This is a genomic window from Curtobacterium sp. UNCCL17 (genome assembly GCF_000686685.1).
In the GTDB taxonomy this organism is placed as follows: Bacteria; Actinomycetota; Actinomycetes; order Actinomycetales; family Microbacteriaceae; genus Curtobacterium; species Curtobacterium flaccumfaciens.
Window position 1 is genome coordinate 56,032 of sequence record NZ_KK366001.1, and the last position, 55,497, is coordinate 111,528.

At 71.5% G+C, this 55,497-nt stretch carries 57 protein-coding genes and 2 pseudogenes (2 of these 59 cut by a window edge); 24 read left to right on the forward strand and 35 right to left on the reverse strand.

Annotated elements, in window-relative coordinates; all coding sequences use genetic code 11:
• Positions 1–384, reverse strand: partial view of a sensor histidine kinase gene (locus BR70_RS0110110; RefSeq protein WP_027465963.1) — the beginning only. The gene continues 1,326 nt to the left of window position 1, outside the view; 384 of the gene's 1,710 nt are visible here — the first part of the coding sequence; its start codon is at positions 382–384; the stop codon falls past the left edge of the window.
• 153 nt (positions 385–537) lie between these two features.
• On the opposite strand from BR70_RS0110110, the gene BR70_RS0110115 reads away from it, so the two are divergent.
• Complete coding sequence (locus BR70_RS0110115; protein ID WP_051596817.1) at positions 538–2,031, forward strand: CitMHS family transporter; 1,494 nt, start codon at positions 538–540, stop codon at positions 2,029–2,031.
• Between the two features lie 54 nt (positions 2,032–2,085).
• On the opposite strand, the gene BR70_RS0110120 is transcribed toward BR70_RS0110115, so the two are convergent.
• Genes BR70_RS0110120 through BR70_RS0110130 form a run of 3 tightly spaced genes read right to left on the reverse strand, consistent with a single transcriptional unit; the run spans position 2,086 to position 5,310 of the window.
• Positions 2,086–3,159, reverse strand: a complete 1,074-nt coding sequence (locus BR70_RS0110120) for a threonine aldolase family protein (protein WP_027465965.1) — start codon at positions 3,157–3,159, stop codon at positions 2,086–2,088.
• A gap of 4 nt (positions 3,160–3,163) precedes the next feature.
• On the reverse strand, positions 3,164–3,847 hold the full coding sequence (locus tag BR70_RS0110125; RefSeq protein WP_027465966.1) for an SDR family NAD(P)-dependent oxidoreductase: 684 nt from the start codon (positions 3,845–3,847) through the stop codon (positions 3,164–3,166).
• A complete protein-coding gene (locus BR70_RS0110130; RefSeq protein WP_027465967.1) occupies positions 3,844–5,310 on the reverse strand; it encodes a DUF6421 family protein in 1,467 nt (488 codons plus the stop codon). The genes BR70_RS0110125 and BR70_RS0110130 overlap by 4 nt, the downstream gene beginning before the upstream one ends.
• Before the next feature lie 300 nt (positions 5,311–5,610).
• Between BR70_RS0110130 and BR70_RS0110135 the strand changes: the two genes are divergently transcribed.
• Positions 5,611–6,189, forward strand: coding sequence for a TetR/AcrR family transcriptional regulator (locus BR70_RS0110135; RefSeq protein ID WP_027465968.1), 579 nt, complete (start codon positions 5,611–5,613; stop codon positions 6,187–6,189).
• Between the two features lie 82 nt (positions 6,190–6,271).
• Here BR70_RS0110135 and BR70_RS0110140 read toward each other — a convergent pair whose 3' ends face one another.
• Entirely contained in the window at positions 6,272–6,916 is a 645-nt protein-coding gene (locus BR70_RS0110140) for a GntR family transcriptional regulator (protein ID WP_027465969.1), read from the reverse strand.
• Between the two features lie 97 nt (positions 6,917–7,013).
• On the opposite strand from BR70_RS0110140, the gene BR70_RS0110145 reads away from it, so the two are divergent.
• From BR70_RS0110145 to BR70_RS0110160, 4 genes are all read left to right on the forward strand, one after another.
• A complete protein-coding gene (locus tag BR70_RS0110145; protein ID WP_027465970.1) occupies positions 7,014–7,721 on the forward strand; it encodes a DUF969 domain-containing protein in 708 nt (235 codons plus the stop codon).
• Positions 7,718–8,800 carry a DUF979 domain-containing protein gene (locus BR70_RS0110150; RefSeq protein WP_027465971.1) on the forward strand — a complete coding sequence of 361 codons (1,083 nt, stop codon included), beginning with the start codon at positions 7,718–7,720 and terminating at the stop codon, positions 8,798–8,800. Before BR70_RS0110145 ends, BR70_RS0110150 begins: the two co-directional genes overlap by 4 nt.
• Positions 8,787–9,848, forward strand: coding sequence for a DUF2891 family protein (locus BR70_RS0110155; protein WP_051596819.1), 1,062 nt, complete (start codon positions 8,787–8,789; stop codon positions 9,846–9,848). The genes BR70_RS0110150 and BR70_RS0110155 overlap by 14 nt, the downstream gene beginning before the upstream one ends.
• Positions 9,849–9,911: 63 nt before the next feature.
• Positions 9,912–10,094, forward strand: a complete 183-nt coding sequence (locus BR70_RS0110160) for a hypothetical protein (RefSeq protein WP_027465973.1) — start codon at positions 9,912–9,914, stop codon at positions 10,092–10,094.
• A 69-nt stretch (positions 10,095–10,163) separates the two neighbouring features.
• Here BR70_RS0110160 and BR70_RS0110165 read toward each other — a convergent pair whose 3' ends face one another.
• The 4 genes from BR70_RS0110165 to BR70_RS0110180 all read right to left on the reverse strand — a co-directional run bounded on the left by BR70_RS0110165 (position 10,164) and on the right by BR70_RS0110180 (position 12,837).
• Entirely contained in the window at positions 10,164–10,466 is a 303-nt protein-coding gene (locus BR70_RS0110165) for a putative quinol monooxygenase (protein ID WP_027465974.1), read from the reverse strand.
• 63 nt (positions 10,467–10,529) lie between these two features.
• The gene (locus tag BR70_RS0110170) at positions 10,530–11,414 is read right to left on the reverse strand and encodes a 5-oxoprolinase subunit C family protein (RefSeq protein ID WP_027465975.1); all 885 of its coding nucleotides are present in this window, start codon (positions 11,412–11,414) and stop codon (positions 10,530–10,532) included.
• Positions 11,411–12,079 (reverse strand): 5-oxoprolinase subunit B family protein, encoded by a 669-nt coding sequence (locus BR70_RS0110175; RefSeq protein WP_081827344.1) that lies wholly within the window; start codon positions 12,077–12,079, stop codon positions 11,411–11,413. Before BR70_RS0110175 ends, BR70_RS0110170 begins: the two co-directional genes overlap by 4 nt.
• The gene (locus BR70_RS0110180) at positions 12,076–12,837 is read right to left on the reverse strand and encodes a LamB/YcsF family protein (protein WP_027465977.1); all 762 of its coding nucleotides are present in this window, start codon (positions 12,835–12,837) and stop codon (positions 12,076–12,078) included. The genes BR70_RS0110175 and BR70_RS0110180 overlap by 4 nt, the downstream gene beginning before the upstream one ends.
• A gap of 169 nt (positions 12,838–13,006) precedes the next feature.
• On the opposite strand from BR70_RS0110180, the gene BR70_RS23610 reads away from it, so the two are divergent.
• Both BR70_RS23610 and BR70_RS0110190 read left to right on the forward strand, forming a co-directional pair.
• Positions 13,007–13,177 (forward strand): hypothetical protein, encoded by a 171-nt coding sequence (locus BR70_RS23610; RefSeq protein WP_173035184.1) that lies wholly within the window; start codon positions 13,007–13,009, stop codon positions 13,175–13,177.
• A 217-nt stretch (positions 13,178–13,394) separates the two neighbouring features.
• On the forward strand, positions 13,395–14,759 hold the full coding sequence (locus BR70_RS0110190; protein WP_027465978.1) for an MFS transporter: 1,365 nt from the start codon (positions 13,395–13,397) through the stop codon (positions 14,757–14,759).
• A 99-nt stretch (positions 14,760–14,858) separates the two neighbouring features.
• Here the strand turns inward: BR70_RS0110190 and BR70_RS23730 are convergent.
• The 4 genes and pseudogenes from BR70_RS23730 to BR70_RS0110205 all read right to left on the reverse strand — a co-directional run.
• A pseudogene (locus BR70_RS23730) lies at positions 14,859–15,008 on the reverse strand (DivIVA domain-containing protein); the annotation flags it as partial.
• A 12-nt stretch (positions 15,009–15,020) separates the two neighbouring features.
• A pseudogene (locus BR70_RS23735) lies at positions 15,021–15,113 on the reverse strand (DivIVA domain-containing protein); the annotation flags it as partial.
• 65 nt (positions 15,114–15,178) lie between these two features.
• A complete protein-coding gene (locus BR70_RS0110200; protein ID WP_071405928.1) occupies positions 15,179–15,523 on the reverse strand; it encodes a hypothetical protein in 345 nt (114 codons plus the stop codon).
• A 146-nt stretch (positions 15,524–15,669) separates the two neighbouring features.
• Positions 15,670–16,500 (reverse strand): alpha/beta hydrolase, encoded by an 831-nt coding sequence (locus tag BR70_RS0110205; RefSeq protein ID WP_035808734.1) that lies wholly within the window; start codon positions 16,498–16,500, stop codon positions 15,670–15,672.
• Between the two features lie 133 nt (positions 16,501–16,633).
• On the opposite strand from BR70_RS0110205, the gene BR70_RS20445 reads away from it, so the two are divergent.
• Complete coding sequence (locus BR70_RS20445; protein ID WP_035808737.1) at positions 16,634–17,227, forward strand: LppP/LprE family lipoprotein; 594 nt, start codon at positions 16,634–16,636, stop codon at positions 17,225–17,227.
• Here the strand turns inward: BR70_RS20445 and BR70_RS0110215 are convergent.
• Positions 17,221–17,886, reverse strand: a complete 666-nt coding sequence (locus BR70_RS0110215; RefSeq protein WP_155896853.1) for a hypothetical protein — start codon at positions 17,884–17,886, stop codon at positions 17,221–17,223. The two genes, BR70_RS20445 and BR70_RS0110215, sit on opposite strands and share 7 nt — an antisense overlap.
• Before the next feature lie 57 nt (positions 17,887–17,943).
• Between BR70_RS0110215 and BR70_RS0110220 the strand changes: the two genes are divergently transcribed.
• The gene (locus tag BR70_RS0110220) at positions 17,944–18,975 is read left to right on the forward strand and encodes a YeiH family protein (protein ID WP_027465982.1); all 1,032 of its coding nucleotides are present in this window, start codon (positions 17,944–17,946) and stop codon (positions 18,973–18,975) included.
• A gap of 76 nt (positions 18,976–19,051) precedes the next feature.
• Here BR70_RS0110220 and BR70_RS0110225 read toward each other — a convergent pair whose 3' ends face one another.
• The 4 genes from BR70_RS0110225 to BR70_RS0110240 all read right to left on the reverse strand — a co-directional run bounded on the left by BR70_RS0110225 (position 19,052) and on the right by BR70_RS0110240 (position 23,124).
• Positions 19,052–20,128 (reverse strand): ABC transporter permease, encoded by a 1,077-nt coding sequence (locus tag BR70_RS0110225; protein WP_027465983.1) that lies wholly within the window; start codon positions 20,126–20,128, stop codon positions 19,052–19,054.
• The gene (locus tag BR70_RS0110230; RefSeq protein ID WP_027465984.1) at positions 20,125–21,006 is read right to left on the reverse strand and encodes an ABC transporter ATP-binding protein; all 882 of its coding nucleotides are present in this window, start codon (positions 21,004–21,006) and stop codon (positions 20,125–20,127) included. The genes BR70_RS0110225 and BR70_RS0110230 overlap by 4 nt, the downstream gene beginning before the upstream one ends.
• 145 nt (positions 21,007–21,151) lie before the next feature.
• The gene (locus BR70_RS0110235) at positions 21,152–21,868 is read right to left on the reverse strand and encodes a response regulator (RefSeq protein ID WP_027465985.1); all 717 of its coding nucleotides are present in this window, start codon (positions 21,866–21,868) and stop codon (positions 21,152–21,154) included.
• Positions 21,850–23,124 carry a sensor histidine kinase gene (locus tag BR70_RS0110240; RefSeq protein WP_081827345.1) on the reverse strand — a complete coding sequence of 425 codons (1,275 nt, stop codon included), beginning with the start codon at positions 23,122–23,124 and terminating at the stop codon, positions 21,850–21,852. The genes BR70_RS0110235 and BR70_RS0110240 overlap by 19 nt, the downstream gene beginning before the upstream one ends.
• Positions 23,125–23,189: 65 nt before the next feature.
• Here BR70_RS0110240 and BR70_RS0110245 point away from each other — a divergent pair, with 65 nt between their 5' ends.
• Positions 23,190–23,534 carry a YciI family protein gene (locus tag BR70_RS0110245; RefSeq protein ID WP_027465987.1) on the forward strand — a complete coding sequence of 115 codons (345 nt, stop codon included), beginning with the start codon at positions 23,190–23,192 and terminating at the stop codon, positions 23,532–23,534.
• Here the strand turns inward: BR70_RS0110245 and BR70_RS20450 are convergent.
• A complete protein-coding gene (locus BR70_RS20450) occupies positions 23,440–24,642 on the reverse strand; it encodes an MFS transporter (RefSeq protein ID WP_197019642.1) in 1,203 nt (400 codons plus the stop codon). The genes BR70_RS0110245 and BR70_RS20450 overlap by 95 nt on opposite strands.
• Positions 24,643–24,704: 62 nt before the next feature.
• Between BR70_RS20450 and BR70_RS20455 the strand changes: the two genes are divergently transcribed.
• Both BR70_RS20455 and BR70_RS0110260 read left to right on the forward strand, forming a co-directional pair.
• Complete coding sequence (locus BR70_RS20455) at positions 24,705–25,292, forward strand: TetR/AcrR family transcriptional regulator (RefSeq protein ID WP_035808739.1); 588 nt, start codon at positions 24,705–24,707, stop codon at positions 25,290–25,292.
• Positions 25,289–26,182 (forward strand): alpha/beta hydrolase, encoded by an 894-nt coding sequence (locus BR70_RS0110260; RefSeq protein ID WP_027465988.1) that lies wholly within the window; start codon positions 25,289–25,291, stop codon positions 26,180–26,182. Before BR70_RS20455 ends, BR70_RS0110260 begins: the two co-directional genes overlap by 4 nt.
• A gap of 118 nt (positions 26,183–26,300) precedes the next feature.
• On the opposite strand, the gene BR70_RS0110265 is transcribed toward BR70_RS0110260, so the two are convergent.
• Positions 26,301–26,783: an ATP-dependent zinc protease family protein gene (locus tag BR70_RS0110265; protein WP_027465989.1), complete on the reverse strand. Its 483-nt coding sequence runs from the start codon at positions 26,781–26,783 to the stop codon at positions 26,301–26,303.
• A gap of 87 nt (positions 26,784–26,870) precedes the next feature.
• On the opposite strand from BR70_RS0110265, the gene BR70_RS0110270 reads away from it, so the two are divergent.
• Positions 26,871–28,064, forward strand: a complete 1,194-nt coding sequence (locus BR70_RS0110270) for a RimK family alpha-L-glutamate ligase (RefSeq protein ID WP_027465990.1) — start codon at positions 26,871–26,873, stop codon at positions 28,062–28,064.
• Between the two features lie 95 nt (positions 28,065–28,159).
• Here the strand turns inward: BR70_RS0110270 and BR70_RS0110275 are convergent, their stop codons facing one another.
• Positions 28,160–33,823, reverse strand: a complete 5,664-nt coding sequence (locus BR70_RS0110275) for an Ig-like domain-containing protein (protein WP_027465991.1) — start codon at positions 33,821–33,823, stop codon at positions 28,160–28,162.
• A gap of 141 nt (positions 33,824–33,964) precedes the next feature.
• On the opposite strand from BR70_RS0110275, the gene BR70_RS0110280 reads away from it, so the two are divergent.
• The 3 genes from BR70_RS0110280 (at position 33,965) to BR70_RS20460 (ending at position 38,899) form a co-directional block, all read left to right on the forward strand.
• Positions 33,965–35,038, forward strand: coding sequence for a 3-oxoacyl-ACP synthase III (locus BR70_RS0110280; RefSeq protein ID WP_042537701.1), 1,074 nt, complete (start codon positions 33,965–33,967; stop codon positions 35,036–35,038).
• An 8-nt stretch (positions 35,039–35,046) separates the two neighbouring features.
• Positions 35,047–37,752: an alpha/beta fold hydrolase gene (locus tag BR70_RS0110285; RefSeq protein ID WP_027465992.1), complete on the forward strand. Its 2,706-nt coding sequence runs from the start codon at positions 35,047–35,049 to the stop codon at positions 37,750–37,752.
• A 133-nt stretch (positions 37,753–37,885) separates the two neighbouring features.
• Complete coding sequence (locus BR70_RS20460; protein ID WP_035808742.1) at positions 37,886–38,899, forward strand: NAD-dependent epimerase/dehydratase family protein; 1,014 nt, start codon at positions 37,886–37,888, stop codon at positions 38,897–38,899.
• Here BR70_RS20460 and BR70_RS23740 read toward each other — a convergent pair.
• From BR70_RS23740 to BR70_RS22340, 12 genes are all read right to left on the reverse strand, one after another.
• Positions 38,875–39,528 carry a gamma-glutamylcyclotransferase family protein gene (locus BR70_RS23740; protein ID WP_231495685.1) on the reverse strand — a complete coding sequence of 218 codons (654 nt, stop codon included), beginning with the start codon at positions 39,526–39,528 and terminating at the stop codon, positions 38,875–38,877. The genes BR70_RS20460 and BR70_RS23740 overlap by 25 nt on opposite strands.
• Before the next feature lie 79 nt (positions 39,529–39,607).
• Positions 39,608–40,444, reverse strand: a complete 837-nt coding sequence (locus BR70_RS0110300; protein WP_155896854.1) for a hypothetical protein — start codon at positions 40,442–40,444, stop codon at positions 39,608–39,610.
• Positions 40,434–40,973, reverse strand: a complete 540-nt coding sequence (locus BR70_RS20465) for an RNA polymerase sigma factor (protein WP_051596820.1) — start codon at positions 40,971–40,973, stop codon at positions 40,434–40,436. Before BR70_RS20465 ends, BR70_RS0110300 begins: the two co-directional genes overlap by 11 nt.
• Positions 40,974–41,092: 119 nt before the next feature.
• The gene (locus BR70_RS0110310) at positions 41,093–41,509 is read right to left on the reverse strand and encodes a hypothetical protein (protein ID WP_027465995.1); all 417 of its coding nucleotides are present in this window, start codon (positions 41,507–41,509) and stop codon (positions 41,093–41,095) included.
• Positions 41,506–42,309 carry an Asp23/Gls24 family envelope stress response protein gene (locus tag BR70_RS22335; RefSeq protein ID WP_051596821.1) on the reverse strand — a complete coding sequence of 268 codons (804 nt, stop codon included), beginning with the start codon at positions 42,307–42,309 and terminating at the stop codon, positions 41,506–41,508. The genes BR70_RS0110310 and BR70_RS22335 overlap by 4 nt, the downstream gene beginning before the upstream one ends.
• Positions 42,310–42,388: 79 nt before the next feature.
• Positions 42,389–42,562: a CsbD family protein gene (locus BR70_RS0110320; protein WP_027465996.1), complete on the reverse strand. Its 174-nt coding sequence runs from the start codon at positions 42,560–42,562 to the stop codon at positions 42,389–42,391.
• Positions 42,563–42,645: 83 nt separating this feature from the next.
• Positions 42,646–43,209: a hypothetical protein gene (locus tag BR70_RS0110325; protein ID WP_027465997.1), complete on the reverse strand. Its 564-nt coding sequence runs from the start codon at positions 43,207–43,209 to the stop codon at positions 42,646–42,648.
• The gene (locus BR70_RS0110330) at positions 43,206–43,781 is read right to left on the reverse strand and encodes a DUF6286 domain-containing protein (RefSeq protein WP_027465998.1); all 576 of its coding nucleotides are present in this window, start codon (positions 43,779–43,781) and stop codon (positions 43,206–43,208) included. The genes BR70_RS0110325 and BR70_RS0110330 overlap by 4 nt, the downstream gene beginning before the upstream one ends.
• A 9-nt stretch (positions 43,782–43,790) precedes the next feature.
• On the reverse strand, positions 43,791–44,105 hold the full coding sequence (locus tag BR70_RS20475; RefSeq protein WP_035808748.1) for a hypothetical protein: 315 nt from the start codon (positions 44,103–44,105) through the stop codon (positions 43,791–43,793).
• Positions 44,102–44,293, reverse strand: a complete 192-nt coding sequence (locus BR70_RS0110340; RefSeq protein WP_017885412.1) for a DUF2273 domain-containing protein — start codon at positions 44,291–44,293, stop codon at positions 44,102–44,104. The genes BR70_RS20475 and BR70_RS0110340 overlap by 4 nt, the downstream gene beginning before the upstream one ends.
• On the reverse strand, positions 44,290–44,748 hold the full coding sequence (locus BR70_RS0110345) for an Asp23/Gls24 family envelope stress response protein (RefSeq protein WP_027465999.1): 459 nt from the start codon (positions 44,746–44,748) through the stop codon (positions 44,290–44,292). The genes BR70_RS0110340 and BR70_RS0110345 overlap by 4 nt, the downstream gene beginning before the upstream one ends.
• A 169-nt stretch (positions 44,749–44,917) precedes the next feature.
• Entirely contained in the window at positions 44,918–46,138 is a 1,221-nt protein-coding gene (locus tag BR70_RS22340; protein ID WP_027466000.1) for an AraC family transcriptional regulator, read from the reverse strand.
• An 82-nt stretch (positions 46,139–46,220) separates the two neighbouring features.
• On the opposite strand from BR70_RS22340, the gene BR70_RS0110355 reads away from it, so the two are divergent.
• From BR70_RS0110355 to BR70_RS0110385, 7 genes are all read left to right on the forward strand, one after another.
• Positions 46,221–46,511 (forward strand): metal-sensitive transcriptional regulator, encoded by a 291-nt coding sequence (locus tag BR70_RS0110355; RefSeq protein ID WP_027466001.1) that lies wholly within the window; start codon positions 46,221–46,223, stop codon positions 46,509–46,511.
• Between the two features lie 31 nt (positions 46,512–46,542).
• Positions 46,543–46,761 carry a heavy-metal-associated domain-containing protein gene (locus tag BR70_RS0110360; protein ID WP_027466002.1) on the forward strand — a complete coding sequence of 73 codons (219 nt, stop codon included), beginning with the start codon at positions 46,543–46,545 and terminating at the stop codon, positions 46,759–46,761.
• Positions 46,758–48,989, forward strand: coding sequence for a heavy metal translocating P-type ATPase (locus tag BR70_RS0110365; protein ID WP_027466003.1), 2,232 nt, complete (start codon positions 46,758–46,760; stop codon positions 48,987–48,989). The genes BR70_RS0110360 and BR70_RS0110365 overlap by 4 nt, the downstream gene beginning before the upstream one ends.
• 219 nt (positions 48,990–49,208) lie before the next feature.
• Positions 49,209–50,930 (forward strand): glucose-6-phosphate isomerase, encoded by a 1,722-nt coding sequence (pgi, locus tag BR70_RS0110370; RefSeq protein ID WP_027466004.1) that lies wholly within the window; start codon positions 49,209–49,211, stop codon positions 50,928–50,930.
• A gap of 244 nt (positions 50,931–51,174) precedes the next feature.
• Entirely contained in the window at positions 51,175–51,711 is a 537-nt protein-coding gene (locus BR70_RS0110375; protein WP_027466005.1) for a hypothetical protein, read from the forward strand.
• A 155-nt stretch (positions 51,712–51,866) separates the two neighbouring features.
• Positions 51,867–53,324 (forward strand): sugar porter family MFS transporter, encoded by a 1,458-nt coding sequence (locus tag BR70_RS0110380; protein WP_051596822.1) that lies wholly within the window; start codon positions 51,867–51,869, stop codon positions 53,322–53,324.
• A 109-nt stretch (positions 53,325–53,433) separates the two neighbouring features.
• Complete coding sequence (locus tag BR70_RS0110385) at positions 53,434–54,138, forward strand: DUF4396 domain-containing protein (RefSeq protein ID WP_231495686.1); 705 nt, start codon at positions 53,434–53,436, stop codon at positions 54,136–54,138.
• Between the two features lie 69 nt (positions 54,139–54,207).
• Here BR70_RS0110385 and BR70_RS0110390 read toward each other — a convergent pair whose 3' ends face one another.
• Together BR70_RS0110390 and BR70_RS0110395 are read right to left on the reverse strand one after the other, a co-directional pair.
• The gene (locus BR70_RS0110390; RefSeq protein ID WP_027466008.1) at positions 54,208–55,182 is read right to left on the reverse strand and encodes a zinc-binding dehydrogenase; all 975 of its coding nucleotides are present in this window, start codon (positions 55,180–55,182) and stop codon (positions 54,208–54,210) included.
• A gap of 27 nt (positions 55,183–55,209) precedes the next feature.
• Positions 55,210–55,497, reverse strand: partial view of an organic hydroperoxide resistance protein gene (locus tag BR70_RS0110395; RefSeq protein WP_027466009.1) — the 3' portion only. 135 nt of this gene lie beyond the right edge of the window; the window shows 288 of its 423 coding nt (coding positions 136–423); the start codon falls outside the window, past its right edge; the stop codon is at positions 55,210–55,212.

The window sequence follows — 55,497 nt, forward strand, 5'->3', positions numbered from 1 at the left end:
GCTCACCATCTCGCCGATCCGGTCGGTGTCGGGGTGGGCCAGGCGGATGCCCCGGTCGTCGGTGACCACGACGAAGAGTGCCCCGGTCCGACGCTGGGCCGCGAGTGCCGCACGCTGGACGGGCCCGTCGGCGAGGACCGCGGGGTCGAGGTCGGTGCCGTCGACGCTGAGCCGGGCGACCGCTGCCCGGACGTCGGACTGCGCGGCGACGCTCTGTGCGATCGCGAGGGCGGTCCCCTCGGCGGCCCGCTCGAGCCGGGTCACCTCGATCCGGACGAACACGGCACTGGTCAGCGCGACGACGGCGACCACCACGGCGAGCTGCAGCACGAGCACCTCGGTGGCGAAGCGGAGCCTGGGGCGCCGTGAACGGTCGTCGGTCACGACCCCAGCGTACGGAGGGCGAGCCGACCTGCCTGCGCACAATGCGCAGAAAGCGGTCAACGCGCGATGGTGCGCCAATGTGCAGAAGCGCGCCGCGCCTCCAGGCCGGGTCGTAGCGTGCCCGGACTGCCAGACACGGACGAAGGAGTCCTGATGCTCGTCATCCTCGGGTACGCGATGGTCCTGACCTTCATGGTCCTGATCATGACCAAGCGCATGTCGCCCATGCTCGCGCTGATCATCGTGCCGACCGTGTTCGGACTGTTCGCCGGGGCGGGTCTGGGACTCGGCGACATGGTGACCGAGGCGATCGGCACCCTGGCGCCGACGGCCGCGCTCCTGATGTTCGCGATCATGTACTTCGGGCTGATGATCGACGTCGGCCTGTTCGACCCGCTCGTCCGGTTCATCCTGCGGGTGACCGGCAACGACCCGGCGAAGATCGTGCTCGGCACGGCTCTGCTGGCCGGTGCGGTCTCGCTCGACGGGGACGGCTCGACGACGTTCATCGTGGTCACGGCGGCGATGCTGCCGATCTACCTGAAGCTCGGCATGAGCCCGGTCGTGATGACGTGTGTGGCGGGTCTGACGAACGGCACGCTCAACATCGTGCCGTGGGGCGGTCCCACCGCCCGTGCCGCCGCCGCGCTGAAGATCGACCCGACGGACATCTTCGTGCCCCTCGTGCCGTCGCTCGTGGTGGGGCTGCTGCTGTGCTTCACGTTCGCGTGGACGATGGGCCTGCGGGAGCGCAAGCGCCTCGGGCTCATCGAGTTCACCGAGGCCTCTCGGGGCGCGCGGGTGCCGGAGCGGGCGAACGCCCGAGCGGGGTCACGGGTGCTCGCGGCGGTCGGCGGGACCGGCGGCGGGATGTTCACGAGCCCCACGGTCGCGCTCGGACTGCGCGGTGGGAAGGCCGACGGCCGGCGTGCGGACGGCGAGGGCGTGGACGGCACCGGGCCGGGGGACGACAGCACGGGGACCGGCACGATGGCCGAGACGATGCTCGACCCGAACCGTCCGACCCTGCGGCCGAAGCGGATCTGGTTCAACCTGGCGCTGACGGTCGCGGTGATGGTGGCGCTCGTGCTGGGGCTCCTGCCGCTGCACTTCGTGTTCATGATCGGCACGGCGATCGCCCTGCTCGTGAACTTCCCGCAGCTCAAGCAGCAGACCGCGCAGATCGTCGCGCACGCCCCCAGCATCGTCGGTGTCGTGTCGATGGTGTTCGCCGCCGGGGTGCTGATCGGGGTGCTCGACGGCACCGGGATGGTCGCGGCGATGGCCGACTGGCTCGTCGCGGTGATCCCGGACTCGATGGGCCCGTACCTGGCGGGCATCACCGGTGTGCTGAGCGTGCCGCTGACGTTCTTCATGAGCAACGACGCGTTCTACTTCGGGATCCTGCCGGTGCTGTCCGAGAGCGCCGCGGCGTACGGGATCACGCCGGCCGAGATGGCGCGGGCCTCGGTCGTCGGGCAGCCGGTGCACATGCAGAGCCCGCTCGTCCCCGCGATCCTGCTGCTGGTGTCGCTGGCCAACGTGAACCTCGGCGACCACCACCGGAAGGTGCTGTGGCGGGCCGCCGTGGTCGCGATGGCGATGCTCGTGGTGGCGATCGTCGTGCGGGTCATCCCGTTCGGCTGAACCGACCGCCGGTGCCGACTCGGCGCGCGCCCGACCGGGCCGGGCCCGACCAGCTCAGGCGGCGTCGAGCTCCCGCGTCAGGGCCGCGACGAAGTCGTCGATGTCCTGCTCCGAGGTGTCGTACGCGCACATCCACCGCACCTCGTTGCGGCTGGCGTCCCAGTCGTAGAACCGGAAGTGCTTCCGCAGCCGGTCGGCCACCCCGGCGGGCAGGGTCGCGAAGACGCCGTTCGCCTGGGTCTGCTGGCTGAAGCCGACACCGCGGATGGTGCCGTCGGCGATGCCGGCCTCCAGTGCACCGCGCAGTCGGGCGGCCATGGCGTTGGCGTGCCCCGCGGAGCGCAGGTACAGGTCGTCGCTGAGCAGGGCGATGAGCTGGGCGGAGACGAACCGCATCTTCGACGAGAGCTGCATGTTCATCTTGCGCAGGTAGTGCAACCCTTCGGACGCCGACGGGTTCAGCACGACGATCGCCTCGCCGTAGAGCATGCCGTTCTTCGTGCCGCCGAAGCTCAGCACGTCGACACCGGCGTCGGTGGTGAAGTCGCGCAGGGGCACCCCGAGGGACGCCGCGGCGTTCGAGATGCGGGCGCCGTCCATGTGCAGTTTCATGCCGAGCGAGTGGACGTGGTCGGCGATCGTCCGGACCTCGTCCACCGTGTAGGCGGTGCCGAGCTCGGTGGTCTGCGTGATCGACACGACGAGCGGCTGGGCGCGGTGCTCGTCGCCCCAGCCCCAGGCCTCGCGGTCGATGAGCTCGGGCGTCAGCTTGCCGTCGGGCGCCTCGACCGGCAGGAGCTTGATGCCGGCGACGCGCTCGGGCGCACCGGCTTCGTCGGTGTGGATGTGCGCGGTCGCAGTGCACACGACCGCTCCCCACCGCGGCAGCATCGACTGCAGGCCGACGACGTTCGCGCCGGTGCCGTTGAAGACCGGGAACGCCTCGGCCTGCGACCCGAAGTGCTCGCGGATCACCTCGTTGAGACGTGCGGTGTAGACGTCCTCGCCGTAGGCGATCTGGTGGCCGTCGTTGGCCGCGGCGATGGCGGCGAGGATCTCGGGGTGGACGCCGGCGTAGTTGTCCGAGGCGAAGCCCCGCAGGTCCAGGTCGTGCAGTCGGAGGGTCACTCGTTCATCCTAGGTTCGAGGGATCAGGCGCCGTGAGCGGGATGCGGGCACCGTTGACGTCGGCCGATGGGGTGTCCCAGAGCCGGACGACCTCGGCGCCGAGCCGCGCTTCGAGGCCGGACAGCGCGCCGACGACGAACACTGCGGCTGCGGCGGTCTCCGGCGCCTCCTTCCGGAACCCCTGCGCGACGGCCCGGACCCAGGCGTCGGACGCGGCCTTCGCCGCCGCGTAGTTCGCGGCGCCGGCGGTGGGGGAGTCGACCGCGGTGGACGACACGAACGCGAGCCGTCCGGCAGGGGACGCCACCAGGTCGTCGTGGAAGACCCGGGTCGTGTTCCGCAGGGTCCGGAAGGCGCGGTCGAAGAAGTCCCAGTCCGCGTCGGACTGGCCGACGATGCTGCCACCGCCGCGCCACCCGCCGACCAGGTGGACCAGTCCGTCGACGCGGCCGGCGTCCGCGTGGACGTCGTCGGCCAACGCGGTGACCGCACCGAGGTCCGACAGGTCGCACGTGCGGGTCGTGACGCCCGGGACGGACGCGCGCAGGGCCTCCAGGGCGTCGGGTCTGGTGCCGACCGCGACGACGGACGCACCGGCGGCGGTGAGTGCGCGCGCGACGGCCGCGCCGCTGGCACTGGTCGCACCGGCGATCAGCACCAGGCGACCGGCCACCGAGCCGTCGGTCACGCGGCGGCCTCGCCGACGAGCTCGGCGTCCGTGGTGCCGGTGATGCCGGCGGTGGACGCGATGACGGTCGCCATCTTCTTGTCGAGGGCTTCGTAGAACATCGACAGCGGGAACTCGTCGTCGAGCACCGCGTCGGTGTAGCCGCGCGGCGGTCCGGCGAGCGTCTCGTCGGGCAGCCCACGCGCCCACTTCGACGCCGGGTGCGGCGTCAGCGTGCGGGTCAGCATCTCGTACGCGGCGAGCCAGTGCGCCGACTTCGGCCGGTCGATCGAGCGCCGGTAGAGCTCGTTGATCTCGTCACTCAGGGCGATGATCACGTCCGGCACCTCGGGCCAGTCGATCGTCAGCTGCGTGTCGGTCCAGTGCAGGACGCCGTGCTGGTGCATCCAGGCGAACAGCAGCTGGCCGCCGAGTCCGTCGTAGTTGCGGACGCGGCTGCCGGTGATCGCGAAGCGGAAGATGCGGTCGAAGACGACCGCGTACTGCACCAGGCGCGCGTGGTCGCGGATGGCGCGCTGCGCGTCCTGGAGGCCCGCGTCGGGTCCGGCGGACAGCTCGCGTTCCAGACGCACCGACTCGCGGAACGCGGTCAGGTCGCAGCGGAGCTCCTCGAGCGAGTAGAGGAAGAACGGCATCCGCTGCTTGATCATGAACGGGTCGAAGGGCAGGTCCCCGCGCATGTGCGAACGGTCGTGGATGATGTCCCACATCACGAAGACCCGCTCGGTCAGCTGCTGGTCGTCGAGCATCGCAGCGGCCTCGGCCGGCAGCTCGAGCTTGGTGACGTCGGCGGCGGCACGGACGACCCGGCGGTAGCGGGCGGCCTCGCGGTCCTGGAAGATCGCGCCCCACGTGAAGGCGGGGACCGTGCGCATCGCGACGGTCTCGGGGAACAGCACCGCCGAGTTCGTGTCGTACCCCGGGGTGAAGTCGACGAACCGCAGCGCGACGAACAACGCGTTGCCGTGGTCGCCAGCCTCGAGCTCGGCGATGAACTCCGGCCAGATGACCTCGACCAGGACCGCCTCGACGAACCGCGAGGTGCTGCCGTTCTGCGTGACCATCGGGAACACGACCAGGTGGCCGAGCCCGTCGACGCGGTGCTGCTGCGGCTGGAACGCGGTGAGGGAGTCGAGGAAGTCGGGGACACCGAAGCCCTGCTCCTGCCAGCGAGCGAAGTCGTGCTGCAGCACCTGCAGGAACGCGGCGTCGTGCGGGAAGTGCGGTGCGAGCTCGGCGACGGCCGGCACGATCACCGCGACGTGACCGGCGGCAGCGGCGTGGTCGGACGGTTCGGGGACGGAGCCGTCCCGCGTCTGCAGGGCCTGCAGGGCGACGACTGCACGCTTGAGCCGGAGCCAGGCGGGGTGGGCGGCGATCTCGCGCACCGACAGGTGGTCCTCGACGACCTCGGGCTCTCCGACGATGGCGTCCTGCGAGATCTTCTGGACGAACTGGGACATGTCGAACCTCCCGTCATTGGGGTCGGCCGCGGATCTGCGGACGAGTGGTGCGCGTTACCGGATCGTCTCGAGCCTAGGGAAGTTCGGGGGACGCAAAGTTGCCCATCTCCGGTGGAATCGTGCGTCGTCACGGCGCTCGCGCGGGCATCCACGCGAGCCGCGCAGGGAACCGTCGCTCCGCGTGGCTGGGATCTCCGGAAGGGACCGGGGAGTGCTGTCGACTGGCCTCGGGGCAGGGCTGCTGCGCGCGCTGGTCCGCATCGACGGCTCGGCTGCCGTGTGATCGGTACGGTGGTGGCCATGGCCCGATTCACGCCCCCAGCCGCTGACGCGATGCGCGCCCGGCTCCTGCTCGCTGCGCGGGACGAGTTCGCCGCGGTCGGACTGGCCGCCGGCAGGGTCGAACGGATCGGTGCAGCAGCGTCGAGCAACAAGGCGCAGGTCTTCCACTACTTCGGCAGCAAGGAGGGGCTGTTCGACGCGCTCGTCGCCGACACCGTGACCGAGACGTTCGCCGAGGCCCCGCTCGACACGGCCGACCTCGCCGCATGGGCCGGTCGGGTGCACGACTCGTACGTCCGTCGCCCCTGGGCCCAGCGGCTCGCGACGTGGCACCGGCTCGAGCGCGCCGACGTCCCGCTCGAGTCCGTCGCGACGAGCTACGCCGACGCGGTGGCCGAGGTCGAGCACGCCCAGCGTGCCGGGGTCCTGCCGCGGGCGTTCCGTCCGGCGGTGCTGCTCGGGCTCGTGCTGCACACCGCGGCGTTCTGGAGCGCGACCGCTCCGGAGTACGAGCCGCTGGTGCAGGCCGTGACGCCGCCGCGGCGTCGCCAGGTCGTGGTGGACGCGGTCGCCGCCCTGCTCGGCGGGAAGTCCTGACCGAAGGGTCCGCGAGCACCAGCGTGAGGGCGCTGGGACCGAGCGTGCGGGACGGGGCCGCACCGGGCCTCCTGGCCGCCCCTCAGTCGGCTGCGTCGGCGGCGACCCGCAGCGTCCGCTCCGCGTCGTCGAGGTAGTCGGCGAGCAGCGCCGAGGCGGCGTCCTGGTCGCCACCGCGCAACGCGGACACGATCGCGTCGTTGCGTTCGACGAAGTCGGCGTGGAACGAGGCCGGGTCCGCGGTGGTCAGGAAGGCGAGCCGCATCTCGGCGAGCAGGCCGTCCATCAGGGCGTGGATCCGCTCGCTCGGCACCGCGCGCACGAGCTCGGCGTGGAACCGGATGTCGGCGGTCCCGACCGCACCCCAGTCGCCCGCGGACGCTGCTGCCCGGGCGTCGGCGACCGCTGCGGCGGCCTCGGCGAGTGCCGGTGCGTCGGGGGTGCAGGCGCGGACGGCTGCCTCCTCGAGTACCCGCCGAGCCGCGTAGAGATCGGTGACGTCGGCGGCGGAGAGCCGGCGGACGAAGACCCCGCGGTTGAACACGTGCTCGACCAGACGGTCGCGGGCGAGCAGCCGGAAGGCCTCGCGCAGGGTGTTCCGTGAGACCCCGAGCTGGTCGCTCAACCGCTCCTCGGACAGCTGCGCCCCGGGGGAGAACCCACCCGACGCGATCATGGTGCGCAACCGCGTGGCCGTGGAGTCAGCGCCGCCGACGGTTCGGGTCATGGCACCGATCCTGGCACGGGTGGCGTTTGTGAAGGGCGTGTTACAGAGCGGAACCGGCTCTTGCGATTGTTGAACAATGCGGTCCAGACTGTCCCGCATGTTCGTCCTCATCGGCGTCGCCGTCGTCATCGTCGGCTTCGCGTTGCGCATCAACGCGCTCCTCGTCGTCACGGTCGCGGGCATCGTGACCGCGGCCATCGGCGGGATCGGTCCCGTCGGCATCCTCGACGCGTTCGGCAACGGGTTCGCCTCGAGCCGGTCCGTCACGACCTTCGCGCTCGTCCTGCCCGTCATCGGTCTGATCGAGCGCTACGGCCTGCAGGACCAGGCGAAGCGCCTGATCGCGAAGCTCGACAAGCTCACGACCGGTCGCCTGCTCGCCGGCTACCTGGTGATCCGGCAGGTCACCGCTGCGGTCGGCCTGACGAGCATCGGTGGGCCGGCGCAGACGGTGCGCCCGCTGGTGTACCCGATGGCCGAGGGCGCGGCGACCAAGAAGTACGGGCGGATCGACGACCGCATGCGCGAGAAGATCAAGGGCTACTCGGCGTCGTCGGACACCGTCGGTGTGTTCTTCGGCGAGGACGTCTTCGTCGCGGTCGGCTCGATCCTGCTCATCACGACGTTCGTCGACTCGACCTACGGGCTGTCGCTCGAACCGATCGACCTGGCCCTGTGGGCGATCCCGACGGGCATCGCGGCGCTCATCGTGCACGGCGGACGCCTGCTGCTGTTCGACCGCCGACTCGACAAGATGGCGGCGGACGCCCGTGCTGACGCCCCGACCCTGGGGGCAGCAGCGTGATCACCAGCGAATGGCTCTACTGGCTCATCGGCGCGTTCTTCATCGCCGTCGCCGTCCTGATCGTCACCGACACCGCGCACGCGAAGCGCCTGGGCAACGCGGCGTTCTGGGGCATCCTCGGGCTGTCGTTCTTCTACGGCACCTTCGTCGCCGCCGGCACCGTGCCGGCCTGGACGCTCGGGATCGCCGTCCTCGTGATGGTCGCGCTCGCCGGACTCGGATTCACCGGCACGACGAGCCGCACCCGGGTCGCGAGCATCCCCGGCGCGGGCACGGGTGCCGAGACCGGCCCCGCCGAACCCACCGGCGTGACGCAGAAGATCACGAACGCCGGCAGCGGCAGCACGAGTGTGCTCGCCACCACCAGCCCGGACGAGCGCGCCGCGTTCGCGACGAAGTACGGCAACCGGCTCTTCATCCCGGCCCTCGTGGTGCCGGTGGTCGCCGTGCTGGTCGCGACGCTCGGCCCCCTCGTCTCGTTCGGTGGCGAACCGCTCCTCGCCGAGGGCAGTGCGACCCTGACCGGTCTGGGCATCGGTTCGGTGCTCGCCGTGGTCGTGGCCGTGTTCGTCCTGCGCCCGCCGAAGATCGCCACCCCGATCCGCGAGGGCGGTCGCCTGCTGCAGGCGATCGGCTGGGCGGCGCTGCTGCCGCAGATGCTCTCGACGCTCGGCATCGTCTTCACCCAGGCCGGGGTCGGTGACGCCGTCGGCACGATCATCAAGTCGGTCCTGCCCGACGGCTCGCTGCTCGCCGCCGTGGTCATCTACTGCCTGGGCATGGCCCTGTTCACGATCATCATGGGCAACGCGTTCGCCGCCTTCCCGATCATGACGGCCGCGATCGGCTGGCCCGTTCTGGTGCAGGGCTTCGACGGCAACCCCGCCGCGATCTTCGCGATCGGCATGCTCGCCGGCTTCTGCGGCACGCTCGTCACCCCGATGGCCGCGAACTTCAACCTGGTGCCGGCCGCCCTGCTCGAGATGCGGGACAAGTACGGCCCGATCAAGGCGCAGATCCCCACCGCCGCCATCCTGCTCGTCGTCAACATGGGAGTCATGTACCTTGTCGCATTCTGATGCCGCCCCGATCGACCTGACCCGGGCCGCGTGGGCCGACCGCTTCGCGGCCGTCGCCGCGGACAACACGACCCGCGAGTACCCCTACGCCGCGCACCACGCGACGTCCGGGCCGGACGACCGGGCACTGCCCGTCGAGCTCCACCCCGCCTTCGCCACGTCGTACGACTGGCACTCGTCGGTGCACATGCACTGGCTCGCGGCGCGCCTGGTCGCGCACGGCCTGCCCACCGACCTGGAGGCCCGGCTCACCTCGATCCTGCAGGCGCACCTCACGACGGATCACCTGGCGACCGAGGCGGCCTACCTGCGTGGGACGCCGCACTACGAGCGCCCCTACGGCTGGGCCTGGCTCGCGCGGCTCGCCGCCGAGGTGACGGCGTCCGAGGCGCCCGCGGTCCGGGCACTGGCGCCGGGCTTCGCGCCCGTCGTCGACGTCCTCGAAGACCTGGTCGTCCGGTGGATCGACGGCGCCGCGCACCCGGTCCGGCACGGCGTGCACTCGAACTCGGCGTTCGGGCTGCTGCTCGTGCTCGAGGCCGCCCGGTCACTCGACCGTCCGGCCCTGGCGGCAGCGGTCGAGGGGGCTGCGAAGGACTGGTTCGGCGCGGACGCCGGGTGGCCGTTCGCCTGGGAGCGGAGCGGGCACGACTTCCTGTCCGCGGGCCTCGCCGAAGCCGACCTGATGCGGGCGGTGCTGCCCGCCCCGGAGTTCACCACGTGGGCGCGCGGCTTCTTCGCCGCGGTGCAGCCGGGCGACGCGATCCTGCGGTCGACGGTGGTCCGTGACGAGAACGACCCGCAGCAGGTGCACCTGTTCGGGCTCGACCTGTCGCGGGCGGGCTCGGCCCGGCGCATCACGGACGCACTCCGCGCCGACGGTTCGGACGACTCCGGCACCGGGATCGCGGACCTGCTCGACGACGCGGCCGATCGGCTGCTGGCCTCCGGGCTCGCGGCGAGCGTGGGCGAGGAGTACTACTCCACCCACTGGCTGGCGAGCTTCGCCTGGGACGCGATGGAGGCCCGGGAGCACGCCGCCCGCTGATCGTTCGTCGGGAGCGCTGGTCGTCGCCGGACACGTCGAGGATCCGGAGGTACCTTCGGGCCCATGAGCGATCCGAAGGACGACGAGACCCTCGACGACTTCCGCGAGGCGCAGGAGACCGACTACGAACCGGAGCCGACCGTGCTCGACCCCGACGACCTGCCGGTGGTCGACGACGCGGACGACGAACTGCTCCCGGACGACGACCGACCGGTGCCGCTCGACACCGACGACGACACGATCTGAGCGATCGCGCCGCCGTCGTGCTGCGGCGTCAGCACCGGCGTTGGCGTCAGCTTCGGTGTCAGTGTCCGCTCAGTCGAGCGGGAGGGTCCGCGCGAAGGTGCGGGTGACCGGAGTGGCGGCGAGGAACGGTGCCATCGCCGGAGCGCCCTCCGGCGTCGCGCGCCAGGCCACGTAGGTGTCGTGGTCCTCGGCGGTCGTCCACGACTCGACGACGACCATGCGCGCCGGGTCCTCGTCGTCGACCAGGACCTCGAGCGACTCCAGGCCGTGGAACGACGCGGTCTGTTCGAGCGTGTCGCGGATCGCACCCCGGAGTGCGTCGTCGGGGGCATCGCTCTGGAACTGGACCTCGAGCAGGACGGTCATCGACATGGGGAACCTTTCGTCAGCGGTGTCCAAGCCAACCCCTGACCCCCTGCGCTTGTTCCGGGTCGGTCAGTCGACGATGCGGAACCGGAGCGGATCGCCCGGACGGAGTTGCGCAGCGAGGTCGATCGACGACGGTGTCAGGACCGCGACGACCGGGTAGCCGCCGGTCACCGGGTGGTCGGCGAGGAACAGCACGGGGAACCCCTCGGGCGGCACCTGCAGTGAACCGGTCTCCACGCCCTCGCTCGGCAGCTCGCGTGCCACGGAGCGGACGAGCGGCGTCTCGGCCGTGGTGCGGACCCCCACGCGGTCGCTGTCCGCACTGACGGAGAAGTCCTGACCGGTCAGGGTCGAGCGCCAGTCCGGGGTGAACCAGTCGTCGCGCGGTCCGGGCACAACGTCGAGCACGACCGGCTCGTCGGGCCACCGGAGGTCGGGCTGCGGCACCGCGTCGACGATCGGCCACGACACCCGGGCGTCACCGACGGGCAGGACGTCACCGGCGGACAGCGGCGGCGGACCGAGGCGCGCGAGGGAGTCCCACGAGCGACTGCCGAGCACCGGGTCGACCGCGAAGCCACCGAGGACCGCGACGTAGGCGCGCAGACCGACGGTCGCGGTGCCGACCCGGAGCGTGTCGCCCGGAGCCAGCAGCAGCACCTCGTGTGACGCCGCCCCGCGGACCGACCCGTCCGCCCGCTCGACCTCGACGGGGCAGGCCGCGCCGGTGGTGGCCGCGACCACGTACGCGTCGGCGCGCAGCGTGACGGAACCGAGCAGGGCCTCCAGGACGGCCGCGTCGGGACGGTTGCCGACCAGCCGGTTGGCGAGCGCCGCGGACCCGCGGTCGGCGGCTCCGGCCGCGCCGAGGCCCATGTCGCTGAAGCCCGGGCGCCCGAGGTCCTGCGTGGTCGCGCCGTAGCCGACCTGCACGACGGTCAGCGCGGTCATGCCGCACCCGCCACGACGAAGCGGACGAGCGTGCCGGCGGGGGCGAGCGCCGGGGGCGTACGGTCCAGCGACCACATCGGGACGTCGGTGCGGCCGATGAGCTGCCAGCCGCCGGGGGAGGTCCTCGGGTAGACGGCGCTGAACTCGCCGGCCACCGCGACGGCCCCGCTCGGGACGGCCGTGCGGGCGGTGCTGCGGCGGGGCAGGTCGAGCGGTCGATCACTGCCGGTGAGGTAGCTGAAGCCGGGTGCGAAGCCGCAGAACGCGCTCGTCCAGAGCTGCCCGGTGTGCCACGCCACGAGTTCGTCCCGCCGCATGCCGGTCAGCTCGGTGACGGTGTCGAGGTCCTCGCCGTCGTAGGTGACGGGGATGACGAGCGGGTCGGCGTCGTGCGCTTCGAGCGTGGCGCTGACCGGGCTGACCGGGCTGACCGGGCTGACCGGGCTGACCGGGCTGACCTGCGTGAGCTCGGTGCGGAGCCGCCCGGCGTCCGTCGTGGTCGGGTCGAACCGGAGCAGCAGTGTCCGGGCGCCGGAGACGACCTCGGTCAGCCCCGGCAAGGCGGCCTGCGCGAGTCCGGCGCGGAAGGCGACGACGTCGGCGAGGGAGTCGAACGTGGCGAGGAGTGCGGTGCCGCCCGCGGAGCGGATCTCCGGACCAGTCACGGTGCGAAGGGCGCGATCGTCACGCCGTGCTCGGTCAGCAGCGCTCGGATGGCACGGGCCATCGCGACCGCGTCCGGGGAGTCGCCGTGGACGCAGACCGAGTCGGCACGCACGGCGATCTCGGACCCGTCGACGGCGGTCGCGACGCCGTCGGTGACCATGCGGAGCACCCGGGCTGCGACCTCGTCCGGGTCGTGCAGCACCGACCCCGGCTGCTTCCGTGACACCAGCGAGCCGTCGGGTTCGTAGGCGCGGTCGGCGAAGGACTCGCTCACCGCCCGGAGCCCGTGCCGCTCGGCCGCCAGCAGCAGCTCCGACCCCGGCAGCGCGAGCACCGCGAGGGACGGGTCGACGTCGGCCACGGCGCGGACGACGGCCTCGGCCTGCACCGGGTCGGCGCAGGCGGTGTTGTACAGGGCGCCGTGCGGCTTGACGTAGGTGACGGCCGTACCGGCGACGTGCGCCGTGGCGGCCATCGCGCCGAGCTGGTGGACGACGTCGGCGTACAGCTCGTCGGGGGTGACGTGCACGGGTCGGCGGCCGAACCCGATCAGGTCGCGGTAGGCCACGTGTGCCCCGACCGCCACACCACGCTCGGCGGCGGCGCGGGCGGTGGTGAGCATGATCGTCGGGTCGCCGGCGTGGAACCCGCACGCGACGTTGGCGCTCGAGACGACGTCGAGCATCGCGGCGTCGTCGCCCATGGCCCAGGCGCCGAAGCCCTCGCCCAGGTCGCTGTTCAGGTCGATCGTGGTCACGGGCGCTCCCTGTCCTCGCGGGTTGTTGAACAATCTACCGATCGTCCCGGTCCCTGTCATCCGTTGCCTCCGGGTGGACGGCGGTTTCCGAGGTGCGCCACGTACTGTCCGAGTCCTCAGTACCACCGGCGGCAGTGCTGCCGGATCGATCTCTGCACTGGAGCAGCTCATGACCGACAGTGACAACACGCAGGACGCCCCGAAGAACGACTCCGAGGGCACCGAGAAGCCGGGCGGCCTCGGCGACGACAACACCATCCCGAACAACCCCGACGGCCTGGCCGCGGGCCACACGGGTGACGACTCGCACTTCAACCCGGAAGAGGACGGCGAGCACTAGGGGCTCCTTTCCGGCCTGCGGGTCGATGCAGAACGACACCGTCGTTGTCCTCCGACAACGGCGGTGTCGTTCTGCGTCGCCACGCATCCGTCCGCCCCCGACGAAACATGCGTCACAAAACCTTCCGGCACGAGGTTTCCGGTGCTACAGTCCCGATCACCTAGCAGCACTAGGGATTCAGCGGGCGCCGAAGCCCCCTGTGACTCAAGGAGGAGTCATGTCGACACCGACGTCGAAGGAAGAACCCACGCGGGGCATCGCCGGGACCGCGTCCCCAGCGGTCACCGCAGCCGCCGGAGCCACCGCCACGGACGCCGCGGCGTCCCGAGCGTTCTCGGTCGAGGGCATCACGCAGTCCGTCAGCACCGTCCGGGTGGGACGCGGGTACCTCTGGGGCCTCAGCTTCGCCCAGTTCGGCCTGTTCGTCGCCCTGCTCACGCCCGTCTTCGTGAGCATGTCGATCAAGGCGACGGAGCTGAACCCGACGAGCCCCGAGACCGTCGTCGGCTCGGTCCTGCCGTTCGGCGCGCTCGGCGCCCTGTTCGCCAACCCCCTGTTCGGCGCGCTCTCCGACCGCACCCGCACGCGGTGGGGCCGTCGCCGCCCCTGGATGGTCGGCGGTGTCGTCGTCTTCGTCGGTTCCCTCGCCTGGCTCGCGTTCTCGCCCGACGTGCTCCAGCTCACCCTGGCCTGGGTGCTGGCGCAGGTCTCCGCCAACGCCGTCCTGTCCACGCTCACGGCGAGCTTCGCCGACAACGTGCCGGAGTTCCAGCGCGGCAAGGCGTCGAGCGTCATCGCCCTGGCGCAGAACATCGCGATCCTGGCCGGGCTCTACCTGGCCGTGTACCTGGTCGGCAACCTGCCGGTCCTGTTCATCGCACCGGGCGTCCTGGCGATCATCGCGGTCCTCGTCTACTCGTTCGTCGCCCGTGACGACCTGCCGACGACGCCGGTCAAGTCCTTCAGCTGGATCAACCTGATCAGCTCGTTCTGGACGAACCCGATCAAGCACCGCGACTTCGGGCTCGCCTGGTGGGGCCGCTTCCTCATCACCTTCGGCACGTTCATGTTCACGACGTACCGACTCCTCTACATGCAGGACCGCATCGGACTCCCGCAGGCCGAAGCGGTCGGCGCCGTGGCGTTCGGTGTGCTCCTGTACACGATCGCCCTGCTCGTCAGTGCGGCCGTCTCCGGCTGGGTGTCCGACCGGATCCAGCGTCGCAAGGTCTTCGTCTGGGGTTCGACGGCCATGACCGCCGTCGGCCTGGTGATCCTGGCCCACGTCGACAGCGTCGGCGGGTTCTACTTCGCCGAGATCGTCCTCGGTTTCGCCTTCGGCATCTACGCCGCCATCGACACCGCCCTGATCGTCGACGTGCTGCCCGACCCGGAGCGCCCCGGCAAGGACCTCGGTGTCATCAACATCGCGAACGCCCTGCCGCAGTCGCTCGCCCCCGCCGTCGGTCTGTTCCTGCTCGGCATCGGAGGCGGCCAGAACTACACGCTCATGCTCTGGGGTGCCGGCGTCGCCGTCATCCTCGGTGCCCTCGTGATCCTGCCCATCAAGTCGGTCCGGTGACCGACGCGACCGCCTGGAGGCGCGACCTGCGTCCGCAACGCACGCCGCGCCTCCAGGCGGTCACCTGCACCGCAGGTGACCGCTTCAGCGGGCGCCGTGCTGGCGCAGTGCGACGACGACCTCGTCGAGGAAGTCGTCGACCTGCCCCTGGTCGTACCCCTCGCGGAACTTCGTCGGCTGGAACCGGACCGCTGCGACCTGCTCCGGTGTGAGCGGGTCGACGGGGCGTCGCTGCTCGTACCCGGCCAGGGTGGTCTGGATCCGGTCGAGGAACGCGTCGACCTCGCTCTGGTCGTACCCCTCGCGGAACTTGGTCGGCCGGAACCGCTTGTCCGCCACCTCTCGTGCGAGCATGTCCTCCCCCTTCTGCTGGCGCCTCTCGTAGCCCTGCCATGGTGTCACGGACGGGTTGCCGCGGGTCAGAGCTGCGGTGAGCGCCTGCCGAACAGCGCGTCGAGGAACCGCGAGAACCGCGACTCCGGCTCGTGGGGCGTCTCGATCGAGCGGGTCGGTGAGCGGAACGCCAGGTCGTGCAGCATGTTCCGCTTCGACCCGTCCCAGTTCGCGAACAGGTAGGTCCCGCCGATGAAGGACATGCTCCGGACCGGCGTGCGCTTCCACGAGTCGGCAGCCACGTAGTACCCCGCGTGGCCGGCGCGGATGTGCTGGATCACGGTGTCCACGTCGATGACACCGGTCGGTGTCACGACGGCGGTGATGCCCGTGCGGTCGCGGGCGACGTACTCGATGAGGTGTTCGGTCACGATGGAACTCTTCGTCACGGTGGTGAGGCGCCACGGCAGGGAGCGTGGCGAAGGGGATTCGGAACCGCCGTTGCTTCCGTTTCCAGAGTACGTCCGCGATGGGCGTGCCGTTCCCGGATGTCCGCCGTTCGCAGGCGGATGAGCGTTCAGTGGATGGCGGTCCCGGTGGCCCACTCCGCGATGTGTTCGATCGCGTCGTCGAAGTCCCGCGTGCCGGCTCGGTTGAGGAACGCGTGACGGCTGTCCGGCAGGACGTGTCGTTCGACCTCGCTGCCCGCGGCCTCGAGCTCGTCCGCGAAGCGTTCGCCCGAGGCGCGCATCACGTCCCGCTCGGCGTCGATCACCAGGGTTCGGGGGAACCTGCCGAGGTCGTCGGACGCCGGGTAGACCGCCGTGGGGTGGCCACCCGCGTACGCCCGGTTGCTCAGGTCGAGCAGGAGCGGCGCGTGCGTGAGACGCCGGTGTCCTCGGACGAGTCGCTGCACCGTCCGGTCACGGGGGAGCCGGGCGTGGAAGAACCCGTAGGTCAGCACGAGGCCGGCCAGTGGCGGGGCGGTCGCGACAGCGGACGCCGCCAGGCACGCACCGGCGCTCGCCCCGCCGAGCAGCAGGCCGGACGGTGCCTTGTCGTGCAGGTGGTGGAGGACAGTGACGATCTCGTCCCGCGCGTGGGGTGCCCGTCGTCGCCCACGTGGTCCACCCCGGCCGAGCCAGGGCAGTCCGGGCAGCGGTCCGAGGCGATAGTCCACGGTCACGACCGGCAGGCCGCGCTCGGCGAGTGCCCGTGCGGCGGCATCGGACTCGGGCAGCTCGAGGTCGCCCCGGAAGAACCCGCCGCCGTGCACCCAGACCAGGGTCGGGGCTCCCGAGCCGCCGCTCCGGTCCAGGGGCCGGTAGCGCCTGATGGGGACCGGCCCGTGTGGTCCGTCGATCCGTTCATCGGCGACCTCGATCGTGTCCTGGTGCTTCCCCCGCATGGGAGCAGTGTCGCAGCACGCGGGCGGGAGCCGGACTCCCGGCACGTCGACAGGCTTCCTTCAGGAGCGTCGTGCGGGACACGGCCCGGTAACGATGCGGGCGTGCGGTCGTCGGCGCAGGCAGCGTGGAGGGATGCGCCTGACGAGAACCGCCCTGATCCTGACCGCCGCGACCCTGGCCGCGCTGCTGACGGGGTGTTCCGGGGCAGACGGAGCGGACGGTGGTGCGGCGACCCCGACCGTGACCGAGACCGTCACCGCCCCGCCGTCCGACGCCGCGAGCGAGCCGACGCCGTCGCCTACTCCGACCCCGACATGTGGCCCGTCGAACGGCGCCGCGGCTGCTGCCGAGGGCATCGCGGCCCTGCCGCTGCCCGCCGGACTCGAGGATGCGAAGTGGGACGCTGCGAACGCCGACTACTCCGGCTACGACGCCTGCGCGCCGCTGTCCTGGTCCGTGGTCGCGCCCGAGTTCGGCACAGCAGGATCGCCGTACGCGATCCTGCTGTTCCACGAAGGCCAGTACCTCGGCACGGCCACTGCCCAGCAGTACGCGTTCGAGCCGACCGTCGAACGACAGAGCGACCGAGCCGTCACGGTGACCTACAGGTTCGCCAAGGCTGGCGAGCCGAACGCAGCGCCCTCGGGCCGCACCACCGCAACCTTCACCTGGAACGACGAGACCGGCCGGGTCGAGATGACGGGCGACACCCCACCCGCTCAGTGACGGTCAGCTGGCGCGGAAGCCACACCGAGTTCCCGCTGCAGCGTGCGGAGGACCCGCACGAGGGAGCCGAGCTTGTCCGGTCCGGCCTCGAACCCGCGTCCGAGGGCAGACCGCGGCTGCACGACCACGTCGTCACCGTCGGTCGTGCTGATCCAGACGCCGAAGTCGGCACGCTGGCCGCGGGACTCCCTCGTCGCGACGGAGAACCGCCGGATGCGCGCCCACGGCAGGTCGAACACCGGCGCGTCCCGTGACGGTGCCCACGCGTGCAGGCCGAACTCGTCGACGGTCCAGACCTCCGGGCGGGGCTTCGGGAAGTCGTCGGAGGTGCGCAGGCCGGACGTCAGCACGGGCAGGTGGAACCGAGGTGCCCGGCCCGCTCCGATGCGCGTGAGCGTCCGGCGGTCGCCTCGCCCGGCGGACAGCGTCGACACGGCCAGCAGCAGCCCGAACCCCGTGACCACGATCGGCCACAGCACGAACGACCCCTGCGTCCGGGCACTGTCGATGCCGCGCAGGAAGTCCGGGAACACGAACTCGGCGACGAGCGCGGCGACCCCCACCGCCGTGGTGACGACCGCCGCGAGCAGCACCGGCCCCCGCTTCGGCATCTCCCCGTCGCGCAGCCGTTGCACCCACCGTTCCCCGGAGTACTCCACCGTGCCATCCTGCCCGTCGCGGCCACCGATCGGCCGCGGGCGCGACATGCTGTTCCCATGCAGTCCGTCCGTGTCGCCGCACCCGGTGTCGCCCTCGCCGTGGTGATCGGCATCGTCGCCACCCTCGTCGGCCGGGTCGTCCCGGTGGTCGGCGGTCCCGTCCCCGCCGTCCTGATCGGTGCCGTCGTGGGGTGGATCGTCCGGCGTCGCACCGGTGGCACACTCGCCGCGCTGGCTCCCGGCGTGAAGTTCTCGTCCAGCCGGGTCCTGCAGTTCGCGGTCGTCCTGCTCGGCGCGCAGCTGTCCATCGGCGAGGTCCTGCGCATCGGCGGTGAGACCCTGCCGGTGATGCTCGCGACGCTCGTCGTCTGCCTGGTGGCCGCGTGGGGGATCGGCCGACTGCTCCGGGTCTCGGGGGCACTCCGCACCCTGATCGGCGTCGGGACCGGCATCTGCGGTGCGTCGGCGATCGCCGCCGTGACACCCGTCATCGGCGCGGTCAGTGCGGACGTCGCCTACGCGATGTCCACGATCTTCCTCTGCAACATCGCCGCTGTCTTCGCCTTCCCGCTGCTCGGGCACGCTCTGGGCCTCAGCCAGCACGCCTTCGGCGTCTTCGCGGGGACCGCCGTGAACGACACGTCGTCCGTCGTCGCCACCGCGACCGTCTACGGCCGCCAGGCGACCGACACCGCGGTCGTCGTGAAGCTGGTGCGCACCCTGATGATCATCCCGATCGTCATCGGGCTGGCCGGACTGGAGGCCCGCCGCGCCTCCCGCGAGCAGCTCGCCCCCGCCTCGGGGCCGGGTCGCGGGTTCCGGGTGTTCCGGTTGGTGCCGTGGTTCCTGATCGGGTTCCTCGTGGTGGTGCTGCTCCGGACCGTCGGGGTCCTGCCCGCGTCCGTGGCGCCGGGGTTCGCGACGGCCGCCTCGTTCCTCATCACGGTGGCGCTCGCCGCGATCGGCTGCTCGACGGACTTCGCGGCGCTCCGCCGTGCCGGGTTCCGGCCGATGCTGCTCGGCATCGCGCTGTGGGTCCTGGTGGCGGGGACGAGCCTGGGCATGCAGGCGGCCTTCGGTCTGCTCTGAAGAAGGCCCGCCCAATGTGAGCTGATCTGCTCACCGTGGGCGGGCCTCCTGGCCGTACCTGACGGATCTGCCGGCGTCAGCCGCGCAGCGCCTCGGACAGCTTCACGCGACTGCCGGTGCGGAGCAGCGCGTTCTCGTAGACGCGGGCGCCGATGACCACGACCGCGACGACCGAAGCGGCGACGATGACGAGCGACAGGATCGGCTCCCACCACTCGGCGGTCCCCAGGAAGATCCGCATGGGCATGCCGATCGGGGCGCTGAACGGCACGTACGACATGATGCCGAGGATCGTCGGGTTGTCGTACGCGACGATGATCAGGAAGTACGGGATCATCACGAGCATCATCACCGGGGTGGTGACGCTGCCGACGTCCTCCTGGCGTGACACCAGCACGGCCGCCGCGGCGAACAGCGACGCGAGGAGCACGAACCCGATCGCGAAGAAGCCGATGAACCACAGGATGCTCGGGCCGAGCATCGCGAACATGTTGTCCTGGCCGGTCACCGCCAACGTGACGATGGCGGCGACGGCCACCGCGACGATCTGCGCGAAGGCCATGATGCTGTTGCCGAGCACCTTGCCGGCGAGCAGCGCCCGGGCCGGGATCGCGGACATCAGGATCTCGACCACCCGTGTCGACTTCTCCTCGACGACGCTCTGCGCAATCGACTGGCCGAACGTCACCGCCGACGCGAAGTACACGACGCCGAACGCGATGGCGATGAGGTACACCAGGCCACCCGGCAGCGCGTCCGGATCGAGCAACTCGATGCGCGGGGTGACGCTCAACGCCGAGACGACCTCGGACGGGGCCTCGTCGAGTCCGACGACCTTGTAGCCGAGCGGGTCGTCCGACGGCACGATCGCCGCGTCGACGTCGCCCTTGGTCACGAGCCGTTCGGCGTCGGCGACCGATGCCGACTCCGTGACGTCGAGCCCACCGGTGGTCGGCAGCGAGACGCCGTCGACGACCGCGACCGGGGTGGTGTCGTCGGCGGTGGCCTTGCTCACGATCCCGCCGACGACGATCGACGCGACGACCATGCCGATCAGGATGAGCGCCGAGACCACGAAGGCCTTGCTGCGGATGCGTGCCTGGATCTCACGTGCGGAGACGAGCCGCACAGCCTGCACGAAGGAGTTGTTCATCGGACGACCTCCCGGAAGACCTCGCTGAGCCGCGGCACCCGCGGCGAGAACGACCCGACGGTGCCGTGCTGGACGGCACGCTGCAGGACACGCTGGGCGGTGGCGGCGTCGGCCTCGAAGACCGCGTACCCGCCGTCGAACTCCCGCACGGCCACACCCGGCTCGTCGCGGAGCCAGGCGACGTCCCCGTCGACCAGCAGCTCCCAGGCGGCAGGCCCGGCCTGCTTGCGGAGCTCCTCCTGCGGGCCGGCGGCGCGGATCGTGCCACCGGCGATGACGACGACGTCGTCGCAGAGGCGCTCGACGACGTCGAGCTGGTGGCTCGAGAACAGCACCGGGACGCCCCGGGCCGCGGTCTCGCGCAGGACGCCGAGCACGGTGTCGACGGCCATCGGGTCGAGGCCCGAGAACGGCTCGTCGAGCACGAGCACCTCGGGGTCGTGTGCCAGCGCCGCGGCGATCTGCACGCGCTGCTGGTTGCCGAGCGAGAGCTTCTCGACGGGGTCACCGGCGTGTGCGGTGAGTTCGAGGCGTTCGAGCAGCTCGCCGGTGCGGGTCGTCGCCGCCCGCTTGTCGACGCCGTGCAACCGGGCCAGGTAGGTGATCTGCTCGGCCACCGGCATCTTCGGGTACAGGCCGCGTTCCTCGGGCATGTAGCCGAAGCGGCGGCGGTCGGCGGGGCGGACAGCGGTGCCGTCGATCGAGACCGAGCCGGCGTCGGCCTGGAGCACGCCGAGCATGATGCGCATGGTGGTGGTCTTGCCGGCACCGTTGCCGCCGACGAAGCCGGTGAGGCGGCCGCTGCCGACCGTGAACCCCACGTCGTCGAGCACCCGGCGGTCACCGAAGTGCTTGGTCACCCCTTCGATGGTGAGCATGTCGTTCCCCTTCGTCGCGACGCTGGTCGTCGCTGCGTCCGACGCTATTGGCCGGGAGGCACGCCCCGCCTCCGCCGCCAGGCGGGACTTGGGTGGGCGGTCGGCTCCACCCCGCGGGGGAGGAACGCGCGTCGGCCCGGCTCGGTCAGCCGGCGACGCCGTGCTCGAACGCCCAGACGACGGCCTGGATCCGGTCGCGCAGTGCGAGTTTCTGCAGCACGTTCGACACGTGGGTCTTCACGGTGGCGTCGCCGACGTAGAGCTCGGCGGCGATCTCCGCGTTGCTCAGGCCTCGGGCGAGGAGTCGCAGCACCTCGGTCTCCCGCTCGGTGAGCCCGGCGGCGGCGAGCGCGTCCTCGCCCGTCGTGGCAGGTGTCGCGGTCGTGGTGGTCGCCGAGGGCTGGGCCGCAGCCGACGCCGTCGCCCGGCTGATCACCCGCCGTGTGACGTCCGGCGCGAGCAGGGCGTCCCCGGCTGCGACGGTCCGCACAGCGTCGATCAGCCGCTCGGGGGAGGCGTTCTTCAACAGGAACCCGCTCGCCCCCGCCTCGAGCGCCTGGAACAGTGCGTCGTCGCTGTCGAACGTGGTGAGGATGAGCACCGCCGGCGGGTGCGGCAGCGCCGCGATCCGTCGCGCGGCCTCGAGCCCGTCGACGCCCGGCATCTGCACGTCGAGGCAGACGACGTCCGGACGGAGTTCCTGCACAGCCTCGACCGCCCCGGCGCCGTCCGCGGCTTCGCCCACGACCCGGAACCCGGGCTCGGACTCCAGGATCACGCGGAACCCGGCGCGGACGAGCTCCTGGTCGTCGGCCAGCACGATCGTCAGGTCGGTCGTCCCGTTCACGTCGTCGGCAGCCATGCCCGCACCAGGTAGCCTCCTCGGGCTCGTGGCCCGATCTCGATCCGTCCGTCCACGGCGGCGACGCGTTCCCGCATCCCGACGTGTCCGAGGCCGCTCCCGGAGGTGCTCCGGGCTGCACGGGCACCGAGCCCGTCGTCCGTGACCTCCACCTCGACGCCGTCGTCCAGGTACCGCAGTCGGACGTCGGCGCGGGCGGTCGGGCCGGCGTGCTTGAGGATGTTCGTCACCGCTTCCTGCACGATCCGGTACGCCACCGCGGCCACCGTCGGCGGCACCGGGCGCTCGTCACCCACGACGACGTACTCGGCGGGGTGGCCCGCCACCCGGGCGGACTGGGCCAGCTCGGCGATCCGGGTGATGCCCTCGGTGCTCGGGCCGTCGCCACCGGCCGCCCCCAGGCCGTCAGCGTCGTCGTCGGAGCGCAGGGTGCCGAGCATCCGCCGGAGTTCCTCCACCGCGGTGCGGGCGCTCTCCTCGACCACCCCGAGTGAGGCGGTGGCCTGGGCGGGGTCGCGGTCGATCACGCGTCGTGCAGCACCCGCCTGAACGCCCATCAGCGAGACGTGGTGGGCGACGACGTCGTGCAGCTCGCGGGCGATCCGCACCCGCTCGATCGTGACGGCCTGTGCCGCGGACCGCTCCCGCTCGGCGGCGAGTTCGGCGGTGCGTTCCGCGAGCTCGTGTCGTGCGACCGCAGCGGCCCAGGCCCGGTTGCCGGCGTACCAGGCGGCGCCGAAGTAGATCACGTTGATGACGATGTTGAGCAGCGAGATCGCGACGTAGGGCGCCACGGGGGAGTCCGTGTCGTTCGGCAGGGTGTTCGGTGACGCCCACCCGAACGAGATCGCGACGAACAGCCACGCGAACATGCCACCGATGACGACCCAGCGCACCGCTTCGGCCCGCACCCGGTCGGAACACCACGCACCCACCGTGTACAGCGCGATGAAGAGCGTGAAGTTGACGAGGAAGACCTCGGGCACCTGGAGCAGCTGCGTCGCGGCGAACGCCACCGCCGACACCAGGGCCACCGACATCGGGAACCGTCGGCGGAACGCGATCGGGGCCGCGTTCGCGACGATCATCAGCGCGGAGACCCACCACTCGGCCTGGTCGTCACCGTACGTACCGGCCGACCCGTACAGGAAGGTCGTGACGGCGAGCCCGCCGGCCAGCACCACGGCGAGCACCGTGTCCTGCCGGTACTCGTGCCGCCCCACCGGCAGTCGCGACCACTCCGCCGTCGTCCCCATGCAGGAAACGCTACTGGGTGCGCTCGACCAGGAGTAGCCTGCCGCCAACGAGCAGGGGAGACGCCATGCAGTTCCTCGTCAACGTCATCGACGACGGTCAGGCCGCCGCCGTCGGCAACACGTACTCCGCGACCGACGCCGAAGCCGCCGCGGTCGATGCCTTCAACGAACGGATGGCCGACGCGATCGTGTTCGCCGCCGGGGTCTCCGCACCGGCCGACGCCACCGTGGTCGACGCCCGCGAAGGCACGGCCGACACGACGGCCGACACGACGAACCGGCCCGACCCCGACGAGTACGTCGCCGGGTTCTGGGTCATGGACCTCCCGGACGCCGAGACGGCGGCCCGGGTGGCGCACCAGGCGTCGCAGGCGTGCAACCGGAAGATCGAGCTCCGCCCGCTGCTCTGACGGCACGGACCCCACCCGGCCGACGGAGCACCGCGGGGACGGCGCTCGCCGCGGTCACGACCGCCCCGACCGCGAACGTCGCGACGAACCCGGTCGCACCGACGAGCGCTCCGGCAGCCGCCGCACCGACGGCCTGCCCGAGCACGAGTGCGACGAACAGCATCGACGTGCCCGCCGACGACCGCTCGGCATCGATCTCGGTCGTCCACGCGATCAGCGCCCCGGTCGCCGCCGTGTAGCCCCAGCCGAACACGGCACACGCCAGCAGTGCCGCGACCGTCGACTGCGGCGCTGCCCCCAGCACCACGACGGCGACGGCGACCGACCCCGCCGTGACCGCCCAGAGCGTCCGGGCGCGCAGTCCGTTCGTCCAACGAGCGGTGACCACGACGGCCGCTCCGCCGATCCCGAGCGCGATCCAGGCCGACACCGAGACGACGACCGACGCGCCGGCCTCCACCAGCGCCGAACGTCCGTAGGTCCAGACGACGGCGGACCCGGCCCCGAACAGCAGCGCCAGCACGAGGACCCCTCTGTGTGCCGCGAACCACGGAGCACCGGGCAGTGGCGACCGGGACGCGGCAGCCCCGCCGTTGGACGCCACGAGCAGCAGGGCTCCGACGGCCAGGGTGAACACCCCGGACGCCGCCCAGGCCGTCCGCCAGTCGGGCAGCAGCACGAGTGCGAGCACGCCGGCGCCCACGAGCCCGGGGCCGGTGCCGGCGTTCACGATCGCCTGCGCGCGGCCCTGCAGCCCCTGGGGCACCTGCGCCGCGACGATCCGCACGAGGGCGGGTGATGCGAGTCCGGCGCCCGCCGACGCGACCACGGCGCTGACACCGAACGCCGGCGACCCGCCGGCCGTCGCCATGGCGATCGCACCGGCCCCCGCCACCAGGGTCGCGACCGAGACGAGCACGCGGGGCATCCGTGCGGCGAGCAGGAACCCGGCCACCGCACCGACGCAGTACAGCGCCGAGGCGCCCGACGAGACCCACCCGGCGGCGTCTGCCCGGAGCCCCAGGTCCCGCTGCACGTCGGGCAGGAACAGCCCGTACGCCAGGCGCACCAGGCCGTAGGTGGCGGCGATCAGGCCGAGTCCGCTCACCAGGAGCAGTCGATGTCGTAACGAAAACGATCGTTTCACTTTTCAGAGCCTAGGGTGCTCTCATGGTGATGCGCCCAGGGACCGAGCAACGGCTGCTCGACGCCGCCGAGCAGCTCTTCTTCTCACAGGGCATCGCCGCCACCCCGATCGACGCGGTCCTCGAACGGGCCGGGGTCTCGACGGCCACCCTGTACCGCGGCTACGCGAGCAAGGAGTCCCTGGTCGCCGCGGCCCTCACCCGTCGCCACGAGGACTGGATCGCCACCTGGGACCGTGCGGTCGCCGCCGAACGGGACGACCTGGGCCGACTCCTGGCGGTGTTCGACGCCCTCGACGACTACCGCTCGACGCCCACGGGCTCCCGCTGGTGCGCCTTCCTCGGCACCGCCGCCGAGTACGCCGACGCCCCCGCCGAGGTCCGGCAGGTCCTGGACCTCGAGACCACCACCCTGCGCCGGCGGCTCGTGGCACGGGCGGTGCCGGTGGTCGGTCCCGGTGCCGAGGTCCTCGCCGACCAGCTGCTGCTCATCGTCTCCGGTTACCTTGCGATGCGGTTGCGCGACCCCGCGCTCGACACGACGACGGCACGGTCCGTCGCCGCGTCCCTCATCCGGGAACACACCCCAGACGGAACGGCGCCCACCCCATGACCCGATCGCGTGCTGCCACGATCACCCGCCGCTCCCTGCTGATCGGTGGCACGGGCGTCGTCGCCGCGGGAGCCGTGGCCGAGGGGATCAACCTCGGCCTGCTGCCCGGACGCTCGACCCTGTACCGGGTCCTCGGTCTGGACGGCACCGACGGCACGGTCCCCGACGTCGAGGCGGTCCCCACCGCCTCCGGCACCTTCGTCTCGACCGCTCGGAACGGCCGCACCGTCGGGTGGACGATCGCGGCCCCGGCATCCGACACCCCCTTGCCCGTGGCGATTGCCCTGCACGGCTACGGCGACGACCACACCTCGTTCTTCGGGCGGAGCCTGGGCTACGACCGGTTCCTCGCGGCGCACGTCGCCGACGGAGGAGCACCGTTCGCGATCGCCTCGATCGACGGCGGCAACCGCTACTGGCACCCACGAGCCGACGGGGACGACCCCGCCGCGATGGTCGTCGACGAGTTCCTGCCCCTGATCGCCCGCCGCGGCTTCGACACGGACCGCCTCGCCCTGACCGGCTACTCGATGGGTGGCTTCGGCGCCCTCCGGCTCGGCGGAGTCCTCGGCGCCTCGCGCGTCCGGGCCGTCTCGGCCATCAGCCCCGCGCTCTGGAAGTCGGCCGACGACACCGCCCGCGGCGCCTTCGACGATGCCGCGGACTTCCGCGCGAACACCGTGCTCGGGCGGCAGCGCGCCCTGGACGGTGTCGCCATCCGCGTCGACTGCGGCAACGGTGACGGGTTCGCGCCGGCGGTGCACACCTACGTCGACGGCTTCGACACGCCTCCGGCCGGCGGCTTCGCACCCGGCGCCCACACGCACGGCTACTGGCGCCGCCTGGCGCCGCAGCAGCTCGCCTTCCTCGGCCGCCACCTCGGTCACTGACCGGGCCCGCGCCCTGGCCGCGCGTCGAGGCGGACGGGAGGCCCGTGGCGGCCCCGCACCGCGCCTCCAGGCCGTCGGCCGGTCACCGCGACGGCCCGTGCCGCGTGACCAGGCGCGCTCAGGCGCGACCGCGGTTGCGGCGCCGGATCTCCTTCGGAGCCCGCCCGGCCATGAAGGACCGTGCAGGATCGACGAGGAAGCCCTGCCGGAGCGCCTCGCGACCGACGAGCATCCGGAACCCCATCTGGTCCCGGTTGCTCAAGGTGACCTCGGACTCGACGACCTGCCCGGCCAACGCGATCCGCGTGCGGACGACGATGCGCTCCTGGGTGTGCCCGGTCGAGCTGCGGACGATGCGGCGGTCGTGCACGTCGCACTCGATGGTCGAGGCGTCGGCATCGGTGTCCTGCCAGGGGTGCAGCGAGAACCGGACCCGCTCGCCGGGCAGTTCCTCGAGGTCGAAGGCGTGCAACGCGGAGCTCCGTGCGCCGGTGTCGAGCTTCACCTTGATCCACGGCACGCCGAGGTCCGGCAGTCCCGCCCACTCCCGCCACCCGGCGACGACGAGCCCGCTGTCGGAGGACTTCGGAGCTCGGGCCATGTGCCCATCCTGTCGCATGCTCCGTGGCCACGTCCGCATGCTTTGATGGAGCGTCGCCGTCGATCCGACCCAGCGGAGAACCCCTCGATGAAACTCGCCATCCTGTCGCGCGCGCCCCAGGCGTACTCGACCCAGCGCCTCCGCGCAGCGGCACTCGACCGCGGTCACGAGGTCAAGGTGCTCAACACCCTGCGCTTCGCGATCGACCTGTCCGGCGACGACCCGGACCTGCTCTACCGCGGCAAGCTGCTGAGCGACTACGACGCCGTGCTGCCGCGCATCGGCAACTCGATCACCTACTACGGCACCGCCGTGGTGCGGCAGTTCGAGCAGATGGACGTCTACACGCCGAACACGGCGAACGGCATCACGAACTCGCGCGACAAGCTCCGGGCGAACCAGATCCTGTCGCGGCACGACATCGGCATGCCGGCGACGACCTTCGTGGCCGGCCGCAACGACGTGCGCGGGGCGATCGAACGGGTCGGTGGCGCGCCCGTCGTCATCAAGCTCCTCGAGGGCACGCAGGGCATCGGTGTGATCCTTGCACCCGAGGCGAAGGTGGCCGAGTCGATCGTCGAGACGCTGCACTCCACCAAGCAGAACGTCCTGATCCAGCGGTTCATCGCGGAGAGCCGCGGTCGTGACATCCGGGCCCTCGTCGTCGGTGACCGGGTCGTGGCGGCGATGCGCCGGACCGCTTCGGGCGACGAGTTCCGCTCCAACGTGCACCGCGGCGGCACCGTCGAGAAGGTCACGCTCTCGCCCGAGTACGAGGCCGTGGCCGTGCGGTCGGCGCAGATCATGGGCCTCAAGGTCGCCGGCGTCGACATGCTCGAGGGCAACGACGGGCCGCTCGTGATGGAGGTCAACTCCTCGCCAGGACTCGAGGGCGTCGAGCGCGCCACCGGCCTCGACATCGCCGGTGCGATCGTCGACTTCATCGCGAACCAGGTCGCGTTCCCCGAGATCGACGTCCGCCAGCGGCTGTCCGTCTCGACCGGCTACGGCGTCGCCGAGCTCCTCGTGCACACCAACGCCGACCTGGTCGGCAAGACGATCAAGGAGTCCGGGCTCTGGGACCGTGACATCACGGTCCTCACGCTGCACCGCGGCTCGAACGTCATCCCGAACCCGCGCAGTGGCGTCGCCCTCGAGCCGGGGGACCGCCTGCTCTGCTTCGGCAAGCTCGAGGAGATGCGGTCGATGATCCCGGAGCGCCGCAAGCGGCGCGCGAAGGTGCGGAAGCTGCCGAAGGAGCCGTTGCAGACCGAGGGCTGAGCGCTCGGGCGCTGCAGCGCCGTGACAGCCGGGAGGCCCGGATCGCGTCCCCTCGTCGGGTACGTGATCCGGGCCTCCAGTCCGCAGTCCGGGGCTCAGTCGCCGCGCACGTCGCCTTGGCGTCGGCGCGCGAGCAGGCGCAGGACGGCGCCGAGCCCGAGCGCGGTCAGCGCGGCGGCGAGCCAGCCGCCGAGCTCGACGCCGGTGAAGGCGAGCTCACGGTTGGTGGTGGCGGCGCCGGTGGGGCTGGCTCCGTCGGTCTCCGGAGCGGGTGCGGTGCGATCGTCGGTCGTGCCGAGCTGCGTGCCCGTGCCCGGGGTCACGATCACCGGGAACGCGATTCCCGTTCCGGCCCCGTGGTCGTTCTCGGCATCGCCATCGTCATCGCCTTCGCTCTCGGGGACGAGCGTGACGAGCATGCTCGAGCCCGGTGAGACGTGACCGAAGCGGTCCACGGCGACGACCGACAGCAGGTGCGCTCCCGGCTCCAGGGGAACCGTCGTCCGGAAGGCGAACCGCCCGTTGGAGTCCGCTGTCCCACGGCCGATCTCGCGGCCGTCGGCGTCGCGGATGACGACCGTCGAGCCGGGCTCGGCGGAGCCCCGGACGATGCCGGTGCCGTCGACGATGTCGTCGAACGCCTCGAGGACGGGTGCCGCCGGGGCCTCGGTGTCGACGTCGACCGTGGTGTCGGTCGGGTTGGACTCGTTGCCGGCGTCGTCCTGGGCGATCAGCTCGAGCTTGTGCTCGCCGTCGTCGAGGGGTTCGTCGAGTTCGATGGAGAAGTCGCCGTCGTCATTGGCTTCGCCGCGGCCGAGTTCGTTGCCGTCCTCGTCGCGGATGATGACCGTGGAGCCGGGCTCGGCGGTGCCGGTGATGGGGCCCTTGCCGTCGGTGAGGTCGGACGGGCTGGTGACGACGGGTGCGGTCGGTGCCTTCGTGTCGACGTCGACGGTGGTCTTCGTCTCCTCGGAGGCGTTGCCGGCGTCGTCCTGGGCGACGAGTTCCAGCTTGTGCTCGCCATCGGTCAGCGGTTCGTCCAGCTCGATGCTGAAGTCGCCGTCGTCGTTGGCTTCGCCGCGGCCGAGTTCGTTGCCGTCTTCATCGCGGATGATCACGGTGGATCCCGGCTCGGCGGTGCCGGTGATGGGGCCCTCACCGGCAGCGAGGTCAGAGGGGCTGGTCACGACCGGTGCGGCCGGTGCCTTCGTGTCGACGTCGACGGTGGTCTTCGTCTCTTCGGAGTTGTTGCCGGCGTCGTCCTGGGCGATCAGTTCGAGCTTGTGCTCGCCGTCGTCGAGGGGCTCATCGAGTTCGATGGAGAAGTCGCCGTCGTCGTTGGCTTCGCCGCGGCCGAGTTCGCTGCCGTCCTCGTCGCGGATGATCACGGTCGAGCCGGGCTCCGCGGTTCCGGTGATCGGGCCCTTGCCGTCAGCGAGGTCGGACGGGCTGGTGACGACGGGCGCGGTCGGTGCCTTGGTGTCGACGTCGACCGTGGTGTCGGTCGGGTTGGACTCGTTGCCGGCCTTGTCTTCGGCGACGAGTCCGAGTTTGTGCTCGCCGTCATTGAGTGGCTCGTCGAGTTCGATCGAGAAGTCGCCGTCGTCGTTGGCCTCACCACGCCCGATCTCGTTGCCGTCCTCGTCGCGGATGATGACCGTCGAGCCGGGCTCCGCGGTTCCGGTGATCGGGCCCTTGCCGTCAGCGAGGTCAGAGGGGCTGGTCACGACGGGTGCGGTCGGGGCCTTCGTGTCGACGTCGACGGTGGTCTTCGTCTCTTCGGAGCTGTTGCCGGCCTTGTCCTGCGCGACCAGTTCGAGCTTGTGGTCGCCGTCGGTGAGCGGTTCGTCGAGGGCGATGGAGAAGTCGACGTCGTCGTTGGCCTCACCACGCCCGATCTCGTTGCCGTCCTCGTCACGGATGATCACCGTGGCACCAGGCTCAGCGGTCCCCGTGATGGGTCCCTTGCCATCGGCGAGGTCGGACGGGCTGGTGACGACCGGTGCCGTGGGTGCTTCGGTGTCGACGTCGACCGTGGTATTCGTCTTCTCGGAGGCGTTGCCGGCCTTGTCCTGCGCGACCAGTTCGAGCTTGTGGTCGCCGTCGGTGAGCGGTTCGTCGAGGGCGATGGAGAAGTCGCCGTCGTCGTTGGCCTCACCACGCCCGATCTCGTTGCCGTCCTCGTCACGGATGATCACCGTGGCACCAGGCTCAGCGGTCCCCGTGATGGGGCCCTTGCCGTCAGCGAGGTCGGACGGGCTGGTGACGACCGGTGCCGTGGGTGCTTCGGTGTCGACGTCGACCGTGGTGTCGGTCGGGTTGGACTCGTTGCCGGCGTCGTCCTGGGCGACGAGTTCCAGCTTGTGCTCGCCGTCGTCGAGGGGCTCGTCCAGCTCGATGGAGAAGTCGCCGTCGTCGTTGGCTTCGCCACGCCCGATCTCGTTGCCGTCCTCGTCGCGGATGATCACGGTGGATCCCGGCTCGGCGGTGCCGGTGATGGGTCCCTTGCCATCGGTGAGGTCGGACGGGCTGGTGACGACCGGTGCCGTGGGTGCTTCGGTGTCGACGTCGACCGTGGTCTTCGTCTCTTCGGAGGTATTACCGGCCTTGTCCTGCGCGACCAGTTCGAGCTTGTGCTCGCCGTCATCAAGGGGCTCATCGAGCTCGATGGAGAAGTCGCCGTCGTCGTTGGCTTCGCCGCGGCCGATCTCGTTGCCGTCTTCATCGCGGATGATCACGGTGGAGCCAGGCTCGGCGGTTCCACTGATGGGGCCGGTCCCGTCAGCAAGGTCGCTGGGGCTGGTGACGACCGGGGTCGTGGGGGCTTCGGTGTCGACGTCGACCGTCGTGTCGGTCGGGCCAGATTCGTTGCCGGCCTTGTCTGCAGCGATGAGTTCGAGCTTGTGCTCGCCGTCGTCGAGGGGTTCGTCGAGGACGATGGAGAAGTCGCCGTCGTCGTTGGCTTCGCCGCGGCCGATCTCGTTGCCGTCTTCATCGCGGATGATCACGGTGGAGCCAGGCTCGGCGGTCCCTGTGATGGGGCCCTTGCCGTCGCTCAGGTCGGACGGGCTGGTGACGACCGGTGCGGTCGGTGCCTTCGTGTCGACGTCGACGGTGGTCTTCGTCTCCTCGGAGTTGTTGCCGGCGTCGTCCTGGGCGATCAGCTCGAGCTTGTGCTCGCCGTCGTCGAGGGGCTCGTCGAGCTCGATCGAGAAGTCGCCGTCGTCGTTGGCTTCGCCGCGGCCGAGTTCGTTGCCGTCCTCGTCGCGGATGATCACGGTCGAGCCGGGTTCGGCGGTCCCGGTGATGGGGCCCTTGCCGTTGTCGAGGTCGCTGGGGCTGGTGACGACCGGTGCCGTGGGTGCTTCGGTGTCGACGTCGACCGTGGTCTTCGTTTCCTCCGAGGTGTTGCCGGCCTTGTCCTGGGCGACGAGTTCGAGCTTGTGCTCGCCGTCGGTCAGCGGTTCGTCCAGCTCGATGGAGAAGTCGCCGTCGTCGTTGGCCTCACCGCGGCCGAGCTCGTTGCCCTCCTCGTCGCGGATGATCACGATCGAGCCCGGCTCCGCGGTACCCGTGATCGGTCCCTTGCCGTCGCTCAGGTCGGACGGGCTGGTGACGACGGGTGCGTCGGGTGCTTCGGTGTCGACATCGACGGTGATCGGGGTGGGGGTCGAGATGTTGCCGGCGTCGTCCTGTGCGATCAGTTCGAGGTTGTGCTCGCCGTCGTTGAGGGGCTCGTCCAACTCGATGGAGAAGTCGCCGTCGTCGTTGGCCTCACCGCGGCCGATCTGGTTGCCGTCCTCGTCACGGACGATGACCGTGGAGCCCGGCTCGGCGGTCCCGGTGATCGGGCCCTTGCCGTCAGCCAGGTCGGTCGGACCGGAGACGATCGGTGCGTTCGGAGCGTCGTCGTCCACGTCCACCGTGACCGGCGTCGGGGACGAGACGTTGCCGGCCTCGTCCTGCGCGACGAGCTCGAGGTCGTGCGCGCCGTCGTCGAGCGGCTCGTCGAGCACGATGGTGAACTGCCCGTCGTCGCGGGCCTCGGCACGGCCGAGTTCGTTGCCGTCGGCGTCACGCACGATCACCGTCGAACCGGGTTCGGCCGACCCGGTGAAGGGGCCGGTGCCGTCGGCGAGGAACTCGGGGGTCGTGCTGATCGGCGCATCGGGTGCGGTGACGTCGGGCGCGGTGACGGTCACGGGCGAGGGAGCCGACTCGTTGCCGGCGTCGTCCTGTGCGACGACCTCCAGGCCGTGGTCGCCCTCGGTCAGCGGCTCGTCCAGATCGACCGAGAAGTCGCCGTCGTCGTTCGCTTCGCCCCGGCCGATCTCGTTGCCGTCCTGGTCACGGATGATGACGATGGAGCCGCGCTCGGCGGTGCCGACCACCGGACCGGTCGGGGTCGCGAGGTCCTGGCGCTCGACGATCGGAGCATCGGGCGCGGTGGTGTCCGGGACGACAGCGGTCGCGGTCGCCGGGCCGGACTCGTTGCCGACCGCGTCGGCGGCGACGACCACGAGGTCGGTCGCGCCCTCGGGCAGCGGTGCGTCGAGACGGACGGAGAAGTCACCGTCCTCGTTCGCGCGGTCGCGGCCGAGTTCGTTGCCGGCCTCGTCACGGACGATGACGATGGAGCCCGGCTCGGCGGTCCCCGTGATGGGTCCGGTCGGGTCGGCGAGGGTGCCGGGGTCGTCGACGATCGGGACGTCGGGGGCGGTGGCGTCGACGTCGAGGGTCGCCGTGGTGGGTTCGGCGGTGAAGCCGTTGCGGTGCTGCACGGCGGTGACGGTGACCGACCCGTCTGACAGCGCCTCTGTGACGGGGAGCGACCAGGTGCCGTCGTCGCCGACGGGGACGTTCACCGGAGCCCGGTCACCGACGGTGACGTCGACGGTGCCGCCGGGGACGCCCTGGCCGGTGATGGTCGGCTTCGGTCCGACTGCTGCGGTCGGCTCGTCGATGACGGCGGAGGTCAGCGGGATGGTGACCTTCCACGTTGATGTCGTCTGCTCGTTCGTGTTGACGTAGTTGGTGGCGGCGTTCGGGGCGAACGAGCCGTGCACCGTGACGACGTCGCCCGGCAGCGCCGAAGCGTCGACGGTGATCGGCACCCGGATGTGGTTGAAGTTCGCTCCACCGGTGTTGAGCGGCTGGGGATTCGCTCCGAGGCAGTCGGTCTGCGTGGGAGACGTGAACGTGCAGTTCGCGACGTTCGCCGTGCCCGAGTTCGCCACGCTGAACGGCGGTCGTCCGCGTGTGAAGGTCGCGGGGCCGGTGATGGTCCAGTGGAAGTCGAGCGAGCGGCTCGGGATCGTGAAGCCACTCGCGTTCTTGACGTTGAAGATCGACGTCTCAAACCGCTGTCCCGGCTGGCCGGTCGTGTCCTGGTCGCCGATGACGTAGACGTTGATCGGCGTCTCGTTCGGCGTGACCTCGTCGGTCGTGGGCTGTGCCTCGGGCGTGGGGGTCGGGGCGGGCGCGGTGCTCGGCGCCGGGGCCGGCTCCGGCTCCGTGGCGGGGTCGGCGTCGACCGGGGGCGCGGTGTCCGCGGGGGCCTCGGGTTCGACGGGCGAACCATTGTCGACAGGTGCCTCGCCCTCGCCCGGCGCCTCCGGCTCCACGGACTCGTCGGCTCGCTCCTCGGTCGGCGCGGGTGCCGTCGTGACGGTCGTCGCGGCGGCCATGTCCGGCACCGCCAACGGCGCGAAGGCCAGCAGGAGGGCTGCGGCAGAGGTGGACTTGCTGAGCGGGGGCATTCGGGGCTCCGATCGAAGGGGTCGGTAGCCATCGTATGCAATATGTATTTCACATGCAATGCATTGCCCGGATTCAGGGCCGTCCAGCGCATCCGGATCGCGCACACAGGCCAGATGCGGAAGTATGTGTCGGTGACGATCATGACGGAACGGCCGGTCGACCAGGCATCGAGCAGTGAACCGGAGCAGCCCGGCAACGCCACGGCGAAGCACCGGAACGTCTCGCTGCTCTCCGTTGCGACCACCACTGCGGAGCGTGTGACGACCTCGGCCGACATCGAGGCCAAGCTCCGCGGGGTCCTCCGTCGGCTGCGTCTGCCGATGGGGCTGCTCGAACGCGTCGCCGGGGTCATCGAGCGTCGCAACTGGGGCGAGGGTCAGACCTTCCAGGACGCTGCGATCGACGCCGGCCGTCGTGCCATGGCCGAAGCCGGTGTCCGCCCGGACGAGATCGGGCTGCTCATCAACACCTCGGTGACGCGCCCGCACCTCGAACCGTCGGTGGCCGTCCGCCTGCACCACGGCCTCGGGCTGCCGTCGTCCGCCATCAACTTCGACATCGCGAACGCCTGCCTGGGGTTCGTCAACGCCATGAGCGTCGCCGCGGGCATGATCGACTCCGGGCAGATCAAGTACGCGCTCGTCGTCGACGGCGAGGACGCCGACCAGGTGCAGCTCAACACCATCGACCGTCTGAACCAGGGCGGCCGGAACCGCAAGGACTTCATGAGCGAGTTCGCCAGCCTGACCCTCGGGTCCGGTGCCGCGGCGGCCGTGCTCGGCCCGGCGGACCTGCACCCCGAAGGCCACCGGATCGTCGGCGGCGTCACCCGCGCGGCGACCCAGTGGTACGACCTGTGCGTCGGCAGCGTCGACGGCATGTTCACGGACGCGAAGATGCTGCTCAAGGGCGGCATGGAGCTCGTCGTCGCCGCCTGGACCGAGGCACGAGCCCACTTCGACTGGGCCGACATGGACCGCTACGTGCTGCACCAGGTCTCCGACGTGCACACCAACGCCTTCGTCGAGGCGATCGGCATCCCGCGCGACAAGGTCCCCACCACGTACCAGCGGTTCGGCAACGTCGGCCCCGCGTCGATCCCGATTACCCTGGCCGACGAGGTCGCTTCCGGCGGCATCCGTCGCGGTGACCGCGTGTTCCTGGGCGGCGTCGGTTCCGGCATCAACACGGCGATGATGGAACTCCACTGGTGAGGTCCCGGCTGCCCCGCGTCGCCGCGAGCACGGCTCCTGCGACGCAGCCGCCCTCCCTGCCCGGCCTCGACCCGGCCTGGTCGCGTCTGGTCACGGTCCCCGCGTGGGCCGGAGATCGGACGGGAGGCACGGATCGCGCCGCGCGCACCTGGCACCTCCTCGACACGGCTGGGTCTCTGGCCGCGCTCGGCGTGGAACCGGTCGGCACAATCCTCTGCGTGCACGGCAACCCGACGTGGTCGTACCTGTGGCGGTCGGTGCTCCGCACCTCGCTCGAGGTCGCGCAGGCCGGCGGCCCGGCCTGGCGTGTGGTCGCGGTCGACCAGCTCGACATGGGCTTCTCGGAGCGCACCGGCGTCGAGCGCGGACTGGCGCAGCGCGTCGCGGACCTCGGAGCCCTGACCGACGAACTCGGGCTGACCGGACCGGTCGTCACCCTCGGCCACGACTGGGGCGGTGTGGTGTCGCTCGGTTGGGCGGTCGACCACCCGGACGTCCTGGCCGCCGCGATGACGTGCAACACCGCCGTGCACCAGCCCGACGACGCCCCGATCCCCGCACCGTTGCGGCTCGCCCTCGGTCCGGGGGTGCTCGGCCGCGCTACGGTCGTGACCCCGGCGTTCCTCGAGACCACCCTGGCCATCGCGCACCCGAAGCTCGAGCGGGCCGTCGCCGACGGCTACCGGGCGCCCTACCGCGGTGCCGCCCGACGCGGTGGCATCGGCGGGTTCGTCGCGGACATCCCCGTCGACGCCCGGCACCGGAGCGCACCCGAACTCGACCGCATCGCCGCCGGGGTCGCCGCGCTCGACGTGCCGGTGCTCCTGCTCTGGGGTCCGCGCGACCCGGTGTTCCTCGAGCGCTACCTGGACGACCTGACCGAACGCGCGCCGCACGCCGACGTCCACCGGTTCGAGGGCGCCGGGCACCTGCTGCCGGATGACGCCGACGTGGCGGGCGCGGTGTTCGACTGGCTCGGTGACCGCCTGCCGGACCGTGGCCGTCCCGCCCAGGCCCCCACGGGCCTCCAGCCCGACGCCGTGGACCCGGGCCAGTCCGCACAGGCGACCCCGCCGCTCTGGGCGCGGCTCGACGAACTGCGCGAGAGCGACGAACCCGCGCTGGTCGAGATGGCCGCCGCCGGTGGCCCCCGCACGATCACGTGGCGGCTGCTCGCCCGACGGGTCGACGAGATCGCCGCAGGACTCGACGACCTGGGCGTCCGGAGCGGCGACCGTGTCTCGCTCCTGGTGACCCCCGGTGCCGACCTGACCGCCGTCCTGTACGCCTGCGTGCGGATCGGGGCGGTCGTCGTCGTCGCGGACGCCGGACTCGGACTCGGCGGCCTGACCCGGGCCGTCCGCGGAGCCCGACCGGACTGGATCATCGGCGCGCTGCCCGGGCTCGGTGCCGCGCGTGCCCTCGGCTGGCCGGGGCGACGCATCGCGACGGTCTCGTTGCCCGCGCCGGCCCGGAAGGCGCTGCGGGTGGAGCACACGCTCGTCGACGTCGCCCGCCGCGGAGCCCGCCGTCTCGCGCACGGCACCGCGCTGCCGACGGCCCCGTCGCCGGACGCGCCCGCGGCCGTGCTCTTCACCTCGGGATCGACCGGGCCGGCGAAGGGCGTCGTGTACACGCACGGCCAGCTCAGTGCCGTCCGGGACGCCCTGGCCACCCAGTACGACGTCGGTGTCGGCACCGGCCTCGTCGCCGGGTTCGCACCGTTCGCGCTGCTCGGCCCGGCCCTCGGGGCACGGTCGGTCGCGCCCGACATGGACGTCACCGCGCCGCGCACCCTGACGGCGAAGGCGGTCGCGGCCTCGGTCGCCGCGGCTGACGCCACCGTGGTGTTCCTGTCGCCGGCGGCCCTGGCGAACGTCGTCGCGACCGCGTCGGAACTCACCGACGCCGACCGCCAGGCGCTGCGGGGCGTGCGGCTGTTCCTGTCGGCCGGGGCTCCCGTCTCGGCTGCGCTGCTCACCGCGGCGACCGAGCTGATGCCGAACGCCAGCGCCCACACCCCCTACGGCATGACCGAGGGGCTCCTCATGACGGACGTCGACCTGGACGGGGTCCGTGCCGCCGGCCGGTCCGGTGACGAGGGGATCTGCGTCGGGGTGCCGGCAGCGAACGTCCGCGTCCGCATCGCACCGCTCGACGGTTCCGGGCGCTCGACCGGAGCCCTGACGGACGAGCCCGGGATCACCGGCGAGATCGTCGTCGCGGCACCACACGTGCGCGACCACTACGACCGGCTCTGGCGCACCGACCGGGTCTCGCGCCTCGGCGTCGACGACCCGCGCGGGCACCGCACCGGGGACGTCGGGCACCTGGACGGCGCGGGACGGATCTGGGTCGAGGGCCGGCTGCAGCACGTGCTGACCACCCCGGACGGGGTCGTCACGCCGGTGGGGCCGGAGCAGCGGATGGAGGGCGTCGACGGTGTCGGACGTGCCGGGGTCGCGGGCATCGGGCCGATCGGCACCCAGCAGGTGGTGGCCGTCGTCGAGACCGACCCTGCCGTGCGCCGGCCCGGGCTGGCGTCGCCGTCGCTCGCCGCAGCGGTCCGTGCCGCCGCCGGAGTGCCACTCGCGGCGGTGCTCGTCGTGCCCGTGCTGCCGACGGACATCCGGCACAACTCCAAGGTCGACCGCACCCGGCTGTCCCGCTGGGCCGGCTCGGTGCTGTCCGGCGGCCGGATGGTGCGCCCGTGAGCGGCGCGTTCGGCGCGTTCGGCGCGTTCTCGCGCGCTCAGCGACACCTCACGGGCCGTCGGGTGCGTGAGGTGTCGGTGAGCACGAATCTCCGACCCGCCGCGGTTCGAGACGGCGGCCGGAAGGTGCGCCCGTGAAGGTCCTGGTCACCGGGGCCAGCGGGTTCCTCGGGCAGGCCACCGCCGCAGCCGTGCGGGACGCCGGGTACGAGGTCCGGACCTTCCAGCGCCGTCCCTCCGGGGTGTCGGGCGTGCAGGACGTCGCCGGGACGATGACGGACGACGCTGCGATCGCCTGCGCGGTCGACGGGGTCGAGGCGGTCGTGCACCTGGCCGCGAAGGTGTCGCTCGCCGGCGACCCGGCCGACTTCGCCCGGGTCAACGTCGAGGGAACCCGCTCACTGCTGGGGGCCGCCCGTGCCGCCGGCGTCGGGCGCTTCGTCTTCGTGTCGTCGCCGTCGGTCGCGCACACCGGTTCGTCGCTCGTCGGGGCCGACGCCGGTCCGGCCGAACCGTCCCGTGCGCGTGGTGACTACGCCCGCACCAAGGCCGCGGCGGAGCTGCTGGCACTCGGTGCCGACGCCCCGGACTTCGCCGTCGTGGCCGTCCGGCCGCACCTGGTGTGGGGTCCGGGGGACACGCAGCTCGTCGGACGGATCGTCGAGCGGGCCCGAGCCGGACGGCTCCCGCTGCTCGACTCCGGCGCTGCGCTCATCGACACGCTCTACGTCGACAACGCCGCGACGGCCATGGTCGCGGCACTCGAACGCATCACGGACGACGGTGTGCACGGCAACGCCTACGTGGTCACGAACGGTGAGCCCCGACCCGTCGCCGATCTGCTCGCCGGCATCTGCACGGCGTCCGGCGTCCGGCCCCCGCAGTGGCACGTGCCGGCTGCTGTCGCCCGGGCAGCGGGGTCCGTGGTCGAGGCCGTCTGGCGCGTCCGACCGGGCGAGGACGAACCGCCGATGACCCGGTTCCTGGCCGAGCAGCTGTCGACCGCGCACTGGTTCGACCAGCGGCGGACCCGGCAGGAGCTCGGGTGGACCCCGTCGGTGTCGATCGACGAGGGACTCGAGCGACTGGCGGCGGCGACAGAGGCAGGGGCAGCGGCAGTGGTTCAGGCTTCGTCGGCGGCGACGTAGACCCAGGCCGTCCGACCCGAGGCGAGTGTGACCCGCACGCGCTGGTAGTCGGCGACCTCGTACCCGTCGACCGCGCGGAGCTGCCACTCGTACCCGAGAGCCAGGGCCACCCCTTCGACGACGTCGTCAGGAGCACCGCGGCGCAGGATCGGGTGCTGGTCCGAGCCGCTCGTCCGGATGACGTCCGGGTCGGTGATCGTCACCCGGTCGAGCCGCCAGCCGGGCAGGGAGTCCGGGGTGGTCGGGACGTGCTCGCCGAACAGTGACTCCTGCACGAGGGGCTGCTGGAGCGTGCCGTAGGAGAACACCCGATGGGTCTGGCCGGGCAGGTGCTCGGGTCGTCGGACCGGCTTCGGAGCGATCGTCGGTGTCGAGGTCCAGACGAGTGCACCCGCGAGCCCGGCGAGTCCGAGGTGGAGCAGCCCGACGACGGCGAGGACGCTGCCCCACAGGATGCTGCTGGTGTCACCGGGGCACGCGTACTGCAACCCGTCGTCCTCGGCGTCGACGCAGGTGGCTGCGCCGTTGCCGATCCCGACGGCGATGGCGATGATGCCGACGACGAGGCAGACGAGCGCGAACGCGCCGAGACCGATGACCCAGCGCTGGCCGGGGGAGAGACGCTTCACGTCGCGAGGGTAGCGGACCGGAGGCGCGGATCACGCGAGCCGATCGGCTCGCGTGATCCGCGCCTCCGGTCCGGCGACGTCACCCGCAGAACTCCGTCGGCGGCGACTGATCGACCTTGCTCACCCACACCGAGTCCGCCCGGTCGCCGGAGCCGAGCGACGGGCCCCGGAAGCTGACGTACACGCCGTCGATCGTCGTCGTCCAGCCGCCGTAGGGCGAGTCCGACGGCTGGGCGTCGTCGTTGCCCGGCTCCGTGTAGTGGAGGTCGGGGTACGCCGCCCGCAACTCGGCGAGCGTGCTGCCGACCCCGAGCCCCGCCGCCGTCGTGGGGCCGTTGCCCGGAGCGTCCGGGGCGCCGGTTCCGATGGCGAGACTCTGCACCGTGCCGTCGTCCGCCCGGACCACCGTCAGTTCCGGGAAATCCTGCGACCGCCAGAAGGTGACGTTCGGGTTGAGGCAGGGCGCGGGCGTGTAGATCCCGTCCAGGTCGTCCGTCTCGGCGGCGTACTCCCCGCCGAGCGCGATCGGCCCGACCTCGCTGCCGGAGATCGTCCACGTGTCCGGGTCCGACAGCGAGTACGGCGCCCGGGTCGACGTCGGCGTCGGGGTCGGGGTCGGGTTCGCCGTGGGCGTCGGGCCGCCCACGACCGGGGCCCCGGACGAGGTCTCGGTCGGCGACGGCTCGGGTGTCGTCGTCGCGGTGGGGGCGGGGGCGGTGGTGATCGACGTCGGGATGAGGCCGAGCGCGACCCCGCCGCCCGCAGCACCGAGCAGCAGCACCCCGACGACACCGATCGCGATGCCTGCACGGCGGCCTCGTCGCTTCGGGCGAGGGGTGGCACGCTCGAGGACGTTCTGCTTCATCGAGACGAGCATGCGCTGCAGGTCGTCTCCCTGGGGAGGCTCAGTGTTCATCGTGCGTCACCGCCTTCCTGAGTCGTCGGCGGGACCGGGAGACCCGCTGGGTGACCGCCCCGACGCTGAGGCCGAGCAGTTGTGCGGCTTCGGCGTAGGAGTACCCCTGTAGCAGGCAGAGTTCGCAGATCCGGCGGTCGGCCTCCGGCAGCGCGGCGATCTCGGCGCGGACCCAGCGGAGCTGCTCGGATGCCTCGGTGGTGTCAGCGGGGGCGGCGAGGTCGAAGGGGAGCTCGTCGCCGGCGTGCTTCTGGTTGCGCCGTCCCAGGTTCTTGGCGTGGTTGCGGCACACCACCAGCAGCCACGGCAGGAGTGTGCCGGTCGGGAGCTGCAGGCCGTCGGCTCGCTGCCAGAGCGTCAGGAACGTGTCCTGGACCAGCTCTTCGACGTCCTGCTTGCTCCCCGCGATCGCCCAGGCGTAGCGGGTCAGCGTCGGCGCGAACCGGTCGAACGCCGTCGCGAGTGCTGCTCTGTCCCCCGAGGCGAGGCGCCGTGCGAGGCCGGCGTCGTCTTCTGCGGTGTTGTCCACGGTGCTCCCTTCACTACGACAATGTCGTGAAGAGGCCGAACCTGACACGGATCACGACGCGAGTCGTCCGTGTCGTGATCCATGTGTGATGCTCCGGAGGCGTCAGCGGTGTCGGCGCGTCAGCCGGTGAAGCGTTGCCAGAGGTCGGCGACGATCGGCCAGACGTCACCGGCGCGGTCGGCGGACCCGACGGCGACGAGGACGACCGGGACGATCGTGACGGCGACGGCCACGAGGACGGCGAGCACGACGGCCGAGGCTGCGGTCGCGGTGTGCCGTCGGGTGAAGGCGAGGACGAGCAGCGCGAGGACGACCAACGACCCCGCGATCGTGATCAGTGCCACCCGCACGAACGGGAACGGCACGAGTCCCGAGGTGGTCGCCGTGACGCCGCCGAGGAACCCGACGAGGGGCAGGAACGCCCCCAGTGCGGTGCCGAGGACCAGGACCACGCCGATGCCCGAGGCGATCCAGACGCCGCGTGGCCGGGGGCGACGGAGCTTCGCCCGGCGGTTCCCGGACCAGGCGGTGGTCACGGCTGCTCTCGGCGGTGCCGTGCTGCGTCGGTCTCGGCCGCAGCGGTCTCGGCCGCGTCGGCGGAATCGGCGGCAGCGGATGCGGCGTCCTCAGCGGCGTCGGCTGCGTCGGCCGCGGCGTCGGCGGCCTGCTCCGACGCCCGTGCGAGCGACTCGGCGGCGGCGTCACGCACGTCCTCGGTGGTGTCGGTGGCGCTCTCGACGACGCGCTTCGTGGTCTCGGCGGTGGCGTCGGCAGCGCGCTTCGAGGCATCGGCGGTGGCGTCCGCTGCGCGCTTCGTCACGTCGGCGGTCGCTGCGGCAGCACGCTTGGTCGCGTCCGCCGTGGTCTCGGCAGCCTGCTCGACGGCGTCGGTCGCGACCTCGGTCGCGCGGCCGAGCGGCGACTGCTCGTCGTCGAACGGACCGTGCACGTCGAGGACGCGGACGTCCACGCTCGTCGGGAGCTCGGACAGCTGCCGCGTCGCGGCGGTCACCTGCTTCCGCACCTCGTCGGCGACGTGCAGCACCGGCTCCGGGTAGCTGACGACGATGGAGACCTGCACACCGAGCGCGCCGTCGTCCTCGTCGACCTGCACGCCGGCGGCGCCGGCGCTCCGGCCGAGCTGCTTGCGGAGCTGGTCGGCTGCACGGGCGGCGATCCCGCCGAGGTGGTGCACGCCGGGTACGCCGAGTGCGGTCTCCGCTGCCGTCCGGGCGACGATCGTGACGGTGCTCGCGTCGTCGGGCAACGGCTCCGTGAGCTCCGCGGGCAGTGCCACCTCGGTGACCTGCGTGTGCGCGTTCGGGTCGTGCTGCATGGTTCTCTCCTCGTTCGGGTTCCGCCGGAACGCATCGGGGCACCCGACTGCGCGAGTGCCCCGACACGGTTCGTGCGACCTACTTCTTGAAGACGTCCTTGACGTCCTCGCCGGTCTGCTTCGCGCTCGCGGCGGCCTGGTCCTTCTTGCCTTCGGCGACCTTGGAGTCGTCGCTGGTCAGGTTGCCGACGGCTTCCTTCGCCTTGCCGGCGAGGTCCTGGGCGGCGTTCTTGATCTTGTCGTCGAGTCCCATGACGGGTCCTTTCGTGAGTGGGCGGTGCGCCCGGTGGTGTGGTGGTGGGCCGGGAGGCCCGGGGTACGTCCGGCTGACGGGTGTCAGTGGACGCGGGTCGACTTCGCGAGCGCGGAGCGGGTACCGCCGGTCAGGTGCACGAGCACCGGGACCGGACGGCCGAGGGTGCGGTCGAGGACCGCGACGGCTCGGTCGACGGCGTCGAGCACGGTGACGGCGTCCCCGCCGCGGCGGACCGCGACACGGATCCGTGCGGCGCGCTGCCGGCGGACGAGGTAGGTGTCGACACGGGAGCCGACCACGTCGCGGACACCCGCGAGTTCGTGCTCGAGGACGTCCCGGACGAGTGCGACGTTGATCGTGACGGCGTCGTCGCCCGAGTGCTCCCGCACGGCGACGGACGTGCCGCCACCACCGCGGGTGAACACCCACACGAGCGACAGGACGATCACGAGGACCGCGGCCCCGGCGACGATCCACAGCGCGGACGCGGGCACGTCAAGGCTGCGGGGGAGGTCGACGTACGGCTTGACGGCGTCCTGGACGGCGGGCAGCACACCCGCGCCCATCGCGATCCCGACGACCACGGCGACGAGGCCGAGGACGAACAGGATGATCCGGTTGAGGGTCCGGTTGCTCTTGGTCATGCGAGGGTTCCCTTCTCCTCGACCCGGACGCGGACGCGTCGGCCGAATCGCTCGTCGAGGCCGCTCAGACGCTCCACGACGGCGGCACGGACGCTCGCCTCGTCGACCGGCACACCGGTGACGGGGACGATCCGGACCTCGGTGGAACGGCCACGGGCGGTGGCGGAGGCGTTCCCCTCGGGGACACCGGCCGCCATGCCTGCAGCGTTCGCCGCGGTGGAGGCGACGATGCGGGCGTCGATGACGACCGCTCCGCGCTCGTGTTCGACGACCGATCGGTGCTGGCGGCCGGGCTTGAGCGCCAGGACGACCAGCACGACGCCGAGGACGACGAGCACACCCGCGATGACCTCGACGATGGTGACGAACGCGGCGTCCGGACGGAGCGCCGTGTCGACCACGGTCTGGGGGTCGGCGACGAGCGGCGGGCGTCCGATGGCGCTGAGCACCGCCTCGGTGCCGATCCAGGCGGCCACCAGGGCGAGCACCACGAGTGCCACCGCCACTGCTGTGGAGCGGGAGCGGTGCACGCTCCGACGACGGATGCGTCGTTCGACGGAACCGTTGCTCATGATGGCCTCCTAGCGGGCACGGGACTCGTGCTCGCGCACGATCCCGGTGAGTTCGATGTGGGCACTGCCGACGCGGCGTCCGGTCAGGTCGCTCACGCGGCCCTTGACCTGCTCCGCGATCCGGATCGACCCGGAGACGATGTCGTCGCTCGCGGCGATCGGCCCGGTGATGTCGAGCGACAGTGCTCCCGACGCGTCGCCGAGTCCGACGCGCACCCGCTTGGCGGGGGCGCCGAGCCCTTCGGCTGCGACGGCCCGCGCCAGCGAGGTGAGCGCGCGTGCGGTGATCTCGACGCGGCCCGGGACGTCCGGGCCGGCGTTCACCGGGAGCTCCGGCGTCCGGTCAGCACGTCGGTCAGGGCACCGCGGTCGATGCGACCGGTGGCGAGGGCGGCCACGAGGGCCCCGATCGCACCGAACACGATCACGAGCACGAAGCCCCAGAACCCGAACTGCAGTGCCACGACGGCGAGGACTGCGCCGATGAGGGCGCCGATCAGCGTGTTGCTCATGCGACTCGGGCTTCCTTCTTCTCGTCGTCGTTGTCGTCGTCGTCGCCCGGGATGTAGACGTCCTGGACGGTCACGTTGACCTCGGCGACCTCCATGCCGACGATCTGCTCGAGGGCACGGGCGACACCGGAACGGACGCCGTCGGCGACCTGCTGGAGCGACACCGGGTACTCGGCGACGATCACGATGTCCGCGGCGACCTGCTTCTCGCCGACCTCGACCTTGACGCCCTGGCCGAAGTCGCGCTGGCCGATGGCGTCGCGGAGGGCGCCGATGGCACGGGCTGCGCCGTTGCCGAGGGAGTGCACGCCGTTGACCTCGCGGGCGGCGATGCCGGCGACCTTCGACACGACGGTGTCGTCGATGACGGTCTTGCCGGTGACGCCGCTGGTGCCGGCGTGCGAGGTGGCACGGGTCGCCGTGGTGGCCGGGGTGGGGGTGATGGTGTCAGCCATGTTCGTTCCTTCCGTTGACCCGCCGGGCGTTCCCAGCGGTTGCTGTTCACGGATGAGACGGGCTGTGGAAGAGATTCGTCACACACGACTTCTCGGATTCGGGTGGTGTCCAGGCATCCCCGGAAATCCGCGGATCTGCGTGTACCCCCGGCCTGTTCAGTCGGGCTTTTCAGCCGTTTCCGGCCGCGTCGTTGCGTTCTGCAGCGGCCCGCATGGCGCGCACGCAGGCCATCGGCGACTCGCCGCGCTCCTCGCGGAAGAGCTGCTGCAGGCGTCGGGGGAGCACCCCTGCGGCAGCCGCGATGTCGTCGAGCGTGAGCGGGTCGTCGAGGTGCTGTTGGATGTACGACACCGCACGGCGGACACGCCACGACGCCTTGCCGGCCTCCGGCTGCGCAGCCAGCGACGCGCGCTTCGTCACGGCCGGGTCCTCACCGAACCGGTCGCGGTAGGTCTCGGCGAACCGGCCCGGGTTGGTGAAGCCCCAGCGACGGGCGATCGCGGCGATGCCGGAGGACACGAGCGGACAGTCCGCCGGGGCGACCGGGCCACCCCGGTCCGCGCGGAGCAGCTCCTCGCGCACACGGTCCAGGCGGTGGTCGCGCAGGAAGCGGTGCGGAGTGGTGTCGAGCGTCCGGGCGAAGACGTCCTGCAGTCCGCGCTGGCTCAGTCCGCACGCGGCGGCGATCGTGGGGACCGTGGGGCGTTCGGCGGCGTGCAGCTCGATGAACCGGATCGCGTCACGGAGCCGGTTCGCCACGGGCACGTCGTCACCGCGGTTCCGGATGGGGAACGTGTCGAGGATGACGACGGCCAGCCGGCGGTTCAGGGCGGTCCGCATCGGTCCGAGCACGCGGTCGTCGACCAGGGCCGGCCCGAGTTCACGGATCAGGTGCCGCAGCGGTTCGCGCCGGGCGACGACCTCGTCCTGCTGGTCGAACAGCAGTGGGCCGTCGGGCAGGCGGTAGCCGAGGTCACGGCCGACGCTCCGCAGGAACCGGTCGGACACGTGCACGCCGTTGTAGACCGTGCCGTCGGACTCGAACCGGTAGGCCTCGGACGCCGAGGCGATGTACGGGCTGCCCGGCTCGACGACGCGGGTGCGGTCGGCGAAGTGCATCTCGAGCCGGCCCTTGGTCAGCCAGAACACCACGTGGTCGTCCCGCACGCCGATGACCCCGCCCCGCCGGCCGCCCTCGGCACGCATGGTGCGCAGCGACAGGTCGTCGTCGCCCACGACCGTGTACTCGTACCGCGTGTCGTCGGTGGCGAAGGTCTCGGAGGCGAAGTCCGAGCCGCCGTACTCGGCCTCGAAGATCTCGGAGTAGTCGGATCCCTCGCCGTCGGAGAACCGCAGCCGGCGGAATCCATTCGTCGTCGAGGGGTCCATGCGCCGATCATGCCACCGGTTGCGCTCGGACGGGATCGGAATACCCTAGGGGGGTACCGTATTGAGAACGGTGGAGGCGGACATGCACGAACACGTCGGGTACATCGGCGACAAGGACGACCTGCTCAAGCGACTCCGTCGCGCCGAGGGGCAGGTGCGCGGCATCGCGCGGATGGTCGAGGACGAGACGTACTGCATCGACGTCCTGACCCAGATCTCGGCGGCGAACCGGGCGCTCGAACGCGTCGCGCTGTCGCTGCTCGAGGACCACCTGGCGCACTGCGTCGCCGAGGCCGTCGCCGAGGGCGGGGACGCCGCCGACGAGAAGGTGCGCGAGGCCAGCCAGGCGATCGCCCGGCTCGTCCGCTCCTGACCCTGACGACCACCACCGAGAAGGAGACACCATGACCACCGAAACGCTGCTCGTCGAGGGCATGACCTGCGACCACTGCGTGATGAGCGTCACCGAGGAACTCACCGAGGTCGACGGGGTGTCGGGCGTCGACGTCCGACTCGTCCCCGGCGGGTCGTCCGAGGTCACCGTCAGCTCCGCGGCACCCGTCGACGCGGACGCGCTCCGCGCCGCCGTCGCCGAGGCGGGGTACGAGGTCGTGCGCTCGTGACCGACCGCACCGTCGAACTCGACATCACCGGGATGACCTGCGCCTCGTGCGCGAACCGCATCGAGCGGAAGCTCGGCAAGCTGCCCGGGGTCACCGCCACGGTCAACTACGCCACCGAGAAGGCGCAGGTGCAGGTCGCCGCGGACGGTACCGCCGACCCCGAGGCGCTCATCGCCGCGGTGGAGTCGGCCGGGTACGGCGCCACGGTGCCGGCCCCGCCCGCCGCTGCTGACGCCGGCCCCGCGGTGGACGAGGACCCGACCGGCCCGCTGCGCCGGCGCCTGGTCGTGTCCGCCGTGCTCGCGGTGCCCGTCGTGGTGCTCTCGATGGTGCCGGCCCTGCAGTTCCCGAACTGGCAGTGGCTCGCCCTGACGCTCGCCGCGCCCGTCGCGGTCTGGGGCGCGCTCCCGTTCCACCGTGCCGCGTGGGTCAACGCCCGGCACGGTGCCGCCACCATGGACACCCTGGTGAGCGTCGGCGTCCTCGCTGCCTTCGGGTGGTCGCTGTACGCCCTGTTCTTCGGCGACGCCGGCACGACCGGCATGCACATGACGTTCTCGTGGTTCGCCACTGACCCCGAGGCCGCCGACCTGTACCTCGAGGTCGCGACGGCCGTGACGGTGTTCATCCTCGCCGGCCGGTACATGGAGGCCCGCGCGAAGACGCAGTCCGGCGCCGCGCTCCGGGCACTGCTCGAACTCGGTGCGAAGGACGCCACCGTCCTGCGTGACGGCGGCGAACACCGCGTGCCCGCCTCGTCCCTCGTGGTGGGCGACGTCGTCGTGGTGCGACCCGGCGAACGGATCCCGAGTGACGGCCTGGTGCAGGACGGCTCCTCGGCCGTCGACCTCAGCATGCTCACCGGTGAGTCCGTGCCGGTCGAGGTCGGCCCGGACGACCGGGTCACCGGCGCGACGATCAACGTCGGCGGCCGGCTCGTCGTCGCGATCACCCGCGTCGGCGCCGACACCGAGCTCGCCCGGATGGGTCGCCTGGTCGAGGACGCCCAGACCGGCAAGGCCGAGGTGCAGCGCCTGGCCGACCGCGTGTCGGGGGTCTTCGTGCCGATCGTCATCGCGCTCGCCGTGCTGGCCTTCGTCGGCTGGCTCGTGTTCGGCGGTTCGGTCACCGCGGCCTTCACCGCGGCCGTCGCCACCCTGATCATCGCCTGCCCGTGCGCCCTCGGGCTCGCCACGCCCACCGCCCTGCTGGTCGGGACCGGCCGAGGCTCCCAGCTCGGCATCCTGATCGGCGGTCCGCAGGTGCTCGAGCGCACCCGCGGCGTCGACACCGTCGTGCTCGACAAGACCGGCACCGTCACTACGGGATCGATGACCCTGCGGTCGGTCACCGCTGTCGACGAGACCGAGGACACCGTGCTCCGGCTCGCCGCCGCGGTCGAGGACGGCTCGGAACACCCCGTCGCCCGTGCCGTCACCACCGCGGCCCGTGCCCGAGGCGTCGACCTGCCCGAGACCGAGCAGTTCACCGCGACCGCCGGCGCCGGTGTGCAGGCCGTCGTGGACGGCGACGTCGTCCTGGTCGGCACGACCCGCTGGCTCGCCGACTCGTGGTCGATCACCCTGCCCCCGGTGCTGTCCGACGCCGTCGAGCGCGCCGAGGCCGACGGGGGCACGGCGGTCGTCGTCGCCCGGAACGGCACGGCCCTCGGCGTGGTCGTCGTCGGCGACACGGTGAAGCCCGAGGCCGCTGACGCGATCGCCCGCTTCCGGGCCCTCGGCCTGCACCCGGTGCTGCTCACCGGCGACAACGACGGTGCCGCACTTGCGGTCGCCGCCCGGGTCGGCATCGACGAGGTGCACGCTCGCGCGACCCCGGCGTCGAAGCTCGAGACCGTCCGCCGACTGCAGTCCGAGGGGCGGAGCGTCGCGATGGTCGGCGACGGCGTGAACGACGCAGCGGCGCTGGCCGCGGCCGACCTCGGCATCGCCATGGGGGCCGGCACCGATGCGGCCATCGCGGCGAGCGACATCACGGTGGTGAGCGGCCGGCTCACCGTGGTCGCCGACGCCATCCGGTTGTCGCGCGCGACGCTCGGCGTCATCAAGGGCAACCTGTTCTGGGCATTCGCGTACAACGTCGCGGCGATCCCGCTCGCGATGGCGGGGCTGCTCAACCCGGTGCTCGCGGGTGCGGCGATGGCGTTCTCGTCGGTCTTCGTCGTGACGAACAGCCTGCGGCTGCGTCGCTTCGCGGCGCAGCCGTGAACCCGGCGAGCCGGCCGCAGCCGTGAACCCGGCGAGCCGGCCGCAGCCGTGAACGCGACCGGCCGGGAGGCGTGACGCGCGCAGCGAACGCGAGCCGCGCCTCCCGGCCGACTGTGCGCACCACCTGCCGGAGCGCACTACGCTCGAAGACGGTCCGCGACGCAGCGCTGCGTGACCCGCGGGCTGTACGTCTTGAACGTGATCCCCAGGAGGACCGAAGTGACCGAATCCGCTCCCGTCGACCCCACATCGACCGAAGGCTGGAAGAAGCTCGACAGCATCGCTGCCGACTTCACCCCGGACCTGCGAGGGTGGTTCGACAGCGACCCCGGTCGTGCCGAGCAGTACACCTTCCAGGCGGCCGACCTGACCGTCGACCTGTCCAAGGGCCTGGTGACCGACGAGATCCTCGCCGCGCTGCTGCAGGTCGCGAAGGACACCGGCGTCGCCGAACGCTTCCAGGCGATGCTCGCCGGTGAGCACATCAACGTCACCGAGGACCGCGCCGTGCTGCACACCGCGCTCCGCCGCCCGAAGGCGACCGAGGGCCTCGTGCCGGCGGCACCCCTGACCGTCGACGGCCAGGACGTCGACGCCGACGTGCACGCCACGCTCGACAAGGTCTACGGCTTCGCCGAGCAGGTCCGCAGCGGCGCCTGGACCGGTGTCACCGGCAAGCGCATCGAGACCGTCGTCAACATCGGCATCGGTGGCTCCGACCTCGGCCCGGTCATGGTCTACGAGGCACTCAAGCCCTACGTCCAGCCCGGCCTCGAGGCACGCTTCGTCTCGAACATCGACCCGGCGGACATCTACGAGAAGACCGCGGACCTGGACCCCGAGACCACGCTCTTCATCGTCGCGTCGAAGACCTTCGGCACGCTCGAGACCCTGACGAACGCGCGCCTCGCCCGCCAGTGGCTGTGGGAGAAGCTCGGGCTGACCGACGCGGCCGACGACGAGAAGAAGAACGCCGTCGCCAAGCACTTCGTCGCCGTCTCCACCGCGCTCGACAAGGTCGAGGCGTTCGGCATCGACCCCGAGAACGCCTTCGGCTTCTGGGACTGGGTGGGCGGCCGCTACTCGGTCGACTCGGCCATCGGCACGAGCGTCGTGATCGCCATCGGCAAGGAGAACTGGGAGCAGTTCCTCGCCGGCTTCCACGCCATCGACGAGCACGTCCGCACCACGCCGCTCGAGCAGAACGTCCCCGTCCTGATGGGCCTGCTCAACGTCTGGTACACGAACTTCCTCGGTGCGCAGAGCCACGCGGTCCTGCCGTACACGCAGTACCTGCACCGCTTCGCCGCGTACCTGCAGCAGCTCACGATGGAGTCGAACGGCAAGCGCGTGCGTTGGGACGGCTCGCCCGTCGCCACCGAGACCGGCGAGGTCTTCTGGGGTGAGCCCGGCACGAACGGCCAGCACGCGTTCTACCAGCTGATCCACCAGGGCACCCGCCTGATCCCGGCCGACTTCATCACGGTCGCCAACCCGGCCCGTCCGCTGAAGGACGAGACCGGAGACGGCAAGGGTGTCGCGCCCGGCACCGACGTGCACACGCTGTTCCTGGCGAACTTCTTCGCGCAGACCAAGGCGCTCGCGTTCGGCAAGAGCGCCGACGAGGTCCGCGCCGAGGGCACCACCGACGAAGGCATCGTCGCGGCGCGCACGTTCCCCGGCAACAAGCCGACCACGTCGATCATCGCGCCGGAGCTCACCCCGAGCGTCCTCGGCCAGCTCATCGCCCTGTACGAGCACATCGTGTTCACCGAGGGCACGATCTGGGGCATCGACTCGTTCGACCAGTGGGGTGTGGAGCTCGGCAAGCAGCTGGCGCTGCAGGTCACGCCGGCCGTCGAGGGCGACCAGGCCGCGCTCGACGCGCAGGACCCGTCGACCAAGGCGCTCATCGCGAAGTACCTGGAGCTGCGGAAGTAGCGCACGCCCCCACCTGACGGACGGGAGGCCCGTGGCGGATCCGCCACGGGCCTCCCGTCCGTTTGTGTGCGTGCGCTGGCCGCGGGGCGGACGCCGGGCCGGTTTCGCGGTCAGCGACACCGCACGCGCGCGCTGGCCCGTGAGGTGTTGCTCAGCGCGAAACGCCGCCTGCCGCCTGCCGCCGCGCCCCGTCACCGCGCCGGACGGTCCGCCGGTGTCGGTCGGAGCGGCTACGGTCGAGGGCATGGAGCGTTCGGAGATCCTCGCCGCGGCTGCCGCCGCGCACGCCGCCCGCATCGCAGCGGCCGGTGGTGACGACGCCGCAGCGCGTGAACGGGCCGACAGCGTCCGACGACGGGCTGACGGGCTCACCGACCGGTACGACACGGTCGAGGGTGCGGACGCCGAGTCCGACGCCCGCGACGCCGCACGCCGACGCGCAGGCGAGGCGGACCGCGCGGCCTCACGCACCGAGGGCGTGCTGTCGGACTGGCACCGGATGGGCACCCGTCGTGGCGTCACCCCCGACGCCCAGGTCCGCACGGCCTGGACCGTGACCGGGGTCCCCGAGCGCGGTGACGCCCGAGCGCTCGCGAACGTGCTGCTCTCCACCGCGGGGCACGCCGGACGCGTCGCCGACGCCGCCCGACGCAACCCTGCCCTGTCCGGCGCAGCGAGTGCTGCCGCCCGACGGACCGTGCGCCGCTACACCGACCACGGTGCCGACATGGCCTCGTTGGGGGACGTCCTGGGCGAGGGCCCCGTCGACGACGAGCGCTGAACCTGATCCGCAGATTGGACCGCTCCCGTCCTCATCAGGCCTTCTGTGGACCGATCCAAACGACCTGACGACAGAATGTCCAATTGACAGGACATGGAATCGGGTTACGATCGGTCCACGCACTGACGCGCGATCACCGACGAAGGAGTCACCGAATGGTCGACATCAAACCGACAGCCCCGACTGTCGCACTGCCCCCGTTGGGGACCGGGCCGCACCGCCGACGACTCGGCGTGCTGGCCCTCGTCGCCACGTTCGGTGGGTTGCTCTTCGGGTACGACACCGGTGTCATCAACGGTGCGCTGAACCCGATGAAGGCCGAGCTCGGTCTCACGAACTTCACCGAGGGCGTGGTCACCAGCTCGCTGCTCTTCGGCGCCGCGATCGGCGCCATGCTCGGCGGCCGCATCGCAGACGGTTGGGGTCGTCGCAAGACCATCATCCTGCTCGCCGTCACGTTCTTCGTCGGCACGCTGATCTGCGTGTTCGCGCCGACGTTCGAGGTCATCGTCGTCGGTCGTGTGCTCCTCGGCCTCGCGGTGGGTGGTGCATCCACGGTGGTGCCGGTGTTCCTCGCCGAACTCGCGCCGTACGAGATCCGCGGGTCGCTGTCCGGCCGCAACGAGCTCATGATCGTGATCGGTCAGCTCGCCGCGTTCGTGGTCAACGCGATCATCGGCAACGTGTGGGGTGAGGGCAACGGCGTGTGGCGCGTCATGCTGGCCGTCTGTGCGCTCCCCGCGATCGCGCTGTTCGTCGGGATGCTCCGGGTGCCGGAGTCGCCGCGGTGGCTCGCGTCGAAGGACCGCTACGACGAGGCGCTCTCGGTCCTCGAGCAGGTCCGGACCACCGATCGGGCCCGTGCCGAGCTCGACGACATCAAGCGGAGCAACGACCTCGAAGCGAAGGTCGAGCGCGTCAGTGGTTGGCACACGCTGCGCGGGAACAAGTGGCTCATCCGCATCGTGCTCATCGGTGCCGGGCTCGGCGTCGCGCAGCAGCTCACCGGCATCAACTCGATCATGTACTACGGCCAGACCGTGCTCATCGAGTCCGGGTTCCAGGCGTCGGCAGCCCTCATCGCGAACATCGCCCCCGGCGTGATCGCCGTGATCGGTGGCGTCATCGCGCTGTACAACATGGAGAAGATCAACCGCCGCACGACGCTGATCCTCGGGTTCACGCTGACGACGATCTGCCACTTCCTCATCGGCATCGCGTCCGTGGCGCTGCCCGAGGGCAACCCGGCCCGCCCGTGGGTCATCCTGTTCCTGGTCGTCGCGTTCGTCGGCTCGATGCAGACCTTCCTCAACATCGCGGTCTGGGTCGTGCTGTCCGAGATCTTCCCGACCCAGATCCGTGCGCTCGGCATGGGCATCTCGGTCTTCTGCCTCTGGATCGCGAACGCGTTCCTCGGGCTGTACTTCCCGACGATCGTCGCAGCGACCGGCATCACCGGGACCTTCTTCGGGTTCGGGGTCGTCGGACTGCTGGCGCTGCTCTTCATCTGGAAGTTCGTGCCGGAGAGCCGCGGTCGCACCCTCGAAGAGGTCGAAGAGGGCGTCACCACCGGCAACATCTTCACCGTCCCCGTGAAGGCGTCGCGCCGCTAGTCCGCACCGCGCTGCACCGAGTGCGCAGGAGACGTCGGGTCGCCCCAGGGCACCCGACGTCTTCTGCTCACTGGATCCACCGTCGTCGCCCGGTTGGTTGCATGGAGGCGTGACGGAACTGGTGCTGCAGGACTTCCCGGCCGCCCTGAACGTGGTGTGCTCCGCACTGCTCGTGGTCGCCGTGGGCTGTGCCGTGTTCGTGGCGGTCGACGTGGTGCGTCGGCCGCCGCAGATGCGCGTCATGGCGTTCGTGTGGCCGCTCACGATGCTCTTCGGCAGCGTCGTGTGGCTCGTCTTCTACCTGCGTCGTGGGCGGGCGACGGCGCCCGGCCACGGACGGTGGGCGGGCACAGCGATCGACACGAGCCACTGCGGGGCCGGCTGCGCCCTCGGTGACCTGATCGGCGAGTTCGGGCTCGCGGCGTTCCCGGCGCTCGGGGTGGCGGTCGGCCTGGGCGCGCTCTACCAGGACCGGATGATCGCCGGGTGGATCGTCGACTTCGTCATCGCGTTCGTGCTCGGCATCGTGTTCCAGTACTTCGCCATCGCGCCGATGCGGGGCCTCGGCGTCCGGGCCGGGCTCGTCGCCGCACTCAAGGCCGACACGCTGTCGATCATCGCGTGGCAGGTGGGCATGTACGGATTGATGGCGGTGTGGCAGCTCGTCGTGTTCCCGGCACTCGTCGGCGGGCGCGCGAGCGTCTTCTCGCCGGAGTTCTGGGTGGCGATGCAGCTGGCGATGGTGGCCGGCTTCGTCTGCTCGTACCCCGTGAACGTGTGGCTGGTGCGTCGGGGCATCAAGCAAGCCATGTGACGGACCAGCGAACAGGCGGGAGGCCCGGTGCCAGCTGGCACCGGGCCTCCCGCCTGTTCTGTGGTCGCGCTACGGGCGCAGGAGCACCTTGCCGACGCGGCCCGCGGTGTCGCTGGCGCGCACGGCGTCGCGGACCTGCTCGAAAGCGAAGGTCTCGGCGACGGGGAGCGTCAGCGAGCCGTCGAGCACGCGGGTGATGAGCTCACCGAACAGCTGCCCCTTCGTCTCGCGCGGCATCGTCTTGCTGACGACGGAGCCCCAGAAGCCCTTCACGGTGAGCTGGCCGAAGATGACCTTGCCCGACGGGATCTCGAGCGTCGGCGACGCCATCGCGCCGAAGACGACGAGGGTGGCGTTCTCGCCCAGCACTGAGGCGATGTCGCCGGCGGCCTTGCCACCGACCGACTCGACGCCGGCGATGATCGGGGCGCCACCGGTGATCGCGGCGACCTGGTCCTGCCAGTCGTCGGCGTCGGTGGCGACGATGCGCTCGATGCCCTGCTCGCGGAGCTCGTCGACACCGGCGGCGCGACGGACGAGTCCGATCACGTTGATGCCGCGGGCGGCACCGAGCTGGGCGACCATGCGACCGACCGCACCGTTGGCGGCGTTCTGGATGATCCAGTCGCCCTCGTGCAGGTCGAGCGAGTGCAGCAGGCTGATGGCGCTGAACGGCATCGAGACGAGCTGGGCGGCGGCCTCGTCGGTCATCGCATCCGGCACCGGGACGAGCCCGGCGGCGTTGGCGGTGTAGTACTCGGCCCAGACGCCGAAGGCACCGCCGGCGACGCGCTGGCCGACCTGCAGGTTCGTGACGCCCTCGCCGAGGGCCTCGACGACGCCGAGTGCTTCGGTGCCCGAGGCGGCGGGGAGCTCCGGCTTGAAGCCGTAGGTGCCGCGGACGGTCCACAGGTCGTGGTTGTGGATGGGGGAGAGGACCGTGCGGACGAGGACCTCGCCGGCGCCGGGCGTCGGCACGGGGCGCTCCTGCACCTCGAGGACGTCGGCGGGCTCGGCGAACGTCTCGTGGACGACGGCGCGCATGGTGGTGGGGGTGGTGGTGCTCATGGGTCAGTCCTCCGAGACGACGATGGTGACGTCGATGTTGCCGCGGGTCGCGTTCGAGTACGGGCAGACCTGGTGGGCTGCGTCGGCGAGGGCCTGGGCCTGGTCGTGCTCCAGGCCGGGGATGACGACCTCGAGCATGACGGCGAGCTGGTAGCCACCGTTGCCGTTCGGGCCGATCGACACGCGACCGCCGACGGACGAGTCGGTGATCTTCACCTTCTGGCTGCGGGCGACGCCCTGCAGTGCGGAGTGGAAGCAGGCGGCGTAGCCGGCGGCGAAGAGCTGCTCGGG

Coding starts and splice junctions, on each gene's coding strand:
- BR70_RS0110245 (WP_027465987.1), top strand. CDS start 23,190: ATGCAGTTCCTCGTCAACGTCATCGACGACGGTCAGGCCGCCGCCGTC.
- BR70_RS0110355 (WP_027466001.1), top strand. CDS start 46,221: ATGCACGAACACGTCGGGTACATCGGCGACAAGGACGACCTGCTCAAG.
- BR70_RS0110375 (WP_027466005.1), top strand. CDS start 51,175: ATGGAGCGTTCGGAGATCCTCGCCGCGGCTGCCGCCGCGCACGCCGCC.
- BR70_RS0110300 (WP_155896854.1), bottom strand. CDS start 40,444: ATGAACACTGAGCCTCCCCAGGGAGACGACCTGCAGCGCATGCTCGTC.
- BR70_RS0110145 (WP_027465970.1), top strand. CDS start 7,014: ATGTTCGTCCTCATCGGCGTCGCCGTCGTCATCGTCGGCTTCGCGTTG.
- BR70_RS0110390 (WP_027466008.1), bottom strand. CDS start 55,182: ATGCGCGCCGTCGTCCACGAGACGTTCGCCGAGCCCGCCGACGTCCTC.
- BR70_RS20455 (WP_035808739.1), top strand. CDS start 24,705: ATGGTGATGCGCCCAGGGACCGAGCAACGGCTGCTCGACGCCGCCGAG.
- BR70_RS0110270 (WP_027465990.1), top strand. CDS start 26,871: ATGAAACTCGCCATCCTGTCGCGCGCGCCCCAGGCGTACTCGACCCAG.
- BR70_RS0110135 (WP_027465968.1), top strand. CDS start 5,611: ATGGCCCGATTCACGCCCCCAGCCGCTGACGCGATGCGCGCCCGGCTC.
- BR70_RS0110325 (WP_027465997.1), bottom strand. CDS start 43,209: ATGACCAAGAGCAACCGGACCCTCAACCGGATCATCCTGTTCGTCCTC.
- BR70_RS0110235 (WP_027465985.1), bottom strand. CDS start 21,868: ATGGCTGCCGACGACGTGAACGGGACGACCGACCTGACGATCGTGCTG.
- BR70_RS0110380 (WP_051596822.1), top strand. CDS start 51,867: ATGGTCGACATCAAACCGACAGCCCCGACTGTCGCACTGCCCCCGTTG.
- BR70_RS0110160 (WP_027465973.1), top strand. CDS start 9,912: ATGAGCGATCCGAAGGACGACGAGACCCTCGACGACTTCCGCGAGGCG.
- BR70_RS0110220 (WP_027465982.1), top strand. CDS start 17,944: ATGCAGTCCGTCCGTGTCGCCGCACCCGGTGTCGCCCTCGCCGTGGTG.
- BR70_RS0110265 (WP_027465989.1), bottom strand. CDS start 26,783: ATGGCCCGAGCTCCGAAGTCCTCCGACAGCGGGCTCGTCGTCGCCGGG.
- BR70_RS0110225 (WP_027465983.1), bottom strand. CDS start 20,128: ATGAACAACTCCTTCGTGCAGGCTGTGCGGCTCGTCTCCGCACGTGAG.
- BR70_RS0110345 (WP_027465999.1), bottom strand. CDS start 44,748: ATGGCTGACACCATCACCCCCACCCCGGCCACCACGGCGACCCGTGCC.
- BR70_RS0110260 (WP_027465988.1), top strand. CDS start 25,289: ATGACCCGATCGCGTGCTGCCACGATCACCCGCCGCTCCCTGCTGATC.
- BR70_RS0110130 (WP_027465967.1), bottom strand. CDS start 5,310: ATGTCCCAGTTCGTCCAGAAGATCTCGCAGGACGCCATCGTCGGAGAG.
- BR70_RS0110170 (WP_027465975.1), bottom strand. CDS start 11,414: ATGACCGCGCTGACCGTCGTGCAGGTCGGCTACGGCGCGACCACGCAG.
- BR70_RS23610 (WP_173035184.1), top strand. CDS start 13,007: ATGACCGACAGTGACAACACGCAGGACGCCCCGAAGAACGACTCCGAG.
- BR70_RS0110165 (WP_027465974.1), bottom strand. CDS start 10,466: ATGTCGATGACCGTCCTGCTCGAGGTCCAGTTCCAGAGCGATGCCCCC.
- BR70_RS0110275 (WP_027465991.1), bottom strand. CDS start 33,823: ATGCCCCCGCTCAGCAAGTCCACCTCTGCCGCAGCCCTCCTGCTGGCC.
- BR70_RS0110330 (WP_027465998.1), bottom strand. CDS start 43,781: ATGAGCAACGGTTCCGTCGAACGACGCATCCGTCGTCGGAGCGTGCAC.
- BR70_RS20445 (WP_035808737.1), top strand. CDS start 16,634: ATGCGCCTGACGAGAACCGCCCTGATCCTGACCGCCGCGACCCTGGCC.
- BR70_RS22340 (WP_027466000.1), bottom strand. CDS start 46,138: ATGGACCCCTCGACGACGAATGGATTCCGCCGGCTGCGGTTCTCCGAC.
- BR70_RS0110240 (WP_081827345.1), bottom strand. CDS start 23,124: ATGGGGACGACGGCGGAGTGGTCGCGACTGCCGGTGGGGCGGCACGAG.
- BR70_RS0110115 (WP_051596817.1), top strand. CDS start 538: ATGCTCGTCATCCTCGGGTACGCGATGGTCCTGACCTTCATGGTCCTG.
- BR70_RS0110190 (WP_027465978.1), top strand. CDS start 13,395: ATGTCGACACCGACGTCGAAGGAAGAACCCACGCGGGGCATCGCCGGG.
- BR70_RS0110280 (WP_042537701.1), top strand. CDS start 33,965: ATGACGGAACGGCCGGTCGACCAGGCATCGAGCAGTGAACCGGAGCAG.
- BR70_RS0110205 (WP_035808734.1), bottom strand. CDS start 16,500: ATGCGGGGGAAGCACCAGGACACGATCGAGGTCGCCGATGAACGGATC.
- BR70_RS0110140 (WP_027465969.1), bottom strand. CDS start 6,916: ATGACCCGAACCGTCGGCGGCGCTGACTCCACGGCCACGCGGTTGCGC.
- BR70_RS0110320 (WP_027465996.1), bottom strand. CDS start 42,562: ATGGGACTCGACGACAAGATCAAGAACGCCGCCCAGGACCTCGCCGGC.
- BR70_RS0110360 (WP_027466002.1), top strand. CDS start 46,543: ATGACCACCGAAACGCTGCTCGTCGAGGGCATGACCTGCGACCACTGC.
- BR70_RS0110340 (WP_017885412.1), bottom strand. CDS start 44,293: ATGAGCAACACGCTGATCGGCGCCCTCATCGGCGCAGTCCTCGCCGTC.
- BR70_RS0110230 (WP_027465984.1), bottom strand. CDS start 21,006: ATGCTCACCATCGAAGGGGTGACCAAGCACTTCGGTGACCGCCGGGTG.
- BR70_RS22335 (WP_051596821.1), bottom strand. CDS start 42,309: ATGCAGCACGACCCGAACGCGCACACGCAGGTCACCGAGGTGGCACTG.